Origin of the sequence: Lutispora thermophila DSM 19022 (genome assembly GCF_900142105.1) — a bacterium.
Lineage (GTDB): Bacteria > Bacillota > Clostridia > Lutisporales > Lutisporaceae > Lutispora > Lutispora thermophila.
In genome coordinates, this window is sequence record NZ_FQZS01000017.1 from 1 (window position 1) to 57,671 (window position 57,671).

General features: G+C 35.3%; 52 protein-coding genes, 5 tRNA genes and 1 pseudogene (1 of these 58 running past the window's edge). 50 read left to right on the forward strand and 8 right to left on the reverse strand.

From position 1 onward, the window contains the following. Positions 1-301 precede the first annotated feature (301 nt). From BUB48_RS12210 to BUB48_RS12365, 31 genes and pseudogenes are all read left to right on the forward strand, one after another. A complete protein-coding gene (locus BUB48_RS12210) occupies positions 302-619 on the forward strand; it encodes a MazG-like family protein (RefSeq protein WP_073026521.1) in 318 nt (105 codons plus the stop codon). A gap of 11 nt (positions 620-630) precedes the next feature. Next, positions 631-1,596: a YybS family protein gene (locus tag BUB48_RS12215; protein ID WP_073026522.1), complete on the forward strand. Its 966-nt coding sequence runs from the start codon at positions 631-633 to the stop codon at positions 1,594-1,596. After that, positions 1,593-3,593 (forward strand): DHH family phosphoesterase, encoded by a 2,001-nt coding sequence (locus tag BUB48_RS12220; protein ID WP_242944206.1) that lies wholly within the window; start codon positions 1,593-1,595, stop codon positions 3,591-3,593. Before BUB48_RS12215 ends, BUB48_RS12220 begins: the two co-directional genes overlap by 4 nt. Beyond that, positions 3,593-4,039 carry a 50S ribosomal protein L9 gene (gene rplI, locus BUB48_RS12225; RefSeq protein WP_073026524.1) on the forward strand — a complete coding sequence of 149 codons (447 nt, stop codon included), beginning with the start codon at positions 3,593-3,595 and terminating at the stop codon, positions 4,037-4,039. Before BUB48_RS12220 ends, rplI begins: the two co-directional genes overlap by 1 nt. Positions 4,040-4,054: 15 nt before the next feature. Then, positions 4,055-5,869 (forward strand): Lon family ATP-dependent protease, encoded by a 1,815-nt coding sequence (lonC, locus tag BUB48_RS12230; RefSeq protein ID WP_073026525.1) that lies wholly within the window; start codon positions 4,055-4,057, stop codon positions 5,867-5,869. A 25-nt stretch (positions 5,870-5,894) separates the two neighbouring features. Then, the gene (gene dnaB / locus BUB48_RS12235; protein WP_073026526.1) at positions 5,895-7,223 is read left to right on the forward strand and encodes a replicative DNA helicase; all 1,329 of its coding nucleotides are present in this window, start codon (positions 5,895-5,897) and stop codon (positions 7,221-7,223) included. A 717-nt stretch (positions 7,224-7,940) separates the two neighbouring features. Beyond that, positions 7,941-8,210, forward strand: a complete 270-nt coding sequence (locus tag BUB48_RS12240; protein WP_073026527.1) for a hypothetical protein — start codon at positions 7,941-7,943, stop codon at positions 8,208-8,210. A 65-nt stretch (positions 8,211-8,275) separates the two neighbouring features. Then, positions 8,276-9,688 carry an NAD(P)/FAD-dependent oxidoreductase gene (locus tag BUB48_RS12245; protein ID WP_073026528.1) on the forward strand — a complete coding sequence of 471 codons (1,413 nt, stop codon included), beginning with the start codon at positions 8,276-8,278 and terminating at the stop codon, positions 9,686-9,688. A 199-nt stretch (positions 9,689-9,887) separates the two neighbouring features. Continuing rightward, positions 9,888-9,963: transfer RNA gene (locus BUB48_RS12250), tRNA-Lys, on the forward strand. Positions 9,964-9,969: 6 nt separating this feature from the next. Next, positions 9,970-10,044, forward strand: a tRNA-Glu gene (locus tag BUB48_RS12255). 8 nt (positions 10,045-10,052) lie between these two features. Next, positions 10,053-10,128: transfer RNA gene (locus BUB48_RS12260), tRNA-Val, on the forward strand. Positions 10,129-10,142: 14 nt separating this feature from the next. Continuing rightward, positions 10,143-10,219: transfer RNA gene (locus BUB48_RS12265), tRNA-Asp, on the forward strand. 6 nt (positions 10,220-10,225) lie between these two features. Then, positions 10,226-10,301 (forward strand) — tRNA-Thr (locus tag BUB48_RS12270). A gap of 633 nt (positions 10,302-10,934) precedes the next feature. Next, positions 10,935-11,735, forward strand: a complete 801-nt coding sequence (gene dapB, locus BUB48_RS12275; RefSeq protein WP_073026529.1) for a 4-hydroxy-tetrahydrodipicolinate reductase — start codon at positions 10,935-10,937, stop codon at positions 11,733-11,735. 135 nt (positions 11,736-11,870) lie between these two features. Continuing rightward, positions 11,871-13,571: a methyl-accepting chemotaxis protein gene (locus BUB48_RS12280; RefSeq protein ID WP_073026530.1), complete on the forward strand. Its 1,701-nt coding sequence runs from the start codon at positions 11,871-11,873 to the stop codon at positions 13,569-13,571. 68 nt (positions 13,572-13,639) lie between these two features. Continuing rightward, positions 13,640-15,427: a sigma 54-interacting transcriptional regulator gene (locus tag BUB48_RS12285; protein WP_242944207.1), complete on the forward strand. Its 1,788-nt coding sequence runs from the start codon at positions 13,640-13,642 to the stop codon at positions 15,425-15,427. Between the two features lie 390 nt (positions 15,428-15,817). Continuing rightward, positions 15,818-17,107: a proline reductase-associated electron transfer protein PrdC gene (prdC, locus tag BUB48_RS12290; protein WP_175548419.1), complete on the forward strand. Its 1,290-nt coding sequence runs from the start codon at positions 15,818-15,820 to the stop codon at positions 17,105-17,107. Positions 17,108-17,184: 77 nt separating this feature from the next. Next, positions 17,185-19,098 (forward strand): D-proline reductase (dithiol) proprotein PrdA, encoded by a 1,914-nt coding sequence (gene prdA, locus BUB48_RS12295; protein ID WP_073026533.1) that lies wholly within the window; start codon positions 17,185-17,187, stop codon positions 19,096-19,098. 7 nt (positions 19,099-19,105) lie between these two features. After that, positions 19,106-19,363: a CBO2463/CBO2479 domain-containing protein gene (locus BUB48_RS12300; protein WP_073026534.1), complete on the forward strand. Its 258-nt coding sequence runs from the start codon at positions 19,106-19,108 to the stop codon at positions 19,361-19,363. Beyond that, complete coding sequence (prdB, locus tag BUB48_RS17570) at positions 19,363-20,088, forward strand: D-proline reductase (dithiol) protein PrdB (protein WP_084524587.1); 726 nt, start codon at positions 19,363-19,365, stop codon at positions 20,086-20,088. Before BUB48_RS12300 ends, prdB begins: the two co-directional genes overlap by 1 nt. A gap of 35 nt (positions 20,089-20,123) precedes the next feature. After that, complete coding sequence (gene prdD, locus BUB48_RS12315; protein WP_073026537.1) at positions 20,124-20,891, forward strand: proline reductase cluster protein PrdD; 768 nt, start codon at positions 20,124-20,126, stop codon at positions 20,889-20,891. A gap of 15 nt (positions 20,892-20,906) precedes the next feature. Then, the gene (locus BUB48_RS12320) at positions 20,907-21,380 is read left to right on the forward strand and encodes a glycine/sarcosine/betaine reductase component B subunit (protein ID WP_073026538.1); all 474 of its coding nucleotides are present in this window, start codon (positions 20,907-20,909) and stop codon (positions 21,378-21,380) included. 334 nt (positions 21,381-21,714) lie between these two features. Continuing rightward, positions 21,715-22,722, forward strand: coding sequence for a proline racemase (locus BUB48_RS12325; RefSeq protein WP_073026539.1), 1,008 nt, complete (start codon positions 21,715-21,717; stop codon positions 22,720-22,722). 52 nt (positions 22,723-22,774) lie between these two features. Further along, a complete protein-coding gene (locus BUB48_RS12330) occupies positions 22,775-23,656 on the forward strand; it encodes a sulfite exporter TauE/SafE family protein (RefSeq protein WP_073026540.1) in 882 nt (293 codons plus the stop codon). A 353-nt stretch (positions 23,657-24,009) separates the two neighbouring features. Then, entirely contained in the window at positions 24,010-25,293 is a 1,284-nt protein-coding gene (locus BUB48_RS12335) for a M24 family metallopeptidase (RefSeq protein ID WP_073026541.1), read from the forward strand. Positions 25,294-25,373: 80 nt separating this feature from the next. After that, the gene (locus BUB48_RS12340) at positions 25,374-25,907 is read left to right on the forward strand and encodes a hypothetical protein (protein ID WP_073026542.1); all 534 of its coding nucleotides are present in this window, start codon (positions 25,374-25,376) and stop codon (positions 25,905-25,907) included. Positions 25,908-26,094: 187 nt separating this feature from the next. Then, on the forward strand, positions 26,095-26,859 hold the full coding sequence (locus tag BUB48_RS12345; protein WP_073026543.1) for a GNAT family N-acetyltransferase: 765 nt from the start codon (positions 26,095-26,097) through the stop codon (positions 26,857-26,859). A 171-nt stretch (positions 26,860-27,030) separates the two neighbouring features. Further along, a complete protein-coding gene (locus tag BUB48_RS12350; protein WP_073026544.1) occupies positions 27,031-27,981 on the forward strand; it encodes an aldo/keto reductase in 951 nt (316 codons plus the stop codon). Between the two features lie 69 nt (positions 27,982-28,050). Next, entirely contained in the window at positions 28,051-28,269 is a 219-nt protein-coding gene (locus tag BUB48_RS12355; RefSeq protein WP_073026545.1) for a hypothetical protein, read from the forward strand. 98 nt (positions 28,270-28,367) lie between these two features. Continuing rightward, positions 28,368-29,354, forward strand: a complete 987-nt coding sequence (locus BUB48_RS12360; protein WP_073026546.1) for a D-cysteine desulfhydrase family protein — start codon at positions 28,368-28,370, stop codon at positions 29,352-29,354. Positions 29,355-29,439: 85 nt separating this feature from the next. Further along, positions 29,440-30,020 (forward strand): annotated as a pseudogene (locus tag BUB48_RS12365) (DNA alkylation repair protein). Positions 30,021-30,085: 65 nt separating this feature from the next. On the opposite strand, the gene BUB48_RS12370 reads toward BUB48_RS12365, so the two are convergent. Then, the gene (locus BUB48_RS12370) at positions 30,086-30,451 is read right to left on the reverse strand and encodes a DUF4363 family protein (protein WP_073026547.1); all 366 of its coding nucleotides are present in this window, start codon (positions 30,449-30,451) and stop codon (positions 30,086-30,088) included. An 85-nt stretch (positions 30,452-30,536) separates the two neighbouring features. Beyond that, complete coding sequence (locus BUB48_RS12375) at positions 30,537-31,265, reverse strand: YetF domain-containing protein (protein ID WP_073026548.1); 729 nt, start codon at positions 31,263-31,265, stop codon at positions 30,537-30,539. A 237-nt stretch (positions 31,266-31,502) separates the two neighbouring features. On the opposite strand from BUB48_RS12375, the gene BUB48_RS12380 reads away from it, so the two are divergent. Further along, positions 31,503-32,024 carry a DUF2703 domain-containing protein gene (locus BUB48_RS12380; protein ID WP_084524588.1) on the forward strand — a complete coding sequence of 174 codons (522 nt, stop codon included), beginning with the start codon at positions 31,503-31,505 and terminating at the stop codon, positions 32,022-32,024. 21 nt (positions 32,025-32,045) lie between these two features. Here the strand turns inward: BUB48_RS12380 and BUB48_RS12385 are convergent, their stop codons facing one another. Next, complete coding sequence (locus BUB48_RS12385; RefSeq protein WP_073026549.1) at positions 32,046-32,228, reverse strand: hypothetical protein; 183 nt, start codon at positions 32,226-32,228, stop codon at positions 32,046-32,048. A 340-nt stretch (positions 32,229-32,568) separates the two neighbouring features. Between BUB48_RS12385 and BUB48_RS12390 the strand changes: the two genes are divergently transcribed. Next, positions 32,569-33,357, forward strand: coding sequence for a putative hydro-lyase (locus tag BUB48_RS12390; RefSeq protein WP_073026550.1), 789 nt, complete (start codon positions 32,569-32,571; stop codon positions 33,355-33,357). A 60-nt stretch (positions 33,358-33,417) separates the two neighbouring features. Here the strand turns inward: BUB48_RS12390 and BUB48_RS12395 are convergent, their stop codons facing one another. Both BUB48_RS12395 and BUB48_RS12400 read right to left on the reverse strand, forming a co-directional pair. Further along, positions 33,418-34,398, reverse strand: a complete 981-nt coding sequence (locus BUB48_RS12395; protein WP_207648344.1) for an ATP-binding protein — start codon at positions 34,396-34,398, stop codon at positions 33,418-33,420. After that, positions 34,391-35,410: a DnaD domain protein gene (locus BUB48_RS12400; RefSeq protein WP_073026551.1), complete on the reverse strand. Its 1,020-nt coding sequence runs from the start codon at positions 35,408-35,410 to the stop codon at positions 34,391-34,393. The genes BUB48_RS12395 and BUB48_RS12400 overlap by 8 nt, the downstream gene beginning before the upstream one ends. 262 nt (positions 35,411-35,672) lie before the next feature. Here BUB48_RS12400 and BUB48_RS12405 point away from each other — a divergent pair, with 262 nt between their 5' ends. Then, positions 35,673-37,178, forward strand: coding sequence for a peptidoglycan DD-metalloendopeptidase family protein (locus BUB48_RS12405; RefSeq protein ID WP_073026552.1), 1,506 nt, complete (start codon positions 35,673-35,675; stop codon positions 37,176-37,178). 23 nt (positions 37,179-37,201) lie between these two features. On the opposite strand, the gene BUB48_RS12410 is transcribed toward BUB48_RS12405, so the two are convergent. Beyond that, entirely contained in the window at positions 37,202-38,311 is a 1,110-nt protein-coding gene (locus tag BUB48_RS12410; RefSeq protein WP_073026553.1) for a S8 family serine peptidase, read from the reverse strand. 173 nt (positions 38,312-38,484) lie between these two features. Between BUB48_RS12410 and BUB48_RS12415 the strand changes: the two genes are divergently transcribed. The 12 genes from BUB48_RS12415 to BUB48_RS12470 all read left to right on the forward strand — a co-directional run bounded on the left by BUB48_RS12415 (position 38,485) and on the right by BUB48_RS12470 (position 51,749). Next, positions 38,485-38,691 carry an FmdB family zinc ribbon protein gene (locus tag BUB48_RS12415; protein WP_073026554.1) on the forward strand — a complete coding sequence of 69 codons (207 nt, stop codon included), beginning with the start codon at positions 38,485-38,487 and terminating at the stop codon, positions 38,689-38,691. A gap of 59 nt (positions 38,692-38,750) precedes the next feature. Next, positions 38,751-39,539, forward strand: coding sequence for a gluzincin family metallopeptidase (locus tag BUB48_RS12420; RefSeq protein WP_073026555.1), 789 nt, complete (start codon positions 38,751-38,753; stop codon positions 39,537-39,539). Between the two features lie 325 nt (positions 39,540-39,864). Next, positions 39,865-40,560, forward strand: a complete 696-nt coding sequence (gene yycF / locus BUB48_RS12425) for a response regulator YycF (protein WP_073026556.1) — start codon at positions 39,865-39,867, stop codon at positions 40,558-40,560. A 4-nt stretch (positions 40,561-40,564) separates the two neighbouring features. Continuing rightward, positions 40,565-42,334, forward strand: coding sequence for an ATP-binding protein (locus BUB48_RS12430; protein ID WP_073026557.1), 1,770 nt, complete (start codon positions 40,565-40,567; stop codon positions 42,332-42,334). A gap of 90 nt (positions 42,335-42,424) precedes the next feature. Next, positions 42,425-42,940, forward strand: coding sequence for a hypothetical protein (locus tag BUB48_RS12435; protein WP_073026558.1), 516 nt, complete (start codon positions 42,425-42,427; stop codon positions 42,938-42,940). A gap of 20 nt (positions 42,941-42,960) precedes the next feature. After that, positions 42,961-44,382: a two-component system activity regulator YycH gene (yycH, locus tag BUB48_RS12440; RefSeq protein WP_073026559.1), complete on the forward strand. Its 1,422-nt coding sequence runs from the start codon at positions 42,961-42,963 to the stop codon at positions 44,380-44,382. 36 nt (positions 44,383-44,418) lie between these two features. Then, positions 44,419-45,309 (forward strand): two-component system regulatory protein YycI, encoded by an 891-nt coding sequence (yycI, locus tag BUB48_RS12445; protein WP_073026560.1) that lies wholly within the window; start codon positions 44,419-44,421, stop codon positions 45,307-45,309. 181 nt (positions 45,310-45,490) lie between these two features. Further along, the gene (locus BUB48_RS12450; RefSeq protein ID WP_073026561.1) at positions 45,491-46,753 is read left to right on the forward strand and encodes a UDP-N-acetylglucosamine 1-carboxyvinyltransferase; all 1,263 of its coding nucleotides are present in this window, start codon (positions 45,491-45,493) and stop codon (positions 46,751-46,753) included. Positions 46,754-46,818: 65 nt separating this feature from the next. After that, a complete protein-coding gene (locus tag BUB48_RS12455; RefSeq protein WP_073026562.1) occupies positions 46,819-47,613 on the forward strand; it encodes an MBL fold metallo-hydrolase in 795 nt (264 codons plus the stop codon). A 230-nt stretch (positions 47,614-47,843) separates the two neighbouring features. Next, the gene (locus BUB48_RS12460; protein WP_242944208.1) at positions 47,844-48,992 is read left to right on the forward strand and encodes a S1C family serine protease; all 1,149 of its coding nucleotides are present in this window, start codon (positions 47,844-47,846) and stop codon (positions 48,990-48,992) included. Positions 48,993-49,105: 113 nt separating this feature from the next. Further along, positions 49,106-49,585, forward strand: coding sequence for a 23S rRNA (pseudouridine(1915)-N(3))-methyltransferase RlmH (rlmH, locus tag BUB48_RS12465; RefSeq protein ID WP_073026563.1), 480 nt, complete (start codon positions 49,106-49,108; stop codon positions 49,583-49,585). A gap of 70 nt (positions 49,586-49,655) precedes the next feature. Continuing rightward, entirely contained in the window at positions 49,656-51,749 is a 2,094-nt protein-coding gene (locus BUB48_RS12470; RefSeq protein WP_073026564.1) for a recombinase family protein, read from the forward strand. Between the two features lie 214 nt (positions 51,750-51,963). Here BUB48_RS12470 and BUB48_RS12475 read toward each other — a convergent pair whose 3' ends face one another. Next, a complete protein-coding gene (locus BUB48_RS12475) occupies positions 51,964-53,970 on the reverse strand; it encodes a hypothetical protein (RefSeq protein WP_073026565.1) in 2,007 nt (668 codons plus the stop codon). 592 nt (positions 53,971-54,562) lie between these two features. On the opposite strand from BUB48_RS12475, the gene BUB48_RS12480 reads away from it, so the two are divergent. Beyond that, positions 54,563-55,186: a recombinase family protein gene (locus BUB48_RS12480; protein ID WP_073026566.1), complete on the forward strand. Its 624-nt coding sequence runs from the start codon at positions 54,563-54,565 to the stop codon at positions 55,184-55,186. Positions 55,187-55,325: 139 nt separating this feature from the next. On the opposite strand, the gene BUB48_RS12485 is transcribed toward BUB48_RS12480, so the two are convergent. Next, on the reverse strand, positions 55,326-55,697 hold the full coding sequence (locus BUB48_RS12485) for a very short patch repair endonuclease (protein ID WP_333782605.1): 372 nt from the start codon (positions 55,695-55,697) through the stop codon (positions 55,326-55,328). Between the two features lie 188 nt (positions 55,698-55,885). Here BUB48_RS12485 and BUB48_RS12490 point away from each other — a divergent pair, with 188 nt between their 5' ends. The 3 genes from BUB48_RS12490 to BUB48_RS12500 all read left to right on the forward strand — a co-directional run. Next, positions 55,886-57,232, forward strand: a complete 1,347-nt coding sequence (locus BUB48_RS12490; RefSeq protein WP_073026567.1) for a DNA cytosine methyltransferase — start codon at positions 55,886-55,888, stop codon at positions 57,230-57,232. Continuing rightward, positions 57,229-57,435: a hypothetical protein gene (locus BUB48_RS12495; RefSeq protein ID WP_073026568.1), complete on the forward strand. Its 207-nt coding sequence runs from the start codon at positions 57,229-57,231 to the stop codon at positions 57,433-57,435. The genes BUB48_RS12490 and BUB48_RS12495 overlap by 4 nt, the downstream gene beginning before the upstream one ends. 80 nt (positions 57,436-57,515) lie before the next feature. Continuing rightward, a protein-coding gene (locus BUB48_RS12500) for an MspI family type II restriction endonuclease (protein ID WP_073026569.1) crosses the window boundary here: on the forward strand, positions 57,516-57,671 show its 5' portion. Its footprint extends 1,020 nt past the window's final position; the window shows 156 of its 1,176 coding nt (coding positions 1-156); the start codon lies at positions 57,516-57,518; its stop codon lies beyond the right edge, outside the window.

The following is a 57,671-nucleotide window of genomic DNA, read 5'->3' on the forward strand; positions in this document are numbered from 1 at the left end:
AAGTATAAATCTACCATAATATTAGCTTTCCGTAATGGGTTTCAAGAAAGGCTACCTTATCGATATAAAATCTTCCAAAGGAAGCCTTTCTTATTTTATACCCAATAAAAAGTGAAAAGTTTATTGCTCCATACACCGCATTTTATGCCTTTGGTTACGGATATCAGCACTAAAACCTTTAATATTGTGATTAGAATGCTTGTGTGTTATTATAATGATTAACACTAATAATGATTATAGGCATTAATTACTTGAAGGATAAAGCCAAGAAACATAGAATTATAAAATAGTTGCTGGAGGGATGGCAATGCAGAAAGAGACTGATATTACCAGAAATATAAGAATAATTGAGTTTTTAAAAAGCGAACTTTTAACATCTGTTGCTTCCTTATTTCAAATATTATTGAAAGGCACAAAAGCAAGTAGGGATGCCCTTTTAGATATTCTTGCCAATCTGATACTTGTTACATATTTATTGGGCAAAAGGCTGGGAATACAATATAGTGTTATTGATTCAAAAATAATGGACAAAATAAAAATTGGTATGCTGGAAGGTCATGAAACGGAAAAATGGTATGGAGATTTGTCGGATCTTTCAGAGTATCTACAAAAGCATTAAAGAGGTGGACAATGAACAAAATGAACACTAAAGCCCTTGTAGAAGGGGCTATATTCGCTTCAGTTACAGCTGTGCTAGGTATATTAGTCTATTATATGCCATTTTTATCATTACTAAGTATGTTTTGGCCAACACCAATAATAATTATCGGATTTAGAAATGGGTTCAAGGTAAGCATTATTTCAGCAGTAGTGGCAGCCATAATCGTTGCCATATTTACTGAACCCTTTAGCGGGATATATCTATTTTTAGTTTTTGGAATTGCTGGTATCATCATGGGCCATTTGATGAGTAAAAAGGTCAATCCAGCCTTAAACATAGCTGTTTCCGGAATAATATTGGCTGTTTGCTCTGTATTTGGGCTGTTATTTGGTTTTTTTATGGCAGGTCAGTCTGCAACACAAGCTATGGATCTGATGATAAGCATTATGCAGGAGTCTATTGATTCGGCTGCCAGTGTTTATAGATCTATTGGAATGTCGGAGGAGCAGCTAAGCAATATTATTAGTACTATGAAAGAATCCCTCGTTGCAATACGATATGTAATGCCTACTCTTTTTCTTTTAAGCGGAATACTTTTCTCATTTGTAAACTATAAATTTGTTAAAGTGGTATTAAATAGAATGAAATATGAGATAGCAGATGTTAAGCCCTTTTCCAAGTGGAGAATACCGGATAATTTTTCCATGGGCATGTTGGTAATATTGCTTTTGTCAATGGCAGCTACCTATTTTAATGTTCCAAATATGCAAACTGTTCAATTGAATATAATATATATAATAAAGTGGGTATTTGCCATAATAGGCTTATCTGTAGCATGTTATTTGCTTGATAAATATGGTATTAGCAAAGCTCTTAAAATTATTATCATGTTTTTTATATTTACCAGTTTTTCTAATTACCTTGTAATAGTAGGACTCATTGATACGGTTTTTGACTTTAGAAAACTAAATAAAAGGCATATCGGGGGGATATGATGAAAGGCGGGTTTTTCCGCAGAATGTTAATGCCTGATTCCAATATCTATTTATGGATTATAGGCATAAGCGTTCTGATCATTGGTTATTACAATCTGCTTGCTGGATTGGTTGGCACGTTGATTTTGGTGTATCTCATATACTACAATGTAAATCAGAAGGTTCAGAAGAAGGAAGAATTGAGACTATATATAGAGAAGCTATCGGAAAACGTTGATTTTGCAACAAAAAATGCCATACTTAACCTGCCTTTTCCGTTAGTGATCTGTGATGAAGAGGGAAATATAAGCTGGTACAATTCATTGTTTCTTAACATGTTCCAAGGTGATTATCTGTTGAATGAAAATGTATGTAATTATTTGCCCGGATTTGACTTGGATGTTGTATTAAAGGAAGGAAAAAGAGAGTTTAAAAATACCAGCGTCAAAGACAGATATTATGATTTATACTGTGAACCTTTTGATATATCCGAAGATGATGATGAAAAAAGGATAATAATTATATATTTGGTTGATAAGACAGAATATGTGCTGCTCAAAAACAGATATTTGGAAGAGAAAAACGTAGTGGCCATAATGGAAGTTGATAATTTGGAAGAAGTTCTAAAGGATGTGGAAGAGGCTTCACAACCTGTTATATTGGCAGATTTGGATAGAATCATAGGTTCCTGGGCTGCATTGCACAACGCATCAATACAGAAATATGCCAATGGTGAATATATACTACACTTTAGTCAGAAGCAGCTATCCATAATTGAAGAAAAACGTTTCGAAATTCTGGATACCATCAGGGAGATAAATTCTGGCAATAAGATTCCCCTTACATTGAGCATAGGTGTAGGAGTTAACGGGAAGACACATGCAGAATTGCAGAAATTTGCAAAGAGTGCTATGGATATTGCCTTAGCCCGTGGAGGAGATCAGGCTGTAGTGAAAAATTATGATAAGCTTTCCTTCTATGGAGGCAAGTCCAAAGCGGTAGAAAAGAGAACCAAAGTAAAGGCAAGAGTAATCGCCTATGCATTGAGGCAGCTCATTGAACAGTCTCAAGATGTGCTCATAATGGGACATGAAATGCCTGATTTGGACTGTCTAGGGGCTTCTTTGGGAATATATAGGTGTTGTAAAAATCATAACAAGCCAGTTAGAATAGTATTGAACAAAGTTAATGCAAGTATAGAAAATCTATGGGCAGAGCTAAGAGAGGACCAGGAGTATGATGATGCATTTATCAGTGGTGATGACGCTTTATTATATGATAGTAAAGGAACCCTTCTCATCATGGTGGATGTCCATAGACCAAGTTTTACTGCGAAACCGGAATTAATCAATAAAATAGAGAAAAAAGTTATAATCGATCACCATAGGCGTGGTACAGAGTTTGTAGATGATGCTGTGCTGACATATATAGAACCTTATGCCTCATCTACCAGTGAATTGGTTACTGAGATTCTTCAATATATGTTTGAAAAGCCAAAGATTAAGCAAATTGAGGCAGAAGCACTTCTAGCAGGCATATTTATAGATACAAAGAACTTCTCATTCCAAACAGGAGTGAGAACCTTTGAGGCAGCCTCCTTCTTGAGGAGGGCCGGAGCTGATACAACTCTAACCAGGCAGTTATTTCAGGATAATATGGATACATTCCTTGCCAGAGCTGATGTTGTAAAGAGAGCACAGATGTACAGGAACAATATAGCCATTTCATATATACCTCAAAATATAGATAATCCTGCTCTTATTGCAGCACAAGCTGCAGATGAGCTGTTGAATATAAAGGGGATAAATGCATCCTTTGTATTATCTCAAATGGGAGGTTATATATATATAAGCGGAAGATCTCTTGGTGATATAAATGTGCAAGTTGTATTGGAGAAACTGGGTGGCGGAGGTCATTTGACCGTAGCAGGGGCTCAGCTATCCGGGATAAGCATAGAAGAAGCCATCAATATGATTAAAAATGCAGTGGATGAATATTTAAAGGAAGGTGAGAGGTAGTGAAAGTTGTATTACTACAAGATGTTAAAGCACTTGGGAAAAAGGATGATATAGTCAATGTAAGTGATGGTTATGCAAGAAACTTTTTATTTCCCAAAAAGCTTGCAGTGGAAGCTACTGCAGGTAAGCTGAATGAGATAAATGATAAGAAAAGTTCTTTAGAAAACAAAAAGAGAAAAGAATTGGAAGAAGCTAAGAAACTGGCCGAGAGATTAAACAATATTGAAATTGTAATAAAGACAAAGGCTGGAGTAAATGGAAAGCTTTTCGGTTCCATAACGGCCAAGGATATTGCGGACCTAATTAAGGAAAATCATAAAATCGAAATAGATAAAAAGAAAATAGTTCTTGAAGATGCTATAAAATCCTTAGGTACTCATGAAATTGAAATAAAAGTATATCCAGAGGTTGTGGCTAAAGTAAAAGTAACTGTTTCACAAGAATAGAGAAGAGGGATCACATTGGAACATAGCATAGTATGCAGCAATGATGAATTATTGGACGTGCTTATTGATTACAGCAAGAAAATATATGGAGACACAAAATGTATTGGAATTGATGAGTTAAAGGATCCAAAAGCTAAAGCAAAGAGACTTTGGGAAATACTTAATCCGGAGGAAGAAGTATCAGCTCTCCAGAATCAGGAGGATATAAGCAAGCTTCTTGAAGCCATCAGGGACAAGCTGTCAGATAAGGCTGCCAGAGTCTATACAGAAAGACTTATAAAGCAGGAAATTCTTCATAAAATAGAGGAAAACGAAAAGGAATATCTGAATCAAATTAAACTTCAGATCATTAAAAAGCATTGTGATGTAGAAAATCCGTCTACGCTCAAAAAATATGCTGAGTTGGAAAAGAAGAAAAGCATATCTTTAACAAAGCAAATATCCGATATCTTAAGGCCTCAGAGAGAAGATGAAATAATAGGTCAATCTCAGGGTGTAAAGGCTTTGTTATCAAAGATTGCTTCACCTTTTCCTCAACATGTTATAATTTATGGGCCTCCTGGGGTAGGGAAGACATCTGCAGCAAGAATAGCTCTTAAAGCTGCCAAGGAGAAGGCCTATAGCCCATTTCGAAAGGATGCTCCTTTTGTTGAAGTAGACGGGACAACCTTGAGATGGGATCCCAGAGAGGCTGTTAATCCTCTGCTGGGTTCTGTTCATGATCCAATATATCAAGGAGCCAGAAAGGATCTTTCAGATATCGGAGTTCCTGAACCAAAACCGGGACTGGTGACAGAGGCCCATGGGGGTATTCTTTTTATAGATGAAATAGGCGAATTGGATTTGATGCTTCAGAATAAACTTCTAAAAGTATTGGAGGATAAGAAAGTAAGCTTTGATTCCTCCTATTATGATGAAAGCAGTGATGAAATACCCAAATACATTCACACCCTCTTTAGGGAAGGAGCGCCTGCAGATTTCATATTGATAGGTGCAACCACAAGAAGACCTGAAGAGATAAATCCAGCATTGAGATCCAGATGTGCTGAAGTGTTTTTTAATCCATTGAGTCCTAAGGACATAGAGGATATATTGGACAATGGAGCTCATAAACTCGATATAAGCATAGATGATGATGCTAAAGAACTTATCAGCAGACATACTTATGATGCCAGAAAGGCAGTAAATGTATTGTTGGATTGTTATTCAAGCCATCTATATGAAAAACCAGACAAAAGGGTTATTATAGATTATGATAGAGCTAAAAAAGTCTTAGGGTCTCTTGTTAGAGACGATTATACTGCCAGAATGGGCTCAGAAATAGGCAAGGTATATGGAGCAGGGGTAAGCGGATATGTGGGTAGTATAATAGAATTTGAAGCCCTTGCTTATAAAAGAGATGATGAGATGGGTTCTGTGAGATTTAATGAAACGGCAGGGTCAATGATAAGAGACTCTCTTTTTAATGCTCTTGCAGTGCTTAAGCATAACATGGGCATAAATCCTGACAGATATGATATACATGTTAATTGCATCGGTGGAGGTAAGGTGGATGGACCTTCAGCAGGTCTTGCCATAACTTGTCTTCTTTATTCGGCGATTATGGAAAAATCTCTACCCAAAGATTGTTGCATAACTGGAGAGATATCTATAGCTGGAAACATAAAAGCAGTAGGTGGAGTAAGAGAAAAAACTAATGCTGCCATAAGAGCAGGATTTAAACATATGATAATACCCTATGAAAATAAAAAGGATGTTGTAGGCATTCAAGGTATAAACATAGTGGAAGCAGGCAATATAAGAGAGGTAATGGAATTTTTAACCAAGTAGCCTTATGGTTTTGTGAGGTGTTAATATGAATGAGTTGATACAAAAAATACCACCAAATAGCTTGGAAGCAGAGCAATCCGTTTTAGGAGCAATGCTTTTGGATAAGGAAGCTATATCAACGGCTGCCGAAGTATTAAAAGGTGATGATTTTTATAGAGAAGTCCACAAAGAAATTTTTGAAGCAATAGTAGAAATTTATAATGATAATAATCCTGTGGATTTGATCACTCTTACTGAAAAATTAAAGGGTAGAAATACTTTGGAAGCAGTGGGCGGTATTACATATCTTACTCAACTTATGAATATTGTGCCCACAACCAGCAATATAAATCATTATGTAAAGATTGTAGAAGAGAAGTCATTATTAAGAAAATTAATAAAATCCTCAAATGATATTATATCCAAATGCTATGAGAACCCTGAAGATCCAGTTGAGATTATAGATCAGGCGGAAAAGAGTATATTTGATATTTCTTTGAGCAAGTCTACTCAAAGCTTTGTGCCCATTAAAGAAATATTGACATCTAATTTTGATAAGATAGAAGAACTTTATTTAAATAAAGGAAAAATCACGGGTATACCAACAGGCTTTGTGGATCTGGATCAGAAACTTTCAGGCTTGCAGAGATCAGATCTTATATTGATTGCAGCGAGACCTTCCATGGGTAAATCTGCCCTTATGATGAATATTGTGCACCATGCAGCAGTAAGAGAAAACATACCTGTGGCCATATTCTCATTGGAAATGTCAAAGGAGCAGCTTTCTCAAAGACTTCTATGTGCAGAAGCATTAATTGATGCTCACAGGCTTAGGACAGGAGATATAACGGAAGATGAATGGATAAAGCTTGCAAGAGCAATGGGAGTTTTGGCAGACAAGCCCATATTCATAGATGATACTCCTGCAATATCTATTACTGAGATGAGAGCAAAATGCCGCAGATTGAAAATAGAGCATGGTTTAGGTCTCATTGCCATAGACTATCTTCAGCTCATGTCAGGAAGCAGTAATTATGACAGCAGACAACAAGAGGTTTCTGACATATCAAGGTCATTAAAGGCCTTAGCTCGTGAATTGGATGTGCCTGTAGTGGCATTATCCCAGCTTAGCCGTGCACCGGAAACAAGAGCAGATCATAGGCCTATATTATCTGATCTTAGAGAATCCGGAGCTATTGAACAGGATGCTGATGTGGTTATGTTCCTTTATAGGGATGAATATTATCATCCTGATTCGGAAAAAAAGAATATAGGCGAAGTGATAATAGCGAAGCAAAGAAACGGCCCAACGGGTACGGTAGAATTGGTATGGCTGGGTCAATTTACTAAATTTGCTGATAAAGCAAGATTATGATATTTACCGAGATTCACTTAATGGGAAATGTGGACTAATGAAGATTATACTATCCTGTGGATAAGTAACATAAGTTTTAAGAAAAAGCATGAAGAAATTAAGAAAGTTTTTCACAATTGATGTTGAAATACTTCTATTAATGCAGTTTATAATCTATTTTATATTAAAAATCCGCGAAATTCGCGGATTTTTTTATGTTAAGATATCCACTATATCACAAAGTTATCCACAAAATTTTATGTAAAAAGTGGATAAGTTGAATATTCATAAAAATATTCATTGCATACCTATTGAAAGCACATAAAAATAAAAGGTTATTCGAACATATGTGCATATCTCTGTGGATAATGTGGATAATGTGGATTTATAAAGTGTAATTCATGTAGTTAAGTAAAAACAGAATATTCAACTAATTTGATAAAAAATGACAAATTAACATAATATATGTTGAATTATGTGTTGCAAAAGACCCGAAAGAAGCAATTGATAGCTTGAAATAAATTTTTATAATATAATTGTATTGTGAATAATAAATTGTAGATTGTTGATAACTTATCCACAGGTTGACTCTGCAAAATACATTTGATAATATAAGAAAGGCTTTTAATTAATAAATTGAGCATGCTTCCTTAACTATGGAATAAAATTATAAATTAGGCTTTTATAATTAAATTTCACAAAATTAAATATTGTGAAATAGGAAGGGGAGAAAGAAAGATGGAACTAACTGATAATCAAAAAATAGAAATATTAAACAGCTTGAAAGTGTTTGATTATCGTTACTCCTGTTCAGGGTGCGATTATGTATTGGTAGAAGATAATGAAAAAAACAGAAATGAAATAAAAAAAATCGGATTAACCGATGAAATCATAGATGGATATGTAGATAGAGATTATATTGATATAAGCTTGATAGCTTGGAATTATACAAATGCAAACTGGTGGAAGAAAGATACAGGTTTCTTTGACCAGAGGCAGAAAAAATGATTTGAGACAATGCTGTAAAAGGAGAATAAAACACTTTTCAATTAAAGAGATAAAGGGTGAATGAAATGAAAAACAGATATGATGTGGTAATAATAGGTGCCGGTCCGGCAGGTATATTTACAGCTTTGGAATTGACAAAAGGCAATAAGGATTTGGATATACTGATTTTAGATAAAGGAAGAACAATATCTCAAAGAAAATGTCCAGCTAGAAGCATTGGAAGATGTGTAGGTTGTGATCCTTGCGGTATTACCTTTGGATGGTCGGGAGCAGGAGCTTTTAGCGATGGAAAGCTATCATTGAGTCCAGAAGTTGGAGGAAACATTACAGACTATATGTCTCAAGATGAAGCTAATGAATTGATTAAATATGCGGATTCCATCTACCTGGACTTCGGAGCTCAAAGCGAGGTTCATGGTTTGAATAGCAAGATAATTGATGATGTAAAATACGAGGCTTCAAGGCATAATATCCAGCTTATACCTTGTCCCGTGAGACATTTGGGTACGGAAAAAGCATTTTATGTGCTTGAAGGCATGTATAAGTATTTGATATCAAATCCAAAAGTTACATTTTCCGAATTAACAACTGTGGAAGATATACTAGAGGAAAATGGTGAAGCTAAAGCTGTAGTTACAAAAACAAAAGATAAGGAAGAAAAGGTAATAGAAGCAGAATATATTGTTGCAGCGCCTGGCAGAGGCGGTGCTGAATGGTTGTCAGAACAGACGCGTAAGCTATCAATAAGCACCGATAATAACGCGGTGGATATAGGAGTAAGGGTGGAAGTTCCAAACAGCGTAATGGATCATTTGACGAAGGATCTTTATGAAGCAAAACTCGTTTACTATTCGGATACCTTTGACAATAAAGTTAGGACCTTTTGCATGAACCCAGGAGGTGTAGTTTCTCAAGAAAACTATGAAGGAGGTTTGGCCCTGGTAAACGGTCATAGTTATGCTGATGACAGGCTGAAAACTGATAACACCAATTTTGCCATGTTGGTATCTACAAGATTTACAGAGCCATTTAAAGAACCTATAGAGTATGGCAAATATGTGGCAAGGCTTGCAAATATGTTGACAGGCGGCGGTATATTAGTTCAAAGGCTTGGAGATTTACTTCAGGGAAGGAGAACAGATAAGGACAGATTAAAAAAATCCACTACTATACCTACTTTAAAAAATGCAGTGCCTGGAGACTTGAGTTACGTATTGCCTCATAGATATCTGGTATCCATAATAGAAGCTATGAAGGCCTTTGATAATATAGCACCAGGGCTTTATTCGAAGAACACATTGCTTTATGGGGTAGAGTGCAAGTTCTATTCCAGTAAGGTGCAGGTCAACAACAAGTTTGAGACATCAGTGAGAAATTTATATACCATAGGTGATGGTGCAGGAATTACCAGAGGATTGATGCAGGCATCTGTTACTGGAATAGTTGTGGCAAGGGATATAATTAGTAAGCTTAAGTAATAATTTTCTAGACAAAAAATATATATTTACCATTGCAAAAATTCAATTTTCCCATTATAATATCAATATGTCACATGTTTAGGTGTCTTTGAGCTATATATCAATCATAAAATTGGTAATAAAAAATCAAAAAAAATATGTTGACAAAAGCGCCTAAAACATGTAGAATGTATAAATGTGAGCGCTATGACTCACAGATGATCCACTAGCTCAGTCGGTAGAGCACATGACTTTTAATCATGGTGTCCGGAGTTCGATTCTCCGGTGGATCACCATCACGTGGCCCGTTGGTCAAGCGGTTAAGACATCGCCCTTTCACGGCGGTAACAGGGGTTCGATTCCCCTACGGGTCACCATTATAATTGGGCGCATAGCTCAGCTGGGAGAGCATCTGCCTTACAAGCAGAGGGTCATAGGTTCGAGCCCTATTGTGCCCACCATTTAAATAAAATACGGCCCAGTAGTTCAGTTGGTTAGAATGCCAGCCTGTCACGCTGGAGGTCGACGGTTCGAGCCCGTTCTGGGTCGCCATCATAAGCTGGTGTAGCTCAATAGGCAGAGCAGCTGACTTGTAATCAGCAGGTTGGCGGTTCGATTCCGTTCACCAGCTCCATTTGATAGATAACACTGCAATACTTTGCAGTGTTTTTTTCATAAGCTATAGGAAAGTATAATTTCACCTTAATATAAACTTTCTGTAAAAGCCTTTCTTATATATGATGTATAAACCAATATGGGATTGAAGTTAATCGTTGTCTCATAACAAATTTTCCATGCGGATAGTATTCATAATCCTTTTAAAATAGCAATCATTTCTATTATTTAAAATGTATTAACTTCTCTTTTGGAGCAAATGTTATACATCCTCTCATTAACAATGAGATTATATTAGTCTCATTCCCAAGTATTCCTGCTTGCCATGGAAATGGTCAGTTTCTGGTTGCGTTAAATATAACATTAAAGATGATTCAAGTATTATATTCATACAGTGAATTTCCTGTGATAGATAATTAAATATTACATTATTCAACAAGAAATGATATATTAATTATAAAAAGTTAATAAATATAATTAATACAATCATGGATAGGTGTGCTTTCAAAAAATTTCATACCTATTCAATATTGATTTGAATTATATTTAAATATATACTAAAAATTACAAGATATTTATATAAATACTGAATCTGACAAAATATTTAAAATGTATTTACTAGTTGTAGTTTTATAACGGGAGGTAAATCTTTATGAATATCATCATAGCTGGACCCAGGGGAAAAATGGGAAGTCTTATTACGAAAATTGCGAGCAATAGAACTGATATGAAAATAGTAGCCGGTATAGGACCTGAAGGCAGGGATTACATAGGACAAGATATAGGCATAGTCAGTGGAATGGGAAGAGCATTAAATGCTATTGTAGTAGATGACATAAAAACTGTAATAAATGAAAGCGATGTAATTATTGACTACACTACAACAGAGTTTTCAATGGAAATATTGGAAGCTGCATTAAGGTCAAAGAAAGCTGTAGTTTGTGGAACCACAGGTTTTTCAGAAGAAGAATTTAACAGAATAAAAGATGCATCTAAGCAAATACCTATTGTATATGCTGCAAATTCATCCAGAGTGGTTAATCTTATGTATAAACTATTAAAAATAGCTGCTGAAGCCATAGGTAATGTATCTGATATTGAAATAATCGAAATGCATGATAGATATAAGAAGGATGCTCCAAGCGGTACATCTAAAGAAATGGGACAAGTAATTGCAGAAGCTCTTAATAAAGAACTAAAAGATATTGCTGTTTTTGGAAGAGAAGGAAAAGGAGAAAGAGTACCAGGAAGTATAGGATATCATTCTATAAGATCTGGTGATATATCAAGTAGTCATACGGTTATGTTTGGCCTTATGGGAGAAAGACTTGAGATAACACATCATGCATATAATTGGGAGTGTTTCGCTCAGGGAGCCTGTGAAGCTGCAGCTTTTTTATATGGTAAGGAGCCGGGCTTATATACTATTAAGGATGTTCTTAAGATAGAATGATCGATGCTTCATGCGATATCAGAGATATGGAAGATAGCATATGAGGTAAGTTATTTAAAATTACTGGTATGGAAAATATGCGAGGTAAGTATTGAAATATGATAGGTATAAAAATTATATAAGAAAGGTGATTAAATGAGGTTAAAGAGTTTCATGATAATTTTTCTTATGGTTGTTTTAATTTTTAGTATGGTATATCTCATTATTTTTAATACTACCGGTTCCATGTTACATGCTATGTTGCCCCAATATATTTCATCAGCAGAAGAATTGGATGAATTTATGACACAGTTCAATGTCTCAAGTCAGAAGTATCTACTATTAATAACAGCAGCATTAATAATCGTGGCATCTGCTTTACTTTTTGCCCTTTTCATATATTTATCAAGATCCATAAAAGGATTCAGAGAGAATGTTATGAACATTGCTGAGGGCCAGCTTACCACTAAAGTAAAAGATATATGGATTGCAGAAGGTATTGCAGATGGTATAAATAAGATTACACACAATATGAAAAAGGTTGTATGCGAGGTTGCTGCCATAGCTCAAAAGACAAAAGATTTATCAATAAACCTCAGCAAGAACATAGAACAAAATGAAATTGCATCTCAAGCAATAGCTCAAACAATAACACATATTGCTGAAGGCAGTTGTAAAGAATCAGAAATGACAGCAGCAACCAAAATAAGCACCCAAAACATGGCGAGCAATTCTGACAAGATAGCACAATATGCAAAAAAAACGCAAAATATTGCAGGTGAAATGATAAACATTGTTGAAGAAAATAATAGAGTAATAAATCTGTTAGTTGATAAAATGAGGAATACTGCTTCAGGAAGCATAAAATTGGCAGATGATATTCAGGAACTGGAGAAAGAAGCGGGAAAGATAAATGATATAACTGCTGCTGTTGCTGAGATAAGCAGACAGACAAATTTGCTTGCATTAAATGCTGCCATTGAAGCGGCAAGGGCCGGTGAAGCAGGTAAAGGTTTTGCTGTGGTAGCTGATGAAGTAAGAAAACTTGCAGAACAGTCAGCTACATCGGCTGATGAGATAAGAAAACTTGTTGAAATGATAATTGGCAGAATCAATGAAATAACATTAAAAGCAAAAACTGAGGTGGAAGGGATATCCAAAACCATATCTGATGCAGATAAGGCTAAAGAATCATTAAAACATATGATTGAAGCAACAAATTCAACCTATGATGCAGTTGTCCAGATAATAGGCTTAGCTGAAGAATCTAATGCTATGGCTGAAGATGTTGATAATATGATGGAGAAAATAAACATTAGCATTCAGGAAACAGCTGCCGGAGCGGAGGAAGTATCAGCATCAGCTGAGGAACAGCTGGCTTCAGCCCATGAGATATCTGCAATGGCTATCAAGATGAATGACATGACTAATACAATAGACAGTTATTTAAAATCATTTATCAGTAAAGTAACAATAAGAGACGAAGAAAGAAAACTAATAAACGAAGGCTTTAAAATATTGAAAGATATAAATTCAGAGATAAATTCAAGAGGAATTTCTATCGATAATGCTTCCGAATTATTGAAGAATATAAGCATGAAGTATAAGCAATTTGAATATATAGGAATTATTAATTCACATGGAGATATGGTATCAGCTAGTGTTCCCATAACGGATAATAATAATTACTCACACCGCCCATATTTTAAAGAATCTATTCTAGGAAAAGAGTATTATTCAGAGCCATATATATCAAATGTCACATACAACTATTGCATAGCAATATCAATACCTTTCATGAATGCTTCAAAATCCATAGAGGGTGTGTTGATGGCGGATATTTGCATTGAGAAGTAACTGCTTAGCTTTAATAGTTATCAAAGTTATAGCTTATTTTGCCTAACTAATATACTTAGGTGGTGTTTATGATGTTTTTTGATCAATCAATGTATAAATGTGTGTCTGAAGTTATGGATAAAGATATAATAAAGACGGAATACGGTATTTCTATAGACTGTGCTGTTGATATGATGCTTTCTAATGCAAGGGATGAAGTTATTATTACAAGAAGAAGTGGAGATAAGGAGTATGTTGAAGGAATACTAACCAAAACTGATATATGTAGGCTTAAGAAGAAAAAAGTTGATTTTGCAGAATCCGTTAAAAAATATATGAGGACAGATGTATATACTATTATGCAAACAGAAAAGATAAAACAAGCAAGGGATATTATGATGAGCAAAGGAATAGGCAGATTGCTTGTTACAGACGGCTATGAGATAACCGGTGTCATTACATCAAAAAGTCTATTGAATACTTATTATCTTGAAATAGAAGAGTTGATGATTCAGCTCAGCATCGTTTTGGAGAATCTTCAAGAGGCAGTATGCGTTGTAAGCAGTGAAGGAATTGTAAGGCTGTGGAACAAAAGCTCAGTAAAACTATACGGTATTGAGAAGAGTGAGATAATAGGTAGGAACATTAAGGAAGTTTTTCCTAATGCCTTACTGGCAAAAGCGCTTGAAGAAAAAAAATCCTTTGTAAATCATAAACATAAACCTAAGGAAGGCTCCTATGTGGTAATAAGCGCAGTGCCTTTGATGTACGATGGGAAGATTATAGGAGCAGTGTCAACGGACAGAGATATTACCGAAATAAAGAACTTATCAATGCAGCTTGAAAGCGAAAGATCAAAGGTGGAATTTTTAGAAGAGCAGATGAAAAACATCACACAAGCCAAATATTCTTTCGGGAGTATTATAGGAAAAAGTAAGGCTATAGTTAATGCAATCACATTGGCTAAGCAGGTTGCAAAATCAAATGCCAGCATACTAATAACAGGAGAGAGTGGTACAGGCAAAGAGGTATTCGCAAGAGCTATACATCAAGAAAGCGGAAGACTAGGACATTTTGTTCCTATAAACTGTAGTGCCATTCCATATAATCTATTTGAAAGTGAGCTTTTTGGGTATGCAGGTGGAGCCTTTACAGGAGCTTTGAAAAAAGGCAAGATAGGCAAATTTGAGTTGGCAGACGGAGGGACTCTATTTCTGGATGAAATAGGGGATATGCCCATCGATATGCAGGCCAAACTATTGCGTGTCCTGCAAGATGGTGTTATTACCAAAGTGGGCGGAGATAAATCCATAAATGTTGATGTAAGAATACTTGCAGCTACAAATAAAGATCTAAAGAAAATGATGCTGGAGGGAACTTTCAGGGAAGACCTTTACTATAGATTATGTGTGGTATCAATACATCTTCCTCCCTTAAGGGAAAGGAAAGAGGATTTGCCGGAGCTTATAAGAAGTTTTGTTGCAGAGTTCGCAGAATATAATGAAATAGAGGAAGTAGATATAGAACCTGAGGTAATAAAAGCCCTTACAGATTATGAATGGAAGGGCAACATAAGGGAACTTAGAAATGTGGTAGAAAGGCTAATAATTTTGTCGCCAGATGGCAAAATAAGAAAGGATATGCTTCCTGATGATATTATAAGGAAAAATTCTGATCAATATAGTAAAAATACTGCTGGAATCATGAATTCAAGTTATGATTTGAAGGAAGCAGTGGCAAATATTGAAAAAAGAACAATAATAGAAGTCATGAATTTAGTAGAAGGCAATAAGGCAAAGGCAGCCCAGATGTTAAACATTAATAGGGGAAGCCTTTATTATAAACTTAAACAGTATGGTTTGGAAGAATACTTGTAAAAAATATGTGTTAAAAAACTAACATTATGTTAAAATTTTGACACCTACTGTCAGAGTTGGTTTTTTAAAAATTATATTGAAAAAACTTATAAAAGATGATTTTGATATAGAAAAAATAAATAATCAAGTGTTTAAAATTTGACACTTTGTATATTTGCTTTTATATATTTTGTAGAAATATGAAGATAAGAATAATAAAAAAATTTTTTGAGATTAGGGAAAAGCATATGAGCCATTGAAAACAGCGAGTTTCAATGACTCATATGCTTTTTAAATAAATTTATTATTTTTGAGTAGATTTTCAAATTTTTTTGTAATATTGGCGAGAAAATTGCATGTTGTATAGTAATGAGATTGATTGATACAGATTTAACAAAGGAGGTGAATTGGATGGAAAGAGTTGAACTTATGTTGAGACAACATGTGGGAGCACCATGTTCACCCATTGTGAAGGTTGGAGACGAGGTAAAAAGAGGGCAACTTGTAGCAGTGCCTACTGGTCTCGGAGCCAATATTCATACCAGTGTATCAGGTATTGTAAAAGATATAACTGATATATCAATAGTGATAGATGCTTTCGATGAGCAATCTCCAGATTATATTCCTATAAAGGAAACCGATGATTATCTAGAGGCTATTAAAGAAGCGGGGATTGTTGGTGCAGGAGGAGCTGGTTTTCCTGCTCATGTGAAGTTTAAGACAGATCTTAAGGGAGGATGCTTTATTGCAAATGCGGCTGAGTGTGAACCTCTTTTAGCACATAATATCGCATATTTAGAGCAGAATCCTGATGTGATTATCAGAGGCATGAAATACCTCATGGAAATCACAAATGCCAAAGTAGGATATATTGCAATAAAAGTTAAACACCTTAATGCTATAAAGGCTATTAACAAGGCTTTGAAACCCGAGGATAATATATCGATAAAAATATTACCTGATATGTATCCTGCAGGAGATGAAAGAGTAATAGTAAGAGAATTCACAGGAGTAGAACTAAAACCGGGAGAACTGCCAAGCGCCGCCAATGCTGTTATATCAAATGTTGAAACCATAAAGAACGTTACATTGGCAATAGAACAAAGAAAGCCGGTTATTGATAAGGATTTGACTGTAGCCGGAAGAGTAAGAGGCGCCAAGGAAGGTAAGGTATTTTTCAATGTGCCTATAGGATATCCTGTAAAAAAATATATAGAAAAGGCTGGAGGATACTTGGAACCGCATGGAGAGATAATTCTCGGAGGGCCTTTTACAGGAAAGCATGGCGAAGAGACATCACCTATAGTAAAGACCTTGGGCGGAATAATAGTAGCAATGCCATTCCCACAAGAAAAGAGAAAAGTAGGAATACTTGCATGTGAATGCGGTGCTCAGGAAGAAAGATTAAGAGAAATAGCAGCGGGTATGGGAGCCCAAGTTGTTGCAGAAAGAAAATGCAAGAGAATGGTGGAGGTTAATGGAAGGTGGAGATGTGAAAAGCCCGGCGTATGTCCTGGTCAAGCATCTACTGTTTTAGATCTCAAAAGAGAAGGTGCAGAGGTTATTCTAACAGGAACCTGCGGTGACTGAACGAATACGGTAATGACTGTAACTCCTAGGTTAGGAGTTCCAACATATCATAGTACAGATCATGCGCTCAGAGCTGCGGGGCATAAGCTGGTTAGAAAGACTAAGGCATAACCTTCTTAAAAGCACAGCATATTAAATATTTAATTTTAATATAAAATAATTTTTCTTAATAAAAGGAGGTAAATAAAATGTCAATGTCAGCAGAAAACGCTTTACACCACAAGAATGATCCCGCAGTTGTTTGCTGCAGAACTGAAGCAGGCACAATAATTTCTGCAGATAACCTGGAAGATCCAGCCATATTTCCTGACCTTATAGACTCAGGATTGCTAAAGATTGACGAAAATACTTTAAAAATCGGAAATGTGTTAGGCGCAAAATTGATAAAGACCATTGATTCATTAACACCTATTACTCCAGATTTAGTAGAGGGAGTAAAAGAACTAGGGGATGAATCAGAGAAAGAAACCAAGGAAGAATCCCATCAGGAAGTAACTGTAGAATCTACACCATCAGTAGTTACTGCACAACCTATGATTGCTTCTTCAGTAAACAGTGGAGTGTTGAAAATCCATATTGGAGAAGGCAAGGATATAAATCTTGAAATACCAATGATAGCACAACCAGGTATGGCAATGCCTGCAGCAATGCCTGTAGCAGAATCAAATACCATGGTAGCTCCAGCTGCAAACTTGGGAACTGCTGCAGAAAAGGAAGAAAAAGCTGCCAGCGAGCCAATAGCTGTTAGAAAGCTTACCAAGAAGCATTACAAGATAACAGAAGTAAAGCGTGGGCCAGAAACAAAAATTGAAGGAACAACTCTTTATATAAGAGAAGGCATCGAAGAAGATGCTATGAAAGCAGACAAATTAGTTAAGAAGTTTAAATTAGATATCATAACTCCAGATAAATATAATACTTATTCCGAGACAATAATGGACGTTCAACCTATAGCTACAAAAGAAGGGGACAGCAAATTAGGTAGCGGAGTTACAAGAGTATTAGATGGAGTTATCATGATGGTAACAGGAACAGATGAGCTTGGTGTTCAAATCGGCGAATTTGGTTCATCTGAAGGAATATTAGAAGAAAACATCATGTGGGGAAGACCTGGTGCTCCAGAAAAGGGAGAAATATTTATAAAATCTGAAGTTGTAATTCAAGAGCATACAAACATGGAAAGACCAGGACCTCTTGCTGCTCATAAAGCAACAGATGTTGTAACTCAGGAAATCAGAGAAGCATTGAAAAAGCTTGATGATAGCCTTGTTGTTGATACTGAGGAATTTGTTCAATACAGAAGACCAGGCAAGAAGAAAGTTGTTATAGTTAAGGAAATAATGGGTCAAGGAGCAATGCATGATAACTTGATATTGCCTGTTGAACCTGTAGGAGTACTTGGAGGAAAACCAAATGTAGATTTAGGAAACGTTCCAGTAGTATTTTCACCTCTTGAAGTATTGGATGGAGGTATACATGCCCTTACATGTATAGGACCTGCATCAAAAGAGTGTTCAAGACACTACTGGAGAGAGCCTCTCGTACTTGAAGCATTAAATGATGAAGAAGTTGACTTGGCAGCAGTTGTATTTGTAGGAAGCCCACAGATTAACTCAGAGAAATTCTATGTATCTGAGAGAGTAGGCATGATGGTAGAAGCAATGGATGCAGATGGAGCTTTCGTAACAACAGAAGGCTTTGGAAACAACCATATAGACTTTGCTAGCCATATTGAGCAAATTGGTATGAGAGGAATTCCTGTTGTAGGAATGTCCTTCTGTGCAGTGCAGGGTGCCCTTGTTGTAGGAAATAAATACATGACTCATATGATTGACCTGAACAAATCAGAAGCAGGTATTGAAAATGAAGTTTTATCTTGCAACACATTGACTAAAGAAGATGCTATTAGAGCCCTTGCAATGTTAAAGGCAGCCATGGCAGGAGAACCTGTCAAGGAAGCAGAAAGAAAATGGAATCCGAATGTTAAGGAAAACAACTTGGAATTAGTTGAAAAAGCAATAGGAAAGAAAATAGAAAGAGTAGAAAATGAAACTTCAATTCCAATGAGCCAGAAGAGAAAAGAAAAATATTCTACTAAATAGGTAAATTATGAAATACGGAGATAAATTAATATACATGGAGGGAATAATTGTAGAGCTTCATGATGGTGCAGTAGGCATAGACCTGAAAGGAAGATTAGGCTTTCTGAAGGTTCCTATGAGAATGCTCATCAGCGATTATCCTCTCAAGATTGGACAAGAAGTAGGATTTAATATGAGTTATCCTGAAGTATTAAGTCCCGAAGTAAACGAAAAATATGTTAGCAATATTGAAAAAAGAAATAAATCTGATAAGGAGGTAGAATGATGAGTTTAACAGTAGTAAAGGGAATGCAGTCTGAAATATATGTTCCTATTACGCCACCACCGGTCTGGACACCAGTTGTAAAAGAACTTAAAGACATGACCGTTGCTATTGCAACAGCAGCAGGAGTTCATGAAAAATCAGACCAAAGATTCAATCTTGCCGGTGATTTTACTTTTAGAAAGATTAAAGATACAACTCCATCAAGTGAATTAATGGTATCACATGGTGGTTATGACAATGGAGATGTCAACAAGGATATTAACTGTATGTTCCCAATTGACAGACTTCATGAATTAGCAAAAGAAGGTTTTATCAAAAAGGTATCTCCTGTTCATATAGGATTTATGGGAGGAGGTGGAAACCAGGAGAAGTTTAAAAACGAGACAGGTCCTACAATAGCAAAGATATTGAAAGAAGCAGGTGTAGATGCAGTATTGATGACAGCTGGCTGAGGCACATGCCACCGCTCTGCCGTGATTGTGCAGAGAGCGATTGAGGAAGCAGGAATTCCAACTATAATAATTGCCGCTCTTCCTCCGGTAGTAAGACAAAATGGAACTCCTAGGGCAGTTGCTCCGCTAGTTCCTATGGGAGCTAACGCAGGGGCACCAAATGACAGAGAAATGCAATACAACATTGTAAAAGACTCCCTAATCCAATTGACAAAGATAGATCAGCCTGGAAAGATAGTTCCATTACCTTATGAATATATAGCTAAAGTATAAACAGATATTAGCTATATTGAAAAAGGGATGATAGCATGGTTGACAGCGATATAAAAGAAATGAGAAGATTAGTCATAAAAAGCTTTCATATTACTGAAGCCTCTTTTTCAGATAAAACTGAGATTATGGGTCAGAGTCTTTATCTAAGAAAGAACATCGTTGATGATATTACAAAAGACGAACCGTTAATCCATAGTGTTAACATTGAAATAATCAAGCCCAATGAGCATGACAGATGGGTGAATAGCATAATGGATATCATTCCAATATCTGCAAAGGTTCTTGGCAGATTAGGAGAGGGTATAACTCATACTCTTACAGGAATATATGTTATGCTTACAGGAGTCGACACAGAGGGAGTTCAGGTAGCTGAATTTGGCTCTTCTGAGGGAATTCTTAAAGATAAGATTGTTCTGAACAGGCCTGGAACACCCGGCGAAAATGACATCATATTGCTCTGTGATGTTGTGCTGAAAGCCGGGGAAGGAAGCTTCAGAACTGGTCCAACTGCGGCTCATAGAGTATGTGACAAGATGGTACAGGAAATAAGAGATAAATTGAAGAAGTTAAACGGAAGATATTGTACCGAAAAGCATGAATTCTATGATGTTATAAAGCCTAACCGAAAGAGAGTTGCAATAGTCAAGCAGGTTGCAGGCCAAGGGGCCATGTATGATACTCATTTATTTGCTAAAGAACCATCAGGTTTCGCTGGGGGACGATCTATAATCGATATGGGAAATGTTCCGATAATAGTAAGCCCCAATGAATATCGTGATGGTGCTATCAGAGCCATGCATTAGAAGGTGGTGTTATAAATGGGAGTAGGACCTTCTACTAAAGAAACATCGTTACATCATTTCAGAGATCCCCTGCTTGATGTTGTATCAAAGGACAATGATGTAGATTTGGTTGGCATAGTGATAGTTGGGACACCGCAAAATAACGAAGATAAATATTTTGTGGGACAGAGAGTAGGAGCTTGGGCTGAAGCAATGAGGTTAGACGGAGTAATAATCTCAGTAGATGGCTGGGGCAATAGTCATGTTGACTATGCAAATACAATCGAAGAAATAGGAAAAAGAGGCATAGAAGTAGTAGGGTTAAGCTTTGTAGGGACTCAGGCCCAGTTTGTTGTTAAAAATAAATATATGGATACAATAGTAGATTTTAATAAATCTGCGGAAGGCATCGAAACAGAGACTGTAGGTGAGAATACAGTCACGGAATTAGATGCTAAAAAGGCTCTTGCAATGTTGAAACTGAAAATGAGAAAAAGAGCCGATAAATGAAAAGCTATTTTGGAGCTTGCGTAGATAATAGAAATTTATAATATTGGATAAAAAATGTGAAGGACATCATACAGAAATGGTTCTAACCACTATATGATGTTCTTCACAGACACCAAATAAATAAAAATAAAAATTGCCGCATTAATTATTATATCATAGAAAAGCATAAGAAATGGCATAAAGGACTACTAAATATGAGATTCATAATTTGCAGCAAAAATATTGAGAATATTCTGTCATTATAAAACCTCGATATATCTACGTAGGTTCCATATAGCAATAAACATAGATGAACCAGAATGTAATGTTCACAAATAATTTAGGAGGTGGAAGCATGAGATTTATCAAAAGCTTACATGCAGTTGATTCTCATACAATGGGGGAACCTACTAGGGTAGTCATTGGAGGAGTGCCTAAAATACCAGGTAATTCAATGAGTGAAAAGAAAGAGTATTTGGAAAAAAATATGGACAATATAAGAACCGCGATCATGCATGAACCTAGAGGACATAATGATATGTTTGGTTCTATTATAACTCAACCTGTAAATCCCGAAGCAGATCTTGGAATAATATTTATGGACGGTGGCGGATACCTAAACATGTGTGGACATGGATCAATAGGTGCAGCTACTGTTGCAGTTGAGACAGGCATGGTGGAAGTCAAAGAGCCATATACTCAAATCAAATTAGAAGCTCCTGCCGGTCTTATAACAGCTAATGTTAGGGTAGAAAACGGAAAAGCAAGAGAAGTATCAATAATCAATGTACCGGCGTTTTTATACAAGAAAGATGTACAAGTTGACTTACCAGATGTGGGAACCGTTACGTTTGACATTTCCTTTGGAGGAAGTTTCTTTGCTATCATAAAAGCCACTGAACTCGGTGTTGAAATTGATCCCAAAAATGTAAACATATTGACAGAAAGAGCAATGAAACTTTTAAACATTATAAACGATACAATAAAAGTTCAACATCCTACATTAAGTCATATAAAAACTGTTGATCTTGTAGAAGTATATGGTCCTGCCAAGACTCCAGGGGCAACACTGCAAAATGTTGTTATATTTGGAGCAGGACAAGTTGATAGATCACCATGCGGAACAGGTACAAGCGCCAAAATGGCAACATTATATGCTAAAGGTGAGTTAAAAATTAATGAACCTTTCATCTATGAGAGCATAATAGGAACAAGATTCAAAGGAAGAATACTTGAAGAAACAAAAGTAGGAGACTTTCCTGCAGTAATACCTGAAATAACTGGAAGCGCTTATATCACAGGCTTTAACCACTTTGTTATAGATGAAGACGACCCAGTGAAATATGGTTTCTTGTTAAAATAGACCAAGATGATTAAAGATGAAAGTACTCTAAATAAAATAGGGGGGTATATTAATGGTAAAAATTTTATTGGGATTATTAGCAATTTTAACGTTGGCTTTCTTATATTTCTTCATAAAGGATTTTATGCAAAACAAAAATAATCTTTCAGAAACCGGTTGGCCTGGCTTATTGGGAGTTGGATTTATCACTAACTTTTTTGATACCTTGGGTATAGGAAGCTTTGCTCCTACAACTGCAATGTTCAAGTTTTTCAAAATGGTACCTGATAAGTTAATACCAGGAACATTGAATGTAGGTGATACAGTTCCTGTTGTATTTGAAGCATTTTTGTTTATTGCTGCTATTGAAGTTGAACCAGTGACACTTTTCAGCATGTTGGCAGCAGCAGCTCTAGGCGCAACAATTGGTGCAGGTTTTGTTTCAAAACTTCCAGAAAAGAAGATACAAGCAGGTATGGGAGCTGCTCTTTTGATAGTTGCTTTCTTTATGTTAGCTGGTCAAGTGGGTTGGATGCCTGCTGGTGGTGAGGAAATTGGTTTAACAGGCGGAAAGCTTATATTTGGTATAGTAGCTAACTTTATTCTTGGCGCATTGATGACTATCGGTGTAGGATTGTATGCACCATGCATGGCTTTGGTATATGCTTTGGGTATGAGCCCAAGAGTTGCTTTCCCAATAATGATGGGTTCATGTGCATTCTTAATGCCTGCTGCAGGTATGAGATTCGTAAAAGAAGGAGCTCATGATAGAAAAGGATCAATGGGTCTTACTATCGGTGGCGCAGCAGGTGTATTTGTAGCATATTATATTGTAAAATCATTGCCAATAAAGATTCTTACTTGGTTAGTTATATGCGTAATAGTATATACTAGCATCGTAATGCTAAAATCTGCACTTGCTAATGCTCAGGCTAAAACTGCTAAAGCAGAATAGAAGCAATGATCTAAAACATAAAATAACTAATTAGCAGAAGAAAGATTGTAATGGCTGTAATTGTTGTTAATTTGTTAACATGATTAACAAGTTCATAAATTAGATTACTTGAAAAATTCAGTGGATTGACTAAGGGTATGGTATATGCCGTATCTTAAAGTCAATCCATTTTCTTTTGGCTCTTTTTTCAGACTTTATGTCAATTTTAATACAGACTTCTAGCCAGAATTGCAATAAAGCTGTCATTAGTTTATAATGCTTTCAATGGTAACTGTTTCATAACTTATTTAAAACTCAGGCAATGTTATATGTCGTAAAGAATTTACAGAACTTGCTCAAAGGAGTGTATTGATATGCATGAAGCTTTTATGAAAAGACTTGAAGCAAAAATGGGTAAGGCAGGTCTTTTACCCATCAAGAAACAGGCAGAATTAAGCACGAGGATACTGAGGCAAAGATTGGAAACAATACTTCCATGGGCAATGAGGAAATCAGGAATGGATTTTTGGATAGTAGCTTCCAGAGAAGGATGCAAGGATCCTATGCTTAAAACATTATATCCCTGGGATATGTATGATGCAAGGCGCATCGGAATATTGGCTTTCCACTATGATAAAGAAAAAGATACAGTTCGCAAGATGGTAATAGGTCCATTCTCACAGGAAATGGAAGGTATATACGAAAGGATTCAGGAACCGGGAGAAACCATATGGCAAACTATCGCTAGAATTGTCAAAGAAATCAATCCTTCCAAAATTGCTATTAACAGAAACCATATCAATGGCTGTTGTGACGGCCTTTCCTCTACACTCTATGAGAATATAAAAGATGCTCTTGGAGAAAATGCAGTAAAATTATGTGATGGTGAACCTCTTACTGTATACTGGCTCCAGAGGATTACACCGCTGGAATTAGAGATTATGAAAGCATTGGTTAATATAACACACGATATTATAGACTATTCCTTCTCCAGGAAGTTTATTAAAGTAGGAGTCACAACTACCACTGATATTGAGTGGTTCATGCGCGATGTTATTAATCGCCTTGGTTATCTGTATTGGTTTGGACCTGATATTGATCTCCAGCGCAAGGGCAGTGATGTACCAAGGATGTTCAACGAAGTCATTCTTCCCGGAGACCTTATTCATTGCGATGTAGGTATAAACGGTATTTATGTGCAGCTGCACACAGATGTTCAGAGAGTTGGGTACATACTTAAGGATGGTGAAAAAGAGGCTCCAAAAGAATTATCGGCACTATTTGCCAAGGGAAATAGACTTCAGGATATAGTAAGAGAAAATATTAGAGTTTGTACTACCGGTAACGATGTACTCCTTAAATCTATAGAAACAGCTAAATCAGAGGGCATTAAACCCATGATATATACCCATCCTTTAGGAACCTTTGGACATGGGGTAGGGCCCATAATAGGTCTCTATGACAATCAGTCATATATTCACGGCGCAGGAGAGCGAACCATTGAAGATAAGACATGCTATGCATTGGAGCTTAATGTTTCAGATAATATAAGAGTTTGGAATAATCAACTTGTTTTTATGTATCTTGAGGAGGACATCATTAAAGATGGGGAAGTTTATTTCATAAACGGCAGACAGGAGAGATTGATTATTATATAGATGTTGCACTATACGTGTAACACTTTATGATACTTCTGAATATAATGTAATGATGCTATATATTCAGGAGGGGTTAGGATATGGAAGGTAATGAAGCAAATAAACCGGAATATGAAGAAATTGACGAGAAAGCAATAAGCGAAGATGAGTTAGAGGTAAGCATACTAAAAAAGTTCAATGAGTTAGATACCATAAAGATTGAATCAGCCAATGACTGCTGCCATGATGGATATAAAAAAGTTGACTTTGACAGATGTGAAGACTTTAAGGAAATTTATATACCTATCGAAGAACTTAATTGCCAAAGCAGATTGTTAAGGATTGTAGTAAACTTGAAAAATGTTTGCAAAAATAGAATCCTTGGATTAAGTGTAGTACTGGTGAGATCTAAAAATAACATGATAATAAGCCAGAAAGGGAAAATTATATTTACCGGAACCTGCAGTACTGGACAGTGCAAGGAAATATCAAAAGAATTTTGCTTTACTCTTCCCGGAGATTTATGCGACGACCCTTCATCAATAGATGTGAAAGTAATAGCAAATTATATTTATTCTAATTCCTTTGGGGCATTGACAGATGACAGCCAATTGACTAAGAATAATACAGAATAAAAATAATGGTGGTCGAAAGGGCCACTATTTTTTTATAATACTTAGAATTTATACTTTCCGTTAAATGCCTTTCCTATAAATATTATGGAAATAATGACTGAGAAAATACTTGCAAAAAGCTTTGGTGAATTATAGCATCAAATAAATGGAACAATATTATTGCTCATGGAAAAATAGGAGGGATAACATGAAGGAAACAATTGACAGAGGGACACTGAAAAGAACGATAGTTCTTGATGAAGAATATGAGATGCATTTTCTTGATGAATCTAATATTGATGAAATAGTTGATCTTCAAAATGAAGTAGCAAGTTGTTTAAAAAATCCTGAAACTTTTGCTATGGATTCCAGAGAATTTATTCTAAATGAAGTTTTACATAAGGACAAAGGAAGAGCCATAGGAGTATTTGCGCACAATAGATTAATAGCGTTCAGAACCGTTTCATTTCCTGGTATGAGTCAGTCTAATATGGGAAGAGAACTTGGACTTTCTGAAGGTGAGCTAGAGCATGTTGTACATTTGGAAGCAACTGTAGTACATCCTGAGTATAGGGGAAACAAGCTTCAGGCAAAGATGATGAAGCATACATTCAATATAGTTTACAGAATGGGTTATTATCATGTACTTTGCACAGTCTCTCCCTTCAATTATCCAAGTCTGAAAAATGTGATAGATGGAGGACTGGTTATTAAGGCTCTGGGGCAAAGAGAAGGACCTTATAACGGTAAATGGCGTTTTTTGCTACATAGGGATTTAAGGTATACAGCCACTAAAGAATATAGATGCAGCATAGAGGTGGAAAATGAAAAGCTCCATAAGCAAAAAGAGATATTGAATAAAGGATACGAGGGATTCTTAATATCCAGAAGCAGATATATGAACGATGAATTTATGATTCATTATGGAATACCATATGAAAACGATATGAAATGTGATAATAGGCTCAGCTGACAGTCCAATATAGCATACCCAGATCCTATTCATGTGCTATAATCAAGATAGATTTTCATGTAATTTTGGATCACTAAGGAAGTCTTTCTTGCAATTCATGAGACAATGTAAAACAACTAATTTGATTACTGATGATTTATAAAATAAAAATATGATCTGGAGGTTAGCATTGTGGATAGGATAATATTAGGAAATACAGGAATAGAAGTGACTAAATTGTGCTTTGGAGCGCTGCCACTAGGACCATTGCAGAAGAATATTTCCGTTGAAGAGGGAGGGGAAATAATAGCAAATGCTTTAAGAAGAGGCATTAACTTTATCGATACGGCTCAGATTTACCGTACTTATCCTCATATAAAGGCTGCCCTTGACAAAGTAGATTTTAGACCGGTAATTGCCACAAAATCAATGGCTGAAAGCTATGAAGACATGGAGAGAGCGATACATGAAGCTTTAGAAGGATTGAGTCTGGATTATATTGACATATTCCATCTTCATGCTGCCAAAGCTGATACTGATATATTTGAAAAGCGGAAAGGTGCTTTTCAGTGTCTTTTGGACTATAAAAAGGAGGGAATCATTAAAGCTGTTGGTATATCTACACACAGTGTCGATGTTGTAGAGCTGGCTGCAAGAAGAGAGGATGTAGATGTAATCTTTCCTTTAATAAACAAAGCGGGAAGAGGAATAGTCAAAGGCACATTGGAGGATATGGAGAGGGCAATAGAGCTTTGCCATGAAAACAACAAAGGTGTATATCTTATGAAAGTTTTAGGCGGCGGAACCGTGATAGAAGATTATCAAAGCTGTATGGACTATGCTATGAACCTTAGTGGAGATAACGCAATAGCCATAGGAATGGTCAGCAATGAGGAAGTAGACTATAATATCAGGTATTTTGACGGAGAAAGGGATTTAGAGGGTATAGTAAACATTAGAAGTAAAAAGGTTGTGAAAGTATCAGAAATATCATGCGTAGGTTGCGGTACATGTACAGATATATGCCATAGTGAGGCGATATCTATCAATGAAAAGCAGAAAGCGCTTATTGATACTTCAAAATGCATACAATGCGGTTATTGCATATCTGCTTGTCCCCAATTCAGTATAAGAATTGTTTAATAAATGATTTTTGCCTCTTTTCAAGCGAACATATGTTTGGTATAATAAAAGAAAAGTGAAGGTGATAGCATGATAGAACATATATTGAAGGCATCACTGGAAAGAGGCAGAGTCATAACAATAATATATAACGGAGAATCGGGCATTAGTGGACGAAATATAAAGGTTCTTGAATTCAAGGGTGACAAAGTTAAGGCATACTGTTATCTGCGAAAACAGATTAGGTATTTTAAGATTGAGAATATATTATCAGCGGAATATTGCTATTTTAAAAGAAAAGCAGTTTAAGGGCAGCCGAAGGTTGCCTTTAAATTTTGCATAATTTAGAGGATATTTTGGTAATTAAGAGAAATATAAATTATCAAAATGAAAAGGGGGATTAGGCCATGATACTTGAAAATAAGATCAAATTAGCAAATTTGCCTACAAAAATAGAAAAGCTAGATAAACTAAGCAAAGAGTTGGGCAAGAACATTTACATTAAGAGAGACGACCAAACCGGCACTGAGGTATCAGGCAATAAAGTAAGGAAGCTGGAATTTTCGGTAAAGGAAGCATTGGATAATGATTGTGATTATCTTATAACCTGTGGAGGCATACAATCCAATCATGCAAGAGCTACCGCTGCAGTAGCTGCTAAATTGGGTATGGGATCATTTCTTGTTTTGAGAGGCAAAGAAGATAATGAGCTGGAAGGCAATTATTTTTTTGATAAGCTACTGGGAGCACGTATTAAGTTCATAACACCGGAAGAATACAGCAATAATAGAGCCCAAATAATGGAAAATATTAAAAATGAGCTATCTAAAGAAGGACACAGGGCATATATAATACCGGAAGGAGCATCAAATGGTGTAGGATCTTTAGGCTATTACAATGCCATGCTGGAAATATTGGAACAGCAAAAACAAATGGGAATAAAGTTTGATGCTATAGCATGTTCAGTAGGTTCTGGAGGTACATATTCCGGATTGTATTACGGAAATAAAGTTACAGGCAATGATGCAACAGTGTATGGAATAAACATAACAGGAGATAGAGAATATTTCTTGGATGTAGTGGAGTCACTGCTTCATGAACTTATCAAATATACAGGACAGGAGATTTCTATAAATAGGGACGCTATAGATATAGTCGATGGATATCCCGGATTGGGATATGCAATAAGCCGACCTGAAGAGATAGAGTTTATAAAGCATATAGCTCAATTGGAAGGAATCATATTAGATCCTGTATATACAGGAAAAGCCATGTATGGATTGGTACAGGAGATAAAGAAAGGTACCTTTGATAGACATGATAACATATTATTCATTCATACCGGTGGAATTTTCGGTTGGAACACTGCCCAAAGATCCATGATAGAATTATAGAAGGTGTATATTAATGATAAACAATATAATCTCAGCGCTCTATGAAAATGCTGATTCGGAAAAGGCTCTCCAGATGGCTGCCTATATGAAAGATAATTTCTCGTTTCTTGGCATACAAAAGCCGAAGAGGCAGCAGATTACTAAGGAGTTTATCAAGGAAGCCAAAAAAGGAAAAGCAGTGGATTGGGATGTTGTAGATATGCTGTGGAATTTGCCGGAGAGGGAGTTTCAATATTTAGCCGTAGACTATTTGATAGCCTTGAAGGATTATGTAAAAGACGAAGATATTGAAAAAATAGAGAAACTGATTACTACAAAGTCGTGGTGGGATACTGTGGATGCTATAGCAAGCATTATAGTAGGAGAAATGTGCAGGAAGTATCCAGAGTTAATTGAAAAAAATATCATGGATTGGGCAGAGAGCAGCAATACATGGTTGGCACGAACTGCAATACTTTTTCAGCTGAGGTATAAGGAAAATACAGATACAGACCTCTTAAGCAAAATCATAAAAAAGAACAGTGAAGAGAAAGATTTTTTATCACCAAAGCAATCGGTTGGATTTTGAGAGAATACTCAAAAATCGACAAAGCATGGGTTAAAGAGTTTATGGGAAATAATGCTTTGCAACCTTTGAGCATAAGAGAAGGAAGCAAATATATTTAGTTTAGCCAAAAGCAAGAAAGTATCAAGTTAAGTCAAATAGCTTGATGCTTTTTGCTTTGCATACATCATTTCCCCAGATACATCCAATGTTGGAGGGCTTCTTTAAGTTCCATAAAAGCGCTGGATTTATCCCGAGCCAGAATTGCCCCCTCAAGCCTTGCTATACTAACGGAAAAATCATTTATTTCATTTCTTTCAGTGCTGAATTGAATTCTGAATACTATTTTGCTCCATGCCTCTTTTAAATCAGCTGTATTTTTATTTGCTTCCTCCCAATGTTCTTCTGATATGTTCTCCATTATTTTTTCAATCATTTTTGGTATATTGTCATCACCTACAGAAGAATACTTCAAAAAGATTCCGCTTTGCATTATCAATATAAAAATTACAATAGTACATATGGGGATTGATATAACCAGGAATTTTCTCACTGAATCATCACCTCGCATAGTATAGTTAAAGTTTAAAACTAAAGGGCTAAATTGAGTGTTGTTCTTGGAAGAGAGAATAATCTTATTAGTAAGGGCCTTTATAGTCACCGATATCTAATATCTTTTTTATGTGATCATCATATTTATCTACATATAGACTTCCTGCCGGGTTAAGAGTTGCTAGGAATACTTCCGAGGCATCATTGATGCCTTGCTTCTTAAGTTCCCTGATAAGCCAAGCTTTATCCTTGTTTAATTGAGCAAGATTCTCTTCTATGATGATTCCGTCATATATCAGTTCCGTGCTGATGCCGTCAGGCACAACTTTCATATTCATGTCTTTGGGAGTCAAAGGCATATGCTCAGGCTTTTTAAGTACTGATATTTGACCATTTGGTTCTATTATTGCGAAATCCACTTGGTTAAGATCAAAGACTCCTTTGTTTCTCAATAATGCCATGATGTCTGAAACTCTATATTTCATTTTTTTCAAACTCTTTTCCATTATCTTGCCCTTCATAATTACGATGGTTGGTTCCCCTTCAAGGTATTTTGCCGCATATCTCCATTTCAAAGTTATAACTTCCATAAAATATCCCAATGAAGCCCATGACAACAGCCCAATCCAGTGTGGCCATGCTCTGCTGGATAAATCCACCGTAAGTTCAGAGGCTATAGAGCCTATAGTTATGCCCAGAACATAATCAAAAAAAGTCAGTTGACTTATTTGCTCCTTTCCTATTATCCTTGTGAAGATGAGAAGGGAAAAGAAGCCGATGACGGATCTCACAACTACAACCAAACCTTCATTCAATTTTTAGACCTCCTCTATCAGTAATTTATGGACATAGTATTTGATATATGGAAATTTTTATAACTTATAGGGGAAACATAATTTTATTTCATGTTAGCTTGACATAAAGGATTTCTTAAGTTAATGTAATGATTTTCCGAAAAGATTTTGTTTTCGCTTTTGATATTGACCTTTATCTGCATTTTAGAATACAATACATAGAGAAATCTCAATATGATGCTATACAGGAGGATATGAATGAACAATTCAAAACATGGATGTAATTCCTGTGGATGTGGTTATTGCTGTTCGGGTTTCTGCAGAGCAGAAAATATAGAAATAGAAACAAGACAAGTAGTTGTAGATTTTTTATATGTGAATCATGGAGCTTGTGAACTGTGTCAGGAAACAGAAAAAAATCTTGAAGAGGCTATTAACAGCATATCCAATGTATTGGAGTTAGCCGACATTGAAGTAGTGATAAACAAAATAAATGTAGACACAGAAGAATTGGCCATAAAGTATAAATTTTCTGCTTCCTCTGCAATACGAGTGGATGGCAGAAATATAAAAATGGAATTGAGAGAAATGCCATGCAGTTCTAAGAAAGAGGGGCTGCACTGCTGGGTATGGCCATACAAGGGTAAGGAGTATATTGTACCGCCTGCAACTCTCATAGCGGAAGGATTATTAAGAAGCATATTTGGTCATGAATACGAAATCAATGAAGATAATGAATATATAATACCGGAAAACCTTAAAAAATTTATGCAACTATAAAGAATTAAAATCTATGAATCCCTATCTACCTTTCTCAGGTTCATAGGGATCTTCTTCATAATCAAATTCTATTTTTTTGAAATTTGCTTTGTTTGTAAATGCTTTATATTGATTTTTATTTTTGCTAAGATTTTTCAGCCTGTCATACTCGTCTTCCATATAATCATAGTCATGGCCTAGCAGATTAAATTTCCCTTTTTTCATATTACTCACCTTCCAATTTTGCTATAGCTTTAAAATATCCGTTGTTCATCAAAGTAATTTTATCACAATTATCTGATTATTGTAAGCATGGAAGTATCAGATTAAATTAATATACGACAAAATAATGGGGAAATTTATTTCCCGGGAAATATAATATGTAAGTTCGACAAAAACATTATTTTCGAGGTACTAATTATGCAAAGTTTTAGGTTGTAATAAAAGCATGGTATATCATATAAATAAAGCCTTCTCATAAAAGGATATTTCCCACTATTGGAGAATAAACATATACAAGCGAAATAAATGAAAAGGGGGTAGCCGACAAGTCGGCGATTGTACTATGGATTATGCAAATATGAGCCCAAGAGAAGTTAGAGAACTCATCAGGAAAGAAAAAATAACTTCGCCTACTTCAGGCATGTGCCGAGGACATATACAGGCAAACCTGGCTATAGTTCCTAAAGATTTAGCTTTTGATTTTTTATTGTTTGCTCAGAGGAATCCTAAGCCCTGTCCTATATTGGATGTCACAGATATAGGAGATCCAGAGCCTAAAATAATGGCTAAGGGTGCAGACTTGAGGTTTGATGTTCCTAAATACAGAATTTACAAATATGGAGAGTTGGTGGATGAGGTAAACAACATAGAGAAGTATTGGAGAGATGACCTAGTCGGTTTTCTGATCGGTTGCAGCTTTTCTTTTGAATCCGCTATGTTGAATGCTTCTATACCAGTAAGGCATATAGAAGAAAATCACAATGTACCTATGTATATAACAAATATTGATTGCACTCCTGCCGGCAAGTTCTGCGGCAAAATGGTGGTAAGCATGAGACCTATACCGTATCACCTGATACCTAGAGCAGTTCAGGCCACTTCAAGATTTCCACAAGTCCATGGAGCACCTATACATATAGGAGATCCTAGCCAGATAGGAATCGAGGATGTAAACAAACCGGACTTTGGTGACCCATCTACCATTAAAGAAGGAGAGGTACCTGTATTCTGGGCATGTGGCGTTACACCCCAATCCATAGCCATGACCAGCAAGCCGGAGCTTATGATAACTCACTCTCCTGGTCATATGTTTATCTGCGATCCTAAGGATGAAGATTTGGCAGTGCTGTAATTATAGCAACAAAAGGCTGAATGAGATTCAATATCCCATTCAGCCCTTTAATCTTTTAAATCATATGATATTTTGCAGTTTAAGCCTTATATCCTCTCCGAAAAACTCATACATCAGAAAATTGCCGAATATTCTTGACGATACTCTTTCCGAGTAGGTTTTTATTATCTCATCAACATCCAGATTTGTTGAGATTATCATTTTTTTGTTCTCTAATAGCCTTTTATTCAATATGTTATAAATAACAAGGCCTGAGAATTGAGTTCCCAGCTCTGTGCCCAAATCGTCAATTATAAGCAGATCGCATTCATATATATCCCTCAGAGCTTCGTCTTCTGCTTCTTCGTTATCAAAATCAAACTTATATTTTCTTACAAGATCTACAAGATCCGGAGCCGATTGATATATGACGCTTTTACCCATATCCAGCAAATCCTTTGCTATGGAATTGCAGAGAAAAGTTTTTCCCAGGCCTGGCCTGCCTATAAACAACAGATTCTTATTATGTCTATCGAAATCCTTGGTATATTTTATGCACTCCATAAATATATGCTCCATGTTTTCCCTTGGAGATATACCACCATCAACAGATTTGCTGGAGTAATAGTTTATATTGAAGTTATCAAAGTTCTCCTTGGATATTCTGTGAGCAAGCTTAAATTGCTTATATTGGTAGGCAATAAGCTTTTGCATAAGGCAACCGCATCTTTCCAATCCAATATAACCCGTATCTTTGCATTTATTGCAATTGTATTTCATCTGTAGATAATCCTTTGGATAGTTATTTGCTGTAAGTATTTCTGCCTTTTCTATTTTCAAATCTGTTTGCTTCTTATGAAGTTCCTCCAGAAGCTTTTCTTTATCTTCACCATTCATAAGCACGGCCTTGGTTATGTTTATGCCTAAGCTAACCATTTCATCGTCAATTTCTTTGAGCCTTGGCAGCTTGGAATAAAGCTCCTTTTTACGTTTTTCCAGCTCCCTCCTGTTTTTTTCCCTTATTTCTTCATATTCATTCATTATGGTTTGTATGCTATTCACTTAACTCACCTCTGCTTTTTTGCAGGAGCCTTTGCTTTAACAGGTCTGTGTCGTATGTACGGCCTTTGAAGTTATTGAAGGTTCGTTTAGGCGCTTTAGTACTGTCTTTAATGCTTTGTGAAGAAGATTTATTGAGATAAGTTTCAATTTCCTCTATTGTTTTAATATTCTTATCATGCCATTCGGTAAGCACCTTGTCTATATATGAAAAGGAAGGTTTCAAAGTTTTGGCTGTCAATTCGCAGGCTTTGAGTACAACCTCATCGGAATAGGAATATTCATAAAACCATTTTTGCATCATTTCTTCCTCTACGGCAGTAGGTTGTCTCCCGATTCGGAGAAAATTCAGCACTTTACTGTATTTTTGCCATTTTTCCTTGTGCCTGTTTGCATATTCAATGGCTTTTTCTTGAGAATCTACTCCTGCATCAAACCAGTTTCTAGCCACCTGTTTCAGATAGGGAAGATCTTTTTTATTCCTTGAGTAACAATCTTCAATTATCATTACAACTATTTCAGGAGGAAAACCATAATCGTCAATCCAGTCCAGGAAGGAGAACATTTCATTTTGAGACAATTCCCTTCCGCAAATTCTTCGAATATAGTCAAACATATCCCTTATCTTTGAATTCTGTCTCGCCATTATGATGCGCTCTACGCTGTTTTTTGGCGGTTTGGTTTCCTTTCCCTTTATATTGAGCATTATTTCTCTTATATCAATGAATTCAATTATCTTATCCTTGCTTTCTTCTGTATGTATAACATTTATGATTCCTTGATCCTGCCAATACTGCCAGGCCCTTTTTACTTCATCTGTAGAAATATTGATGGTTTTTGCGATTATTTCGTCGGATAAATAATTGTTTTGTAAACTGTAGGAACATTTAAGTCCCAGCAGATAAACCTTGACATAATCCCCAGGTGCACCAGGCATATAGTGATTTATAAAAATATTTTCAACGGGAGTATGGCCAAGGTCTTCATTATAGGCTTTATATCTAAAGTAGTTCATATAGGTTCCTCCTAAAACAGGAATCAAATCCGATTTATCTAATATTATAGCATATATTTTCCTGCTAATAATATTGCCTTTTGGTGTAAGATAATACCAATAAACATATTGTAAGGGAATATTCTTTGCTGGAAGAATAATTTGTCATATAAATGAATATCATATAGACAAGCAGGAAAATTTTGACCCCAACAATTTATTGAATAATAGGCTAGTTTGGTATAAAATAGAGAAAGCGATATTTAAGAAAGGAGATGCATTGATGGGGGGAGACGGTGATAATCCAAACAAGATGAAAAAATTTTATGATAGCCTTATTCAGCAGGGCACCAAGTGGTTTGACAAGTCCAAGAAAGCAATATCAAAACTAGATTTGAAGAAAACTTTTTCAAAGTTTAATATAAAATCCGTTGCAGGTGACAAGAGATTCAATATCAAGGTAGTGAACAAAAAAAGATTTATGATAAACATGGCTGCTTTGTCTGTAATAATTGTTGGTATTACATATTTCGTTTTTGCCAATAATGCTTTTTCTGTAGTGATTAACGGAGTAGAGGTGGCTAAGGTCAAGCACAAAGAGACAGCAGAGGAAGTAATTACAGCGTTAAAGCAGAGTTATGAGAAGGAAAACGATGTAGAAGTTGCTTTTAGCAGTCAGATTTCTTACGAAAAAGTAAATGCTTCAAAAAAAGAACTCCTTGAAGGCAAAGCTTTGGAAGAAAAGCTGAAGGGGCATTTGGATTATCAAGTAAAATGCGCTGTTATATACGCAGATGATAAGCCCATTGCAACTTTGAAAACTAAGGAAGAGGTAGATAAAGTACTATCCGGTGTAGAACAATATTATACCAAAGGAGTAGATCTAAGTAAAATCAAGGAGAAGGGTTTTTCTGAAAAAGTAGAAGTAAAAGAAGAATTTATGGATGTATCTACAGTTATGAATGTAGAAGAAGCGCAAAACTATATTATAAATGGGACAACTGAAGTCAGAATACATAAGGTTGAGGCAGGAGAGAGTTTTTGGAGCATATCAAGAAAATATGGCATAAGCTTGGAAGATTTGCAGAGGGCAAATCCCACAGCTAATCCGGAAAAAATAAAAATAGGTCAGGAACTTAACTTGGTAGTTCCCAAATCATTAATTAATGTCAAGACTGTTGAAGAAGTTACATATACAGACAAGATTCCTTATGAGCAGAAGTTGGAGTATAGCAGCAGCATGTACAAGGACCAGACTCAAGTAAGGGTCAAGGGTGAATACGGTGAAAAGGAAGTCAAAGCGGAAGTAGTCAAGATAAACGGGATTGAAAGCGAGAGAATAATTTTATCAGAAAATGTAACAAAGGAACCAAAAACTCAGATTTTGGTAAAAGGAACGAAGGAGCCGCCACCTAAGAAAGGTACAGGGACTTTCATTACTCCAACAAGGGGTACCGTAACTTCCCGATTTGGATACAGATGGGGAAGGAATCATAATGGGTTAGATATTGCAGCACCTGTAGGTACAGCTGTAAAAGCTGCTGACGGAGGAGAAGTTATTTTTGCAAGTACCAGTGGTAATTATGGAAAATTGATAAAGATTGACCATGGCGGAGGCTTTGTTACATATTATGGCCATCTCAGCAAAATCAGTGTTAAGGTAGGAGACAAAGTATATAAAGGGCAGACCATAGGTGCTGTGGGTACAACAGGGAGAACCACAGGCCCTCATCTGCACTTCGAAATAAGAAAGAATGGAAATCCTGTAAATCCATCAAAATATTTGTAAAACGTGAATAAAAAATAGAGGAATTACAGCTCCTCTATTTTTTTTATATTCATATATCCTTTTCCCTGAGCGTGTTTTAGCTCTCCCAAAGAAGTGGTGCACAGCTTCAAAAGGCTTTTTACATCATCGGGAGAAATATCTTTCTTCTTTTCATAGACTAGAGCTGCAAATCCTGCAGCCAAGCTTGCAGAAGCTGCAGTGCCCATAAAGCTTTCTGAAGGGATAAAGCCGGGCATTACAATATCCGGTTTATCCAGATTAGGTGCCACTGGACCTTTGCTGCTCCAGGGAGAAATAGAGAATTTGGCACCATCTGTATCAAAGGAACCTATAGTAAGTAATTTGCCGTTATGACCTGGGCTTGTTATTGTGGATTTTTCAGGTCCAAGATTTCCAGCACAGCTTATTACAAGTAAGCCCTTTTGCCATAAGGCCTCTGCGGCTATGGACAAAATATCATGATTTCCACTATTTAATGAGACTCCGAAATTCAATACAACAATCTTTATGTTGTATTTATCCTTTATTTCCACCATCCAATCCATGGAAGCCAGTATATCTGAATAATAACCATAATTGATCATATTAAAGGCTTTTGCACATACTATTCCCGTTTCACCGGCGGGGATAGATGCTGTAGCCGCTGATGATGTTCCGTGGCCGCTGTCATCATAGGCATCTTTTTTTCCATTTACAAAATCCTTAAAGGATAGTATTCTTCTTCTTGGCTTCATAAAATCTGCTCTGGGATGTATGCCTGTATCTATAAAACCTATGGATATGCCTTTGCCATTTAAAAGTTGTGATTTCATCATGAAATTACTGTTATGACCATCGGCAGATGCAAAGGTCTTCCCCATCAAGGAAGCTTTGTCGTCATAATAGATCCTGCTGATTTCTACAAGGGCTTTTAAACTGTCCAAATTTCTAATTGGCAAATTTCCACATATATGATTTATGAAGTTTATTTCGTATTTTGTTTTAAAGCCAATTCGTAAAAGTTTTCTTTTTATGGAACTATCTATGCTATGTTTTACTTCAAGGATCAAAGGGATGGATTGAACTCCTTTAATGGATGATATATATTTTATTTTTGGATCGACTCTTTTTGAAAGTGAAAAGAAATCTTTCACAGAAATCCCCCTCCTAAAAGATACAGGAGACCAAGCTGAAAGCTTAGTTACATAAATTTCCACCCGAAAAAGGCGGAAAAGCTGGCAAAGTTGTTGAAATAAATGATATAATATTATATGCTTATAAGCATGAATAGGTGAATCATATAATATCAATGGAGGAGATGAGTATCATGGCAGCATTGGATTTTAAATGCAATGATTGCGGTGAGAAGTTTTTTGAAATAGTAAATTCTTCAAATAGAGATAAAGTAGTATGCCCAAAATGTCAAAGCAAAAACATCAGACAGGTTTTTGAAGGAAAATGCCAGACCAGCAGATCTTCAAAAGGAGGAAGTGGATGCGGTGGCAGCTGTGGCACCTGCGGAGGATGTCACTAGAAAATACCAGTGAAGTTGACATAAAATTTATTGTATAATATATCTGTGGTGATGCAGATATGAAAAAAAATTTAATTAAAGCATATATAGTGCTGACAGTATTGCTGGCGCTATTTTTTTTAATAGACGGCAGGGCGTATATTCTGGCAAAATCAGCCAGCTATAAAGCCCTGAAGGTTTTCGAGTATTATAAAAGCATAGAGCTTTCATCTACTGAAGGAACTATAAACAAGCCGCATTTTATAATAAAAAATAGAGGTGCTGATGAGGGATTTGTAGAAGAAATAGGTAATTTGTTGGAAAAAAGCTACGATCTAATAGGCAAAGAATTTGATTATTATCCGAACAAGACCATACCTGTATTCGTCTATGGAAGTATGGATGAATTTTGGGCTCATAACAAAGCATTGGAGGGACAAGCCATCATGGGGCTTTATAACATGGGAGTCATTCATATCGTCACTCCGGATGTTTTTGCCATGACCATGGAGAAATATGAGTTAAATGGGCCTATTTTACATGAGTATACTCATTTGGTAGTGGATGAACTTACGGGAGGAAATATTGAAATATGGTTTACTGAAGGAATGGCTTTATACCAAGAATACAACATTTATGGCACTGAATGGGGAGAATTCATGGACTATGAGGATGAATACTCTCTTGAGGATTTGAGAGGTGACTTTATGGCTTTAGACAGCGATAAAGCCTATCGCAAGGCATTTCTGATAATAAAAGATATTTACAGCAACGAAGGAGATAATGAAATCAAAGAATTCATGAAGGAACTAAAATCAGGAAAAGACTTTTATAGATCTTTTATGACCTTGAGATATAATGTTCGATAAAAAATGACTCAAAAAAGAAAACAGGCCCCTGCCTGTTTTCCAGCATCCGGGGGGACACAAAATTAATTTTTATGTTATTGTTTTTAGTTTCTAATATGATTATATGATATAATTTTATGTAATAACATGCGAAAAGTGTATTATTTTTCTAGGAGTTTAGACCTAATGCGACATTTTTTTTGGGACTTTTCATAGACATCTTTTGAATAGTATTATAGAAATATGTGAGAGTGAATGTTCCCGGGTTTATATTAAAATAAAAATTAAAATGGTAATAAAAGTTTTAATGAAAAGATTAATAAATATAGAGAGGGGTAAGCACTGTATGAGTAATAAAATATTAGTTGTTGATGATGAAAGACCCATAGCAGATATAATAAAATACAATCTTGAAAAAGAAGGTTATAAGGTATTTATTGCAGAGGATGGACAGCAGGCTATTGATTATACATATGAGTATAAGCCTGATCTCATAATACTCGATATAATGCTACCCGTTATGGACGGATTTACTGTATGCAAAAAACTCAGGGAAAATGTAAACACTCCCATAATAATGCTTACAGCTAAGGAGGAAGAAGTAGATAAAGTATTGGGACTGGAACTTGGCGCCGATGACTATATGACCAAGCCTTTCAGTTTCAGGGAACTTTTGGCCAGAGTAAAAGCAAATATAAGAAGAGTAAACTTCTCAAACAACGGCACAGAAGGTGGAGGACAGATAATTAAGTCAAGCAACTTGATAATAGATCTTAATAAATATGAGGTAAGAAAAGATGACAGAGTAATTGAGCTTACTTTAAGGGAATTTGAACTGTTAAAATATCTCGCTCAAAATGCCGAACAGGTATTTTCAAGGGAAACCTTGCTGGAAGAAGTCTGGGGATATGAATATTATGGCGATGTCAGGACAGTAGATGTTACTGTAAGGCGCCTGCGAGAAAAGATTGAAGATGATCCAAGCAACGCCAAGTTTGTTCAAACCAAGAGAGGTGTAGGCTATTATTTTAGGAGGATGTAAATAGATGTTAAAAAGCATCCAATGGAAGATGGTAATAATTTTTGTCTTATTGGTATGGCTTGCTATGTCTATAATAGGTGTATATATAATACAAGCTGTTGAGAAAGATCAAGTGGATAATGTGATAAATAACGCAATATCCAACGCCAATTATTTGGAATATATGCTGGAAGATAAGATGGCAAGGCCCTATGAAGTTCAAGCCATGGTGAATTCTTGGTTTGCAGGGCAGATAAATCAGATTAAAGCTGTTTATGTTTTCAATAAGGATAAAAGATATGTGGCTCACGAAGGTGGGGACCTTAGAGATCCAGCGGAAGACAGCATAATTATTTCTCAAGCACTGGAAGGAAAAGTGGCGGAGGATTTCAACAGATTTGTAGATCTAAAAAATAATTACAAGAGCATTGCAATACCCATAGTATCAGATGACAATGAAATCCGTGGAGCTATTTATCTTAATGTGAACTTATCAAACATAAATAAAACCATAGGCAATATAAAAAGCATACTCACCAGTGCCACCATATGGGCAATGTGTTTTACTGTGCTCATGGGAAGCATACTTTCAAGAACCATAACGGGACCTATAAAGGAAGTAACATCCAAGGCCGAGAAGCTGGCAAAGGGTGAATTTGATCATACAATCATGGTAAGATCCGATGACGAAGTAGGAAAGCTGGCAGAAATGTTCAACTATCTTACAGTCAGATTAAAGTCCACATTAAATGAGATGAATAACGAAAAGGAAAAGATGGAGACAATACTGACCTATATGACTGATGGAGTAATTGCTGTAAGCACCGATGGCACGATACTCCATGCCAATCCGGCTGCTTTTAAGCTTTTTAATTTGTCTCAGGATCATGTGGCTGAAAAAAACTTTGATGATATTACTGAGATGTTAGGCCTATCCTTTAGACATGAGGATTTGTTCACAGGGACCAAAGAAAAAAATGATTTGATCAAAATAGAAGACTCAACAATAAGATACAGCGTAGTTCCTTTTAAAAATGAAGCTGCTGAGACTGCCGGTGCTATAATAGTTCTTCAGGATGTAACGGAGCAGGAAAATCTGGACAGGATGAGAAAAGAATTTGTGGCCAATGTATCTCATGAATTGAGGACACCGCTTACAACCATCAAAAGCTATACGGAAACTTTGTTAAACGGAGCTTTGGAAGACAGAAACATGACGCTGAAGTTTCTCAATGTCATTGATAGTGAATCCGATAGGATGACAAGATTGGTTAAGGACCTGCTGATGCTTTCAAGGTTGGATTATGATAAAGCTCAATGGAACATGAAGGAGATCGACCTGACGAAAATACTCACTGATTGCGTGTATAAGATGGATATTTCAGCAAAACAGAAGAAGCAAAGCATCACTTTGGAGATAAGCGAAGATATTCCTCAAACTATAGGGGACAAAGACAGGATAGAGCAGGTTATTATAAACATAATAAGCAATTCAATAAAATACACTCAGGAAAAAGGCAAAATCAATGTATCAATGTGGAAAGAAGAAGAATATATCTGTATAAAGGTACAGGATAATGGTATAGGAATACCCAAAAAGGATATGGATAGGCTTTTCGAAAGGTTTTATCGAGTGGATAAAGCCCGTTCAAGGATGCTGGGAGGTACCGGTTTGGGCTTATCAATTGCAAAGCAGATTGTGGAGGCTCATAAAGGAAAAATTTTTCTGGATAGCATATACGGAGAAGGAACTTGGGTGACTATAATGCTTCCTATTGTTTCAAGTGTAAATTAACCTTAATTATGCTGTAATAAGATTGTAACAATAGTATTATATAATACAGTTGTATAATAAGATTATGGTTAATTTCTGGAGGTAATTCCAATGCTCATAAACAAATATGGAAAAATCATATTGATCCTAACTATGGTATTTACTCTTGCACTTTCTTCTGTTACATGTGTGTATGGAGCAAAAGTGGATGATCCTATACCCGTTTTTGACTTTGTTAATGGAATAGAAGAAGTAGATCAGCCTATAAAATATAATAACAAGGAGTTGTCCATAAAGGGTAAAGCATTGGAAGGTACTCAGATTACTGTAAGCACATACTGGTATAATTCTGGTAATGAGCAATCTATTGTGTTTAAAGAAAAAGATAACAATAGCAATGAAGATGCTGATGGAGAGTGGGTTCTACAGCATACAAAAAAATGCAAGGTTGGTTTGTCTGGAATTTTTGGCATATCTGTTACTATTAAACCAGGAAAAAATAAAATAATTGTTAAAGCGGACAACGAAGAACCTTATGAAATAGAAATAGAATATATAGATAGCGAAAAAATCACTGAAAAAATCAATGACTTGATGTTCGATGGACTTAAATTAGATTTTGAATAAATGTTCAGGGAATGGTAAAATTGAAGCTGGAAAGACTTAAATCAATAGTTCTTTTTTGTCTCGTTGCAATAAGCATAGTATTGACTACCCAAATATGGTTGAATATATCCATTGAGGGTATTTTTATTATGTCTAAAAACAAAGAATACAAGAACAATGAACTTCTTAGCTCCGATAACGATAAGGCAAGCTTTATCAAGCCGGAAAAACTTATCATCAATAATAATGGTAAGCATACTCTTCTTTTCAATGAAACAGAGGCAGGAATGATTTATGACAGAATTTTGGATGACATGAAGAATATGCTTTCTGTTGTTTTTGAAGCAAAGGAAGGAATGGAGTTAGAAAAACGGACATTGGATTACATGGAAAAGTTAAGAGCAGGGCGAAGTGTTGAGCTTCAACTTCCCTTTGCTTACGATTATAAGCTTTTGGCAGGTATTCTGGGAATAAATAATCCAAATTGGCAGGAAATAAAGAAAGTTGATGCTGTAGTAGTAGGCTATGACAGCAATAATGTCTATATAGTTGATAAGGGAGATGAAAGCATATATGAATTCAGATCCAAGTCTCTAAGAAGCAGTATCAGAGTAATGGTGGATATGATAAACCGAGGGAAGCCTTATTCTTACATATTTTTGAATGATATAGATTCGGAAAGGTACAGTGATGCTGTATTTATTCCAGTGGATATAGACAAGCATTCAATGCCAAAGCTGTCCTCTTATTCTGAGACGGATATATACACCATTGAAGATATTGCAAAATATTTTTTTGAAGATCCAACTACATTGAGAAGCATAGTTGATCCTTCAGGAACTGTCATTTATACAGATGGAGAAAATCAAGGCATAAGAATCAGCAAGTCTGGAGTTATAGAGTATGTGAAATATTCTATATCATCCAAGAATGATGGAGGCAATTTTACTGCACTGGATGCTGTAAATATTGCAACGAATTTCGTAAATAGTCATATGGGATTTCCAAAGGATTCATACATTTCCTCCATTGAACAGACAACTATAAACAACAAGCTCTATAGTTGCGTAATAAGGTATAATTATAGGTATGAGGGTATTCCCATAGTAAATGATGATGTTACTATGGATAATCCTATAGAAGTGGAAATAGTAAATGGACAGGTAAAAAGGTATAAAAGGGTTGTCAAGAATATCAAAGTTACGGGATCAGTTATGAGCGTTAGGAAACCTTTGGAAATCATTGATATTCTTTTTATGAGATTAAACCATGACAAAAAGATAGAAATCGATGATATAATGATAAAAGATATATATTTGTCGTATCTGGAATATGGAATAAACAATCCAACTTCCATGATACCTGTTTGGGTTGTAGAAGTTCAGGTAGATAGCTCGTTTAATGCCTCAGGAAGGTTTATAATGAATGCAGAGTCAGGAGTTATACTATTTGAACCGTATTAGGGTTTCAATATCCCCAGAAGGAAGGGGTTGAATACAATGAATTGGTCAAGAGCAAAGACTATATTGATTATTCTTTTCCTAATAGCAGATATTTTCCTGTTTTATGAATTATATTCAGAGGATCTGGTCAGAAGAAACAAGGCAGATCAAGAGACTGCAAAAGAAGTAATAAAATATTTGGAAAAACAAGGAATATGGGTTAAGTGTCGTATTCCTAAGGCCAGTTTGCCAAAGAAAACCCTTACTGTAAAGTACAAGTATATTGATAGTAAATATGCCTTAGGTATTTTTTTTGACTCTCCTAAAGATGTAGCAATAAAGACATATGAGGACAGAACTGTTTTAGAGGATAAAAAATCATATGTGGAAATTAACAAAAATGGACAGTTGATCTATACCAATAAGGAATTGTTGAGAAAAAAGGAAGAGCCAATGGATGAAGAATCTGCCTTAAAGAATATGAAGGTATTCTTAAAAAATATTGGCATAGATGATGATGATATATATAGCATTTCTAAAAAGCTTGAAAATGGGTATTATATTATAAACTGCAGCCAAAGTTATAAAGGTACATTTCTGGATGAAAGTCATTTAGAACTTCTTGTTACAAAAGAGGGAATAGCCCATATGAAAATTTTATGGTTTGAAGTAGAGAATAATGGGAAGAATAAGAATGCCATAATACATCCAATAAAAGCATTAATGGAATTAGCCGAAGAAATGGAAGAAAAAACTGATGAAGGCAAAAAGGATCTGGTGATTAATGATATAAGCTTAGGCTATTACTTTGATACAGATATAGAACAGGTGGAAGAGTTTGATATAATAGAGGTTGAGGAAGGAACAGCAATACCCGTATGGAAGATGGAGACCAATATGGGTAATATATACATAAATGCCTATAATGGTACAGTTGAAAAAAACTAAAAAATAGTGCAAAATATTAACAGTATGGTATAATGATAAAAGGCTTCAATATAAAAAATTTTTAATATGAAGCCTTTTGTTTTTCAGACCTATTATATTATCAAGTAATTCTGATAATGATATAATATAGAATGTAATTATGTGTATAACCATAACTACAATGGATAAGGAGTAGAAACAATTGGATAAGTTGATTATAGAAGGCGGCCATGCGTTAAAAGGTGAAGTATGTATCAGCGGCGCTAAGAACTCAGCAGTAGCAATATTGCCTGCGGCAATACTTGCAGGAGAGACTTGTACTATAAAAAATCTGCCAAATATTAAAGATGTTGCCAATATTGTAGATATTCTTGTACAATTAGGAGCCCAAGTGAAAAGAGAAGGGCATGACAAGCTTGTTATTAATAGCAATAATATTAATACATATAAGGTAGACTTTGAACTTTCTAAGAAACTGAGGGCCTCATATTATTTTATAGGAGCCTTGTTAGGTCGTTTCAAAAAGGCGGAGGTTCCTTTTCCTGGAGGTTGTGATATAGGTGTAAGACCTATCGATCAGCATATAAAAGGCTTTGAAGCACTTGGAGCCAAAATCACCATAGAGCACGGAATCATCAGGGCAGAAGCAGATGAGCTGGTGGGAGCTTCCATATTTCTTGATGTGGTTAGCGTAGGTGCCACTATTAACATTATGCTTGCAGCTTGTATGGCAAAAGGAACAACAACGATAGAAAACGCAGCCAAGGAGCCATATATAGTTGATACTGCAAACTTCCTCAACGCTCTTGGAGCCAATATAAAAGGTGCCGGTACCGATGAGATAAAGATAAAAGGTGTAGAGAGGCTGGGAGGATGCGAACATGCCATAATTCCTGATCAGATGGAGGCAGGAACCTATATGATTGCCGCTGCTGCCTCAAAAGGGGATGTCTTGATAAAGAATATTATACCTACCCATTTGGACTCTATAAGCGCAAAGATGAAGGAAATGGGTATTGATATCATAGAAAACGGAGATTCTCTTAGAGTAGTTGCAAACAGCAGGCCAAAAGCCGTCAATATAAAGACTATGCCTTATCCTGGCTTTCCTACTGATTTGCAGCAACCTATGAGTGTACTTTTATCCGTTGCAGATGGTACTGCTATAATAAATGAAAGCATATATGACGGTCGATTCAAACATGTGGATGAGCTAAAGAAAATGGGAGCCAAGATAAATGTGGAAGGAAGAATTGCAGTTATAGAAGGTGTACCTAAATTGTTAGGAGCACCGGTATGTGCTACGGATTTAAGAGCTGGAGCGGCTATGGTAGTAGCAGGATTATCTGCGGAAGGCGAAACTATAATAAGCAATCTTTCCCACATTGAAAGAGGCTATGAAAAACTTGAAGAAAAGCTAATGGGATTAGGAGCCAAAATAAAGAGAATATCTGAAGAAGATTAGTATACTATAATTCGGCGTAGACCGCATAGTTTGGCCTATCGCCTTTTTTGTTAGGGGGATAACTTATGACCTTGAGATTTTGCTCCATTGCCAGTGGAAGCAGTGGAAATTGCATATATGTAGGCAATGATGATTCAGGTCTTCTGGTGGATGCAGGTATCAGTTGCAAAGGAATTTTGGAGAGTCTTAAAAATATAGGAGTGTGCAATAGTTCCATAAAAGGCATACTGGTGACTCACGAACATTCAGACCATATAAAAAGCATAGGGGCCATGTCAAGAAAGCTCAACATGCCTATATATGCCAACTGCAAAACATGGGAAGCATTAGACGGAAGTGTTGGCAAAGTCAAAGCAGAAAATATAAGAATTTTTGACACCAATAAAGGATTTTATATAGATGATATATATGTCTCACCTTTTTCTATTTCTCATGATGCTGCTGATCCTGTGGGATACACCTTTTCTTTTGGCAGCAAAAAAGTGGGATTAGCTACAGACTTGGGGTATTTCAGTCAAACCGTTAGGGAAGCATTAAAAGGCTCTGCCTTTGTCATGCTGGAAGCTAATCACGATATAGAAATGCTGAAGGTAGGAAGTTATCCATACTTTTTAAAAAGAAGAATATTGGGCGAGCAGGGCCACCTTTCTAATGAAGCTTCGGGTTATGCTGCCTGTGAACTTGTAGATTTGGGAGTAAAGCAGATAATGCTAGGACATTTAAGCAAGGAAAACAACTTTCCTCAATTAGCATATGAAACTGTCAAAGGTATTTTGGAGCAAAAAGGTATCGCTGTTCAGCGAGATGTTACTTTGGATGTGGCTCCAAGAAGTTCCATAAGCAAAGTATTCTCAGTTTGACGTATATAAAATAGGGATAATATAGCTGTATGAAGTATATCATATTAATGGAAGACTATGGGAGAAGTAGTTTCGCATCAGTAATTATAACGTATATTCATATTGCTGGAAAAATATAATTTTTTGAATTTATATTTTTCCAAAAGGCATTGCATGAAAAGCTTCATTGTTATTAAAATATTTTCAATGGGAGCTTTTCTCGTAAATAGAATTTTATGAAGAAGGTGAATATGATGAATAATTACAGCAATAATTATGATCCACCTGAGGAATTCATCAGAAGAAGGAAAAGAGGCAGTGGCCTGGCATATTTTGCAGTTGGTCTGATGGGTGCCATAATCGGCGGATTTATAATGGCAGTTTTGGCTCCCGTATATCTATATGGGAAATATACACCTGTACCCAATAGTACCGGTGGCGATACAGCTCAGCAAATAGTGATCAATACAACAGAAGATATCAATGTAGCAGGGGCTGTGGCCAAAAAGGTAATGCCAACGGTTGTAGGCATAAGCACTGTTACAGTGCAAAGAGACATTTTCTTTGGAGCAAGATACACAGAAGGGGTAGGTTCAGGAGTAATAGTAGATCCGAGAGGATACATACTGACCAATTCCCATGTTGTGGGAGATAGCAGAACCAAATTGACGGTTTCTCTAGCTGACGGAAGAGAGCTGGAAGGAAATGTGTTGTGGCAGGATGCAGGATTGGATCTTGCAGTGGTAAAGGTACAAGCGAATAATCTGCCTACAGCGGAACTGGGTGACTCAGATTTACTTACAGTGGGTGAAGTGGCCATAGCAATAGGAAATCCCCTTGGTCTGAGATACGAGAGGACAGTAACCCAAGGAATAGTATCAGGTTTAAACAGAAGCATAATGGTAGACCAGAATACCATAATGGAAGACTTGATACAGACAGATGCTGCAATAAATCCAGGAAACAGCGGAGGGCCGCTTATAAACAGCAAAGGTCAGATAATAGGCATAAACACAGTGAAAGCCTCTGCCGAAGGATTAGGCTTTGCCATACCTATAAATGTTACAAAGCCTATTATAAAGCATTTTGTTGAAGATGGAGTATTTAATCCTCCTTATCTAGGTATATACACATTAGACAGAGAAATAGTCGGATATTATGACACGGATATAGAGATCAAATCAGGACTATATATACATAGGATAATCAAAGGATCTGCGGCAGAAAGTGCAGGACTTAGAGAAGGCGATATAATCACTCATATTGACAATGTGGAAGTAAACACCATGCTGAAACTAAGGAGCGTATTATACTATAAAAAGCCTGGCGATACAGTGGATATAAGATATCAGAGGAATGGAAAAGAATATGAAACTGAAGCAGTGCTTCAAGGCAAATAGGGACACTGGGGACGGCTCTCGGTGTATCACTTAGGGGATAGATAGGATGGTTCTTTTTATGCCATTGTTCTTTAGAAAGAATCATCTCTCAAAGCTCAAAGGGAGTGTGTTTTATGAACATAACCATAATTACAGTGGGGAAGCTGAAGGAAAATTATTTGAAAGAAGCCGTTTCGGAATACTCCAAACGGCTTTCTAAGTATTGCAAACTGGAGATAATAGAAGTGCCTGACGAAAAAGCTCCGGAAACCATGAGCCAAGCAGAAGAAGAGTCTGTAAAGCAAAAAGAAGGCCAGGCAATATTGAAGCATATTAAAAATGATACCTATGTAGTTGCTTTGGCTATTGATGGGAAAATGCTTTCATCTGAAGGCTTTTCGGATTTCATCAATGACCTTGGCATAAGGGGAAAGAGCAATATTGCCTTTATCATAGGCGGTTCGTTGGGGTTGAGCTATGAAGTTTTGAGAAGGGCAGATTATAAGCTATCCTTTTCACCTATGACATTTCCCCATCAGCTTATGCGTGTAATTCTTCTGGAACAGATATATAGAGGATACAGAATTATGAAGGGTGAACCGTATCATCGCTAATACATGACTCCAAATCGTATGTGTTATGCTTAGAAGTAGGAAGACATAACACTGAACGGAGGGAGTCAATATGGGTAAGATTGCAATTTACACGAGAGTTTCAAGCGAAAAGCAAGCAGCAGAAGACAGATATTCATTGGCTGTTCAAAAAGAAAAATGTGTTTATTATCTTAAATCGCAAGGCTACAAAGAAGAAGATATGATTTTCTTCGAGGACGCAGGAATAAGTGGAACTACGATAGAACAGCGTGATGAACTAAAGGAATTGCTTAGGCAAATTCAAGAACCAAACAGCGAAATCGAAGGTATTTGTTGTTTCGATTTATCAAGAATAAGTCGTTCTATAAGTCATACTTTAGACATTTTCCGACTTCTAAAGGAGAAGGAATTAAAATTATTTACTGTTGATGGTGCATTTCAAGGGGATATAAATAGCCAAACAGCAAAAATTATGGTTTCAATACACAGCATGCTAAACGAGTTATATATCGACCAGTTGAGGGAACGTGTAAAAGCAGGACTGGAGAAGTCTGTCGCTAATGGAAATTATTATGGAGGCCCTGCACCTCTTGGTTATCGCTATATTTATATAAATGCTAAAACTGATGAAGTATTAACAGAAAAAAATCAAGAAAAAAGCACTAAAAGAAAAGATATAAAAAAGAAATTAGTCATTGATAAAAACGAAAAACCAATCATAGAACTAATTTTTCATCTTTTTACAAATGAAAAATACAGTATAAAAAATGTTGCACAATACCTTAATCTCAACGGCTATCGAACAAGGCAAGGTAAACAATTTGCAACCGCTACTGTTCAAAAAATTTTAGAAAATCCCGTGTATGCGGGTAGGCTATTCTGGGCAAAAAGAAAACAAAAGAAAAAAACAGACAATGGTGTAAGAGTATGGGAAAAAACTAGCATATACGATATTAATTTTTATGACTTACCAAAAGGGAATCATGAGGCAATCATCACTGAAGAATTCTTTCTTGAAACTCTTGAAAGGCTTCGAGGTAGAAGAAAAATACGAAAGAATCTCAACATGGCAGAAGCAATGTCATCTATAACAAAACAAGAGTATTTTGATGCACACAAAAAGATGTTTATAAATATACTTCATTGTCCGAATTGTGGTGGAAAAATGACTTCAAGTTTACAGCCATCTCCCGTATTGGTTGATGGTACAAGAAAACCTGCAAAAGTTTATTACAAATGTTCAACATACAACGCAGGTAAAAATCTTTGTGATGGGTACTACAGTGTTCAGGAAGAAAGAGTTTTCAATTTAATAAAGGAAGATTTTTTTACAAGACTTAAAGAAGCGTTTACATTAGTTAAAGAATATCAAAATTATTTAAAGGAACAACATGGTGCTAATGAAGAAATGCTTTTCGATAAAGAAATAAATAAAATTAAAGATGAAATTAAAAATCTTGAAAAAAACGAAAGCAAACTTTTAACAAAATTAGATAACTTAATTAATATTCAATTAGAAGAAGAAAAAGGCTCTTTGAAGTATAATCGTATAGAAAAAATGATAAAAGAAACAGAAAAAGAGATTGAAGAAGTGAAAGAATTTCAAGAGGAACTACAAAATAGGATAATTCAAGCAAAAAAGCGAAGAGAAGCGTTACTTAGTGAGGCAAAGGAACAAGAAGAGTATGAAAATATGGAGGAGTATTTTAATTCACTTTCACTTCTTCAAAAAAGGCAACTTTTAGAGAAAGTCTACAGCAAAATTGTAATAGACACTATTTCAAATGCGAAATTTGGCCCAAAGAGACTGACTTTAAAGGAGGTTAAATATAATCAATACAGTAGCACATTTGGGTTATGTAAAATTCTAGGAGTGCAAGATTTCAAGCAGTTTAACGAGTATTTAAAAGAAAAAAGGAAAGAGGAACTTAATTTACTTGAACAGTATTATGGGGACGCAGAAGAGTATCTCAAAGAAATTGAGAAAACAAACAAAAGTGATAAGTTTTATAAATATTTCAAAGAATTAGAAAAAGAAATCAAAATTGATGATGAATCAAAATTTATAGATGATTTTATAGAGAAAAATATGGGCTTAGATTTTGAGGAATTTGAAAAGCGATTTACAGAAGCATATAAAGCATATAAGGGATATAATAGGAATTATATTAATATGTTTTCGTAACTTTAAAAAGATTACTTGTTATTTATTCTTCATTTAAAAATTATACTTGACTTTAAGAATAATATTTTGATAGTAAATAAATGCCCATCACTAAGCAGGAATTAATCGGAATACCTCCAAAACTTAGTTTTAAACAAATATGCTTACCAAAATACGGTAAGCATATTTGTTCATAGATAATACCTGATAATAAATGTTGACCATATAATCAGTCTTATTTTGTTTTCTTTTTTAGTAAATTATCATCCAATAGGCTTCTTTGGATTAGCAGATACTTTTTAGTGTTAATACCTAATTTCTTATTAATATTTTTATTAGCCTTTAAATATATTAAGTCGTATTTTTGCATGATATCAGGTAAAGCCTTTCTATATTCATATTCTTTTACTCCACGTCTTATATAGTTATTATCCACTTTTAATTTATTATTTAGAATCATATCTTTAGTAAAATAACCATAAGTTTTAATTTGATGAAGTATGAATAACTCAATTGCTTCTCTTATATTTCTACTTTTTTCACTATCTATTACATTAACCAAATAAATTTGATTTGCGAAATTTTCTCCGAAGCAGTTTTCAAGAAACTTTTTGCTCATTCCTGTAATACTGAAATTATATTGAAGCATAACAAATGCCCTTTCATCTGCTGTTTTAAAGACCTCATCACTATAGTAAGGTACTGTATAGAATGAAATTCCGTTTTGAGCATTCGCCTTGGAAATTTGCACAGCAGTTGCCCTTAAATTTTTGTTTACATGTTTATATGGGATTTTGTTAAGTAATCCCAAGGCACAAAATAAGTTTATATATTTATTTATATTTGTGACACTTTTATTTTTTTCCCCTGCTAGGTATCTGTTAGAAAAGAAAAAAACACTATCTCCATTTAGGCAGAAAAAGCGATTAACAATATTTTTTTTACCGATTTTAAGAATATCTAATAGAATAGGAAGTCCAAACCTGAGAATGCGGTTTAAATATGGAAAATCCCCTTTCCTTTCGCTAAGTTGGCATAAATGCGTTATGTTTCTTTCAAACTTTTTATTCTGTACATTTATCCAAGTTGAATCTTCTACTTTTATGTTAAAGTATTCCATTAATTTCTTTATAGCATGAGAAGTATCGCTGTTCTCTGTAATTTTTACTATATTAATTATATCAACACCTTTTCCGCCGTTATAACAAGTACAAGCAGGAGAATTGCAAAAGTACTTATATATCCCGTCATTGTTTTTTATGATAACAGCACTGGGGTTATTGTCATTATGAAAAATGCATCTAAAGTTTTTTCCAGGTTTTGCATCAATGCCTAGATAATTAATTAAATCTTGCTGCTTTAAAAATTGAATTACTTCTTCGTATGGTAAAGTTGTGGAAGAATATACTTTTCGGTTTATGTTCTGCGAATTGTTTACCTCAGTCTTTACTGAAATAGGTTTTATTTTATTGCTTTTATTATCGTTAAACAGTTCAGATATGTTACATCCTATTGCATTGGCAATATCTTCCTGAGTATATTTTTTATTTGTATTTAGATATATACACTTAATATAAAAAGGCTCATCAGGATTCTTTAAATGTTTATAATTAATTAACCTTAACACCCTATTTATATCCTTTACACTTATGTCAGCATGTTCTTTTCTTTCTTCACAAGCAGAGAAATAACAAATAAGTTTTTCCTGAAGCGGAGTAAATACATCTAAATTTTGAGGTTTGTCAAGGTCAAGAAGCCAATATACGTGAAAACCATTTTTGGTTTCTACGATTACATTTGGAGAAAGTATAAAAGTTTCTAGTTTTTTTAAAAAAGTAATTTTATATTTTTCTATTTCTGTTTTACTTCTGTATTCATAAACGGTTTTACCATCAGGGTCTTTGAAAACTTCCCCGTTAATTAATTTAGGGACTTTTCCAAAATCCATGTCAATAAAGTGGGCATTTATTCTTTTAATAGATTTCTTCTCATGACCTCCAGAATTAACTACAAAATAAATGCCATATCCTTGTTTCTGATATTTTTCAAAAACCTTTTGAATAAGCGGATATTCTAACTCGTCATCAACGGTTAATTTGCAGTCAAAGTTTTTGGCTATATGCTTTTTTTCCTGAATAAGTCTGAAGTATACTTTTTCATTTGGTTTTTTAAACACTAATAAAAAATCAAAATCTGAAATATTTAATGCTGGGCGGTTATTAATATCAATATTTAATTCCACTGTAACTAACTCCTCCTTTGCAGAAGGAGTCACTAAATGTTTTGTTTCACGAAAATTGTAATTTTCTACACCATGGCTATATTTATTTAACTTAAACGTATTGGCACAAAGTACTTTCCGCTTTAATTAGCGACTCCATGCCAGTTTTTTATGGCATTATATTTCCTAAATTTTAAAAATCAAATTTTTGAGACAGTTTTTTTATAAAAAGAGAAACAATAAGAACTTAACTATAAAAGCAAGGTCTTATTGTTTCTCTTTTTAACAGTTATATGGTTTTAAGCCCACTACTTTTGAAAATTATAATATATTTTACATAGGTTAAATAAAATTTTGGCTACAGAAGTGTAAATTCAAATAACGCATTATTAAATAAATACTGGAAGATTGTAATTATTAACTGTATTTTATGTGCTGCCTTTTATATTTCTATGCGCTACAATGTTTGTAAAAGTACATTATATTTTATAAATGTTTAACAAGTAGATTTATAACATTTATAAACACTATTTTATATTGATTTTCATAATTTAAAAAAGTATACTTTTGTAAACACTTTACTTTCATTTGACTTTCATTTGGGGGTTAAATTATGCAAAGAAATTACGCTTATTTGAGGGTTAGCACAAAAGAACAAAATTTAAATCGGCAACTTGACGCAATCAAACAACTAAATGAACATATTGACGAGAGAGACATATATCTAGACATGGCTTCAGGTAAAGATTTCAATCGTCCCGAATGGCAAGCCTTGAAAAGGAGTATCCGTCCTGGGGATACACTTTTTATTCACTCTTTAGATAGATTGGGACGTAACAAAGCACAAATCTTACGGGAGTGGCAATGGTTGGTTGATAATAAAATTAATATCGTAGTTCTTGATATGCCACTCTTGGATACAAGGAAGTATGTAGACCTTGACGGAATTGGAGAATTGGTTACAAGTTTAGTGTTACAGATTCTATCCTGGCTTGCAGAAGAAGAAAGGAAAAAAATAAAGGAGAGGCAAAGAGAAGGAATTAACGCAGCCTTGCGAAGAGGAATAAAATTTGGACGTCCACCTGTTCCAAAGCCCCAAAATTTTGATGAGATTTATAAACAGTGGAAAAATGGTGAAATTACAGCCACAAAAGCCATGCAGATACTTGGACTTAAAAGAAACACTTTCTATAAATTTGCTTCACAAGAAAAGGAGATTGGTAAAGCGAAAATGTGATTTTTTATAGAAAATATCAATAAACGAAATAAGAAAATAGTAAAATTACTCTTTAAAATAAACCGCTATAACAATAGCGGTTTATTTATTGCTTTGTTTTCTTAGTTGTATCGCTTCTTCTATTTTTTTTACACAATCATCAAGATTTTTTTTTAATTTCTTTTTCCCAAAACCTTAATACTATCCAGCCATCAGAAATTAACTCTTCATTTACCCTTTTATCTCTTTCCATATTTTTTTCGATTTTACGAATCCAGAATTCCCTATTTGTACCTAAACGCTTCTTTTTCTCTTCCCAATTATATCCATGCCAAAATTCGGAATCGCAAAAGACGGCAACTTTATATTTTGTAAATACAATATCTGGTTTACCTGGTAGGTTTTTATAATTTTTTCTGTATCTGTAGCCTTTTTCCCAAAGTTTTTTCCTAAGCATTATTTCAATTTTCGTATCTTTTCCTTTAATAGCCTGCATATTCCTTTTTCTTTGTTCAGGAGTTAATACATCCATATATCATTCCTCCACTTTTTATAATTATACTATCTTGGTAAGAAAAAGTTAAGATATTATTTAAATTCAATTATGCCGAAATACATATTTATTGAAATACATAAAGTTATTATTATGTATTTATTGACAATGATAATAATTTGATGTAAAATCTATCTGTAATATTACATAACACAGGAGGACTTAGCATGTACACATCAATAGATTTATTTAGTGGCCCTGGAGGCTTATGCACAGGTTTTAAATGGGCTGGAATCAAGCCATTGATTGCGGTTGAGTGGAGTGACTGGACAGTTCAGACTTATGCAGCAACTCATGGGGCTGATATATTTGAATTAGAGAAATATCTAAACGGTACTCTTGAGAATGCTGACTCCTATTTTAAGCCTAATGACAGAACCCTGCTGATACATGGTGACATAAATAAAGTTGATGGTAGTTTAATAAAAAAGATTTTGAATAAACGCTTTGGTGTTAATACCGTGGATATCGTAACAGGGGGTGCCCCTTGCGAAAGTTTCAGCATGGCTGGAGACAGAAAAGAAGATGATGACAGGAATTATCTATTTATGAATATATTAAGAATCGCAAGAGAAGTTGATTCGGCGATGATTTTATTTGAAAATGTAAAAGGTTTATTTTCAAAAAAATTAAATGGAATTCCTGGGAAAATGTATGAGGCAATATGTGATGAATTTGAAAGAAAATTAGAGAATACTCCTAAATATAGATTAGTGAGCAGGGATAAGGATACAGTCCTTTTAAAAGCAGTTGACTATGGAGTACCACAAAACCGTGAACGTTTATTTCTTGTTGCCATAAATGAAAAATATGGGAATGCACGGTTTAATTATCCTGCCCCTACGCATGGCCTAGGTGCAGAAAATCCATATGTAACAGTTGCAGATGCGATTTTGGATTTGCCTCAAATAGATTCAGGGGAAGAAACGGAAGTTTATGATTTTGATATCAATACTGTTACAAATCCTACAAGGTTAGAATTTTTGAAAATCATGCATGGTATCAGTAAACCTGCCCCTGCCCATTTAAATTATAATCCTGGTACCATTAGCAGCCATAAAGCAGTAAATCATAGAGAAAGCATGAGAATGCGTATGTCTTTGATAAAACAGGGAGAAAATATGCAGTCAGCATGTGAAAGGCTAAAGGAAAACAATCAAACCGAATTAATAGAAAAGTACTTCCCTAAAAAACTTTATTCAGCAAGAAACAGGAGACTAAAAGAAGATGAACCAAGTTTTACAGTAACATCTCACTGTCTTGATGAAATGATACATCCCCGTTTAAACAGGGCTTTGACTCCACGGGAAGTCGCAAGATTACAAAGTTTCCCTGACTGGTATATTTTTATGGGGCCATATGTAAAATTCCATAGTGACCCGCAACAGGACAGGTATGAACAGATAGGAGACGCTATCCCACCGCTACTTGCTTATAATATAGCAAAGGAAATTGTGAAGACTCTTAATTCCATATTCCCAGACAGACCCATACAGGATGAAGGTGTAGTATGAAAAAGAAAATTACACTTACTTTAACTGATGAATTAGCAGACACATTGTCATATCTTAGTACAATTCTGCATAAAAACCAAAATCAAATTCTTGAAGATGCATTCTGGGAATGGTGGGATAAACAAGATAAAGATTTAAGAAATTCAATAAATGAAATGCTGAAGATAACCAAAAAAGTAAGAGAAACAAAAAGAAACCTTTAGTTTTATGACTAAGGGTTTCTTTTTTAATACTTATTTGATAAAATCTTAATGATGTAAAAACATGAAAGGGAGGTGTAAAGATGAGTGATAATAATACATCTAAAACAATTCATGGCAATTTTGGCAAGATGAGCCTGAATGAATTAATTGAATTCTTAAAGAAAAAAGGTTATATAACAGAATATCAGACTCCTATCAGGGCTGGTTACAGGGATATTAATCCTGAACAGTTCTAC

What these genes read in the sequence shown, in the direction of transcription:
- BUB48_RS12210 (WP_073026521.1), top strand. Translation starts at nt 302, where the DNA reads ATGGCAATGCAGAAAGAGACTGATATTACCAGAAATATAAGAATAATT.
- BUB48_RS12215 (WP_073026522.1), top strand. Translation starts at nt 631, where the DNA reads ATGAACAAAATGAACACTAAAGCCCTTGTAGAAGGGGCTATATTCGCT.
- BUB48_RS12220 (WP_242944206.1), top strand. Translation starts at nt 1,593, where the DNA reads ATGATGAAAGGCGGGTTTTTCCGCAGAATGTTAATGCCTGATTCCAAT.
- dnaB (WP_073026526.1), top strand. Translation starts at nt 5,895, where the DNA reads ATGAATGAGTTGATACAAAAAATACCACCAAATAGCTTGGAAGCAGAG.
- BUB48_RS12240 (WP_073026527.1), top strand. Translation starts at nt 7,941, where the DNA reads ATGGAACTAACTGATAATCAAAAAATAGAAATATTAAACAGCTTGAAA.
- BUB48_RS12245 (WP_073026528.1), top strand. Translation starts at nt 8,276, where the DNA reads ATGAAAAACAGATATGATGTGGTAATAATAGGTGCCGGTCCGGCAGGT.
- dapB (WP_073026529.1), top strand. Translation starts at nt 10,935, where the DNA reads ATGAATATCATCATAGCTGGACCCAGGGGAAAAATGGGAAGTCTTATT.
- BUB48_RS12280 (WP_073026530.1), top strand. Translation starts at nt 11,871, where the DNA reads ATGAGGTTAAAGAGTTTCATGATAATTTTTCTTATGGTTGTTTTAATT.
- BUB48_RS12285 (WP_242944207.1), top strand. Translation starts at nt 13,640, where the DNA reads ATGATGTTTTTTGATCAATCAATGTATAAATGTGTGTCTGAAGTTATG.
- prdA (WP_073026533.1), top strand. Translation starts at nt 17,185, where the DNA reads ATGTCAATGTCAGCAGAAAACGCTTTACACCACAAGAATGATCCCGCA.
- BUB48_RS12300 (WP_073026534.1), top strand. Translation starts at nt 19,106, where the DNA reads ATGAAATACGGAGATAAATTAATATACATGGAGGGAATAATTGTAGAG.
- prdD (WP_073026537.1), top strand. Translation starts at nt 20,124, where the DNA reads ATGGTTGACAGCGATATAAAAGAAATGAGAAGATTAGTCATAAAAAGC.
- BUB48_RS12320 (WP_073026538.1), top strand. Translation starts at nt 20,907, where the DNA reads ATGGGAGTAGGACCTTCTACTAAAGAAACATCGTTACATCATTTCAGA.
- BUB48_RS12325 (WP_073026539.1), top strand. Translation starts at nt 21,715, where the DNA reads ATGAGATTTATCAAAAGCTTACATGCAGTTGATTCTCATACAATGGGG.
- BUB48_RS12330 (WP_073026540.1), top strand. Translation starts at nt 22,775, where the DNA reads ATGGTAAAAATTTTATTGGGATTATTAGCAATTTTAACGTTGGCTTTC.
- BUB48_RS12335 (WP_073026541.1), top strand. Translation starts at nt 24,010, where the DNA reads ATGCATGAAGCTTTTATGAAAAGACTTGAAGCAAAAATGGGTAAGGCA.
- BUB48_RS12340 (WP_073026542.1), top strand. Translation starts at nt 25,374, where the DNA reads ATGGAAGGTAATGAAGCAAATAAACCGGAATATGAAGAAATTGACGAG.
- BUB48_RS12345 (WP_073026543.1), top strand. Translation starts at nt 26,095, where the DNA reads ATGAAGGAAACAATTGACAGAGGGACACTGAAAAGAACGATAGTTCTT.
- BUB48_RS12355 (WP_073026545.1), top strand. Translation starts at nt 28,051, where the DNA reads ATGATAGAACATATATTGAAGGCATCACTGGAAAGAGGCAGAGTCATA.
- BUB48_RS12360 (WP_073026546.1), top strand. Translation starts at nt 28,368, where the DNA reads ATGATACTTGAAAATAAGATCAAATTAGCAAATTTGCCTACAAAAATA.
- BUB48_RS12380 (WP_084524588.1), top strand. Translation starts at nt 31,503, where the DNA reads ATGAACAATTCAAAACATGGATGTAATTCCTGTGGATGTGGTTATTGC.
- BUB48_RS12385 (WP_073026549.1), bottom strand. Translation starts at nt 32,228, where the DNA reads ATGAAAAAAGGGAAATTTAATCTGCTAGGCCATGACTATGATTATATG.
- BUB48_RS12390 (WP_073026550.1), top strand. Translation starts at nt 32,569, where the DNA reads ATGGATTATGCAAATATGAGCCCAAGAGAAGTTAGAGAACTCATCAGG.
- BUB48_RS12400 (WP_073026551.1), bottom strand. Translation starts at nt 35,410, where the DNA reads ATGAACTACTTTAGATATAAAGCCTATAATGAAGACCTTGGCCATACT.
- BUB48_RS12405 (WP_073026552.1), top strand. Translation starts at nt 35,673, where the DNA reads ATGGGGGGAGACGGTGATAATCCAAACAAGATGAAAAAATTTTATGAT.
- BUB48_RS12415 (WP_073026554.1), top strand. Translation starts at nt 38,485, where the DNA reads ATGGCAGCATTGGATTTTAAATGCAATGATTGCGGTGAGAAGTTTTTT.
- BUB48_RS12420 (WP_073026555.1), top strand. Translation starts at nt 38,751, where the DNA reads ATGAAAAAAAATTTAATTAAAGCATATATAGTGCTGACAGTATTGCTG.
- yycF (WP_073026556.1), top strand. Translation starts at nt 39,865, where the DNA reads ATGAGTAATAAAATATTAGTTGTTGATGATGAAAGACCCATAGCAGAT.
- BUB48_RS12430 (WP_073026557.1), top strand. Translation starts at nt 40,565, where the DNA reads ATGTTAAAAAGCATCCAATGGAAGATGGTAATAATTTTTGTCTTATTG.
- BUB48_RS12435 (WP_073026558.1), top strand. Translation starts at nt 42,425, where the DNA reads ATGCTCATAAACAAATATGGAAAAATCATATTGATCCTAACTATGGTA.
- yycI (WP_073026560.1), top strand. Translation starts at nt 44,419, where the DNA reads ATGAATTGGTCAAGAGCAAAGACTATATTGATTATTCTTTTCCTAATA.
- BUB48_RS12455 (WP_073026562.1), top strand. Translation starts at nt 46,819, where the DNA reads ATGACCTTGAGATTTTGCTCCATTGCCAGTGGAAGCAGTGGAAATTGC.
- BUB48_RS12460 (WP_242944208.1), top strand. Translation starts at nt 47,844, where the DNA reads ATGATGAATAATTACAGCAATAATTATGATCCACCTGAGGAATTCATC.
- rlmH (WP_073026563.1), top strand. Translation starts at nt 49,106, where the DNA reads ATGAACATAACCATAATTACAGTGGGGAAGCTGAAGGAAAATTATTTG.
- BUB48_RS12470 (WP_073026564.1), top strand. Translation starts at nt 49,656, where the DNA reads ATGGGTAAGATTGCAATTTACACGAGAGTTTCAAGCGAAAAGCAAGCA.
- BUB48_RS12480 (WP_073026566.1), top strand. Translation starts at nt 54,563, where the DNA reads ATGCAAAGAAATTACGCTTATTTGAGGGTTAGCACAAAAGAACAAAAT.
- BUB48_RS12485 (WP_333782605.1), bottom strand. Translation starts at nt 55,697, where the DNA reads ATGGATGTATTAACTCCTGAACAAAGAAAAAGGAATATGCAGGCTATT.
- BUB48_RS12490 (WP_073026567.1), top strand. Translation starts at nt 55,886, where the DNA reads ATGTACACATCAATAGATTTATTTAGTGGCCCTGGAGGCTTATGCACA.
- BUB48_RS12495 (WP_073026568.1), top strand. Translation starts at nt 57,229, where the DNA reads ATGAAAAAGAAAATTACACTTACTTTAACTGATGAATTAGCAGACACA.